The organism is Sphingobium sp. JS3065 (assembly GCF_026427355.1).
In the GTDB taxonomy this organism is placed as follows: domain Bacteria; phylum Pseudomonadota; class Alphaproteobacteria; order Sphingomonadales; family Sphingomonadaceae; genus Sphingobium.
In genome coordinates this window covers 2,163,169-2,218,506 of record NZ_CP102664.1, presented here as the reverse complement: position 1 = coordinate 2,218,506, position 55,338 = coordinate 2,163,169, and the positions used below count along the sequence as shown (strand labels likewise).

Annotated in this window: 56 protein-coding genes and 1 riboswitch (1 of these 57 only partly in view); of the genes, 43 read left to right on the top strand and 13 right to left on the bottom strand. The window is 65.2% G+C overall.

What is annotated here, in order from left to right; all coding sequences use genetic code 11:
* The 6 genes from NUH86_RS10620 to NUH86_RS10595 form a co-directional block, all read left to right on the top strand.
* Positions 1–913: the 3' portion of an aminopeptidase P family protein gene (locus NUH86_RS10620; RefSeq protein ID WP_267249470.1), read on the top strand. It extends 410 nt beyond the left edge of the window; only the last 913 of its 1,323 coding nucleotides appear in the window; the start codon falls outside the window, past its left edge; its stop codon occupies positions 911–913.
* 194 nt (positions 914–1,107) lie between these two features.
* Positions 1,108–2,448: a phosphoglucosamine mutase gene (gene glmM, locus NUH86_RS10615; protein WP_267252108.1), complete on the top strand. Its 1,341-nt coding sequence runs from the start codon at positions 1,108–1,110 to the stop codon at positions 2,446–2,448.
* On the top strand, positions 2,448–2,672 hold the full coding sequence (locus NUH86_RS10610) for a DUF1272 domain-containing protein (protein WP_267249469.1): 225 nt from the start codon (positions 2,448–2,450) through the stop codon (positions 2,670–2,672). Before glmM ends, NUH86_RS10610 begins: the two co-directional genes overlap by 1 nt.
* Complete coding sequence (gene thiD / locus NUH86_RS10605; protein ID WP_267249468.1) at positions 2,669–3,427, top strand: bifunctional hydroxymethylpyrimidine kinase/phosphomethylpyrimidine kinase; 759 nt, start codon at positions 2,669–2,671, stop codon at positions 3,425–3,427. The genes NUH86_RS10610 and thiD overlap by 4 nt, the downstream gene beginning before the upstream one ends.
* Complete coding sequence (locus NUH86_RS10600; protein WP_267249467.1) at positions 3,420–4,019, top strand: ribonuclease HII; 600 nt, start codon at positions 3,420–3,422, stop codon at positions 4,017–4,019. Before thiD ends, NUH86_RS10600 begins: the two co-directional genes overlap by 8 nt.
* Before the next feature lie 76 nt (positions 4,020–4,095).
* Positions 4,096–4,746, top strand: coding sequence for a L,D-transpeptidase family protein (locus NUH86_RS10595; protein WP_267252107.1), 651 nt, complete (start codon positions 4,096–4,098; stop codon positions 4,744–4,746).
* Between the two features lie 54 nt (positions 4,747–4,800).
* On the opposite strand, the gene ahpF is transcribed toward NUH86_RS10595, so the two are convergent.
* The 3 genes from ahpF to NUH86_RS10580 form a co-directional block, all read right to left on the bottom strand.
* Positions 4,801–6,381, bottom strand: a complete 1,581-nt coding sequence (gene ahpF, locus NUH86_RS10590; RefSeq protein ID WP_267249466.1) for an alkyl hydroperoxide reductase subunit F — start codon at positions 6,379–6,381, stop codon at positions 4,801–4,803.
* Between the two features lie 191 nt (positions 6,382–6,572).
* Positions 6,573–7,136 carry an alkyl hydroperoxide reductase subunit C gene (gene ahpC, locus NUH86_RS10585; RefSeq protein ID WP_267249465.1) on the bottom strand — a complete coding sequence of 188 codons (564 nt, stop codon included), beginning with the start codon at positions 7,134–7,136 and terminating at the stop codon, positions 6,573–6,575.
* Between the two features lie 120 nt (positions 7,137–7,256).
* Positions 7,257–7,907, bottom strand: coding sequence for a TetR family transcriptional regulator C-terminal domain-containing protein (locus tag NUH86_RS10580; RefSeq protein ID WP_267249464.1), 651 nt, complete (start codon positions 7,905–7,907; stop codon positions 7,257–7,259).
* A 129-nt stretch (positions 7,908–8,036) separates the two neighbouring features.
* Here NUH86_RS10580 and NUH86_RS10575 point away from each other — a divergent pair, with 129 nt between their 5' ends.
* Together NUH86_RS10575 and NUH86_RS10570 are read left to right on the top strand one after the other, a co-directional pair.
* Entirely contained in the window at positions 8,037–8,507 is a 471-nt protein-coding gene (locus tag NUH86_RS10575; RefSeq protein WP_267249463.1) for a hypothetical protein, read from the top strand.
* Positions 8,508–8,575: 68 nt separating this feature from the next.
* The gene (locus NUH86_RS10570; protein WP_267249462.1) at positions 8,576–8,824 is read left to right on the top strand and encodes a hypothetical protein; all 249 of its coding nucleotides are present in this window, start codon (positions 8,576–8,578) and stop codon (positions 8,822–8,824) included.
* Positions 8,825–8,938: 114 nt separating this feature from the next.
* Here NUH86_RS10570 and NUH86_RS10565 read toward each other — a convergent pair whose 3' ends face one another.
* The 4 genes from NUH86_RS10565 to NUH86_RS10550 form a co-directional block, all read right to left on the bottom strand.
* Entirely contained in the window at positions 8,939–9,466 is a 528-nt protein-coding gene (locus NUH86_RS10565; protein WP_007683582.1) for a CarD family transcriptional regulator, read from the bottom strand.
* Positions 9,467–9,743: 277 nt separating this feature from the next.
* Complete coding sequence (gene fdxA / locus NUH86_RS10560) at positions 9,744–10,082, bottom strand: ferredoxin FdxA (protein ID WP_267249461.1); 339 nt, start codon at positions 10,080–10,082, stop codon at positions 9,744–9,746.
* Between the two features lie 116 nt (positions 10,083–10,198).
* Positions 10,199–10,495: an RNA-binding S4 domain-containing protein gene (locus NUH86_RS10555; RefSeq protein WP_267249460.1), complete on the bottom strand. Its 297-nt coding sequence runs from the start codon at positions 10,493–10,495 to the stop codon at positions 10,199–10,201.
* Positions 10,488–13,118: a helicase-related protein gene (locus tag NUH86_RS10550; RefSeq protein WP_416365319.1), complete on the bottom strand. Its 2,631-nt coding sequence runs from the start codon at positions 13,116–13,118 to the stop codon at positions 10,488–10,490. The genes NUH86_RS10555 and NUH86_RS10550 overlap by 8 nt, the downstream gene beginning before the upstream one ends.
* 227 nt (positions 13,119–13,345) lie before the next feature.
* Here NUH86_RS10550 and NUH86_RS10545 point away from each other — a divergent pair, with 227 nt between their 5' ends.
* Together NUH86_RS10545 and NUH86_RS10540 are read left to right on the top strand one after the other, a co-directional pair.
* On the top strand, positions 13,346–14,899 hold the full coding sequence (locus tag NUH86_RS10545) for a M23 family metallopeptidase (protein ID WP_267252106.1): 1,554 nt from the start codon (positions 13,346–13,348) through the stop codon (positions 14,897–14,899).
* A 36-nt stretch (positions 14,900–14,935) separates the two neighbouring features.
* Positions 14,936–15,733 (top strand): nucleotidyltransferase family protein, encoded by a 798-nt coding sequence (locus tag NUH86_RS10540; protein WP_267249458.1) that lies wholly within the window; start codon positions 14,936–14,938, stop codon positions 15,731–15,733.
* Between the two features lie 41 nt (positions 15,734–15,774).
* Here NUH86_RS10540 and NUH86_RS10535 read toward each other — a convergent pair whose 3' ends face one another.
* Positions 15,775–16,116, bottom strand: a complete 342-nt coding sequence (locus NUH86_RS10535; protein ID WP_087575217.1) for an ArsR/SmtB family transcription factor — start codon at positions 16,114–16,116, stop codon at positions 15,775–15,777.
* Positions 16,117–16,404: 288 nt separating this feature from the next.
* Here NUH86_RS10535 and NUH86_RS10530 point away from each other — a divergent pair, with 288 nt between their 5' ends.
* Together NUH86_RS10530 and folP are read left to right on the top strand one after the other, a co-directional pair.
* Positions 16,405–17,529: a site-specific DNA-methyltransferase gene (locus tag NUH86_RS10530; RefSeq protein ID WP_267249457.1), complete on the top strand. Its 1,125-nt coding sequence runs from the start codon at positions 16,405–16,407 to the stop codon at positions 17,527–17,529.
* 80 nt (positions 17,530–17,609) lie between these two features.
* Positions 17,610–18,731 (top strand): dihydropteroate synthase, encoded by a 1,122-nt coding sequence (folP, locus tag NUH86_RS10525; protein ID WP_267249456.1) that lies wholly within the window; start codon positions 17,610–17,612, stop codon positions 18,729–18,731.
* A gap of 45 nt (positions 18,732–18,776) precedes the next feature.
* Here the strand turns inward: folP and rnhA are convergent, their stop codons facing one another.
* Genes rnhA through ispH form a run of 3 tightly spaced genes read right to left on the bottom strand, consistent with a single transcriptional unit; the run spans position 18,777 to position 21,164 of the window.
* Entirely contained in the window at positions 18,777–19,223 is a 447-nt protein-coding gene (gene rnhA / locus NUH86_RS10520; protein WP_267249455.1) for a ribonuclease HI, read from the bottom strand.
* Positions 19,220–20,212 carry a homoserine kinase gene (gene thrB, locus NUH86_RS10515; protein ID WP_267249454.1) on the bottom strand — a complete coding sequence of 331 codons (993 nt, stop codon included), beginning with the start codon at positions 20,210–20,212 and terminating at the stop codon, positions 19,220–19,222. Before thrB ends, rnhA begins: the two co-directional genes overlap by 4 nt.
* Positions 20,213–20,216: 4 nt before the next feature.
* Complete coding sequence (ispH, locus tag NUH86_RS10510) at positions 20,217–21,164, bottom strand: 4-hydroxy-3-methylbut-2-enyl diphosphate reductase (protein WP_267249453.1); 948 nt, start codon at positions 21,162–21,164, stop codon at positions 20,217–20,219.
* A gap of 139 nt (positions 21,165–21,303) precedes the next feature.
* Between ispH and NUH86_RS10505 the strand changes: the two genes are divergently transcribed.
* The 9 genes from NUH86_RS10505 (at position 21,304) to tatC (ending at position 28,693) form a co-directional block, all read left to right on the top strand.
* A complete protein-coding gene (locus tag NUH86_RS10505; RefSeq protein ID WP_267252105.1) occupies positions 21,304–21,912 on the top strand; it encodes a hypothetical protein in 609 nt (202 codons plus the stop codon).
* Between the two features lie 120 nt (positions 21,913–22,032).
* Positions 22,033–23,760, top strand: a complete 1,728-nt coding sequence (gene argS / locus NUH86_RS10500) for an arginine--tRNA ligase (protein ID WP_267249452.1) — start codon at positions 22,033–22,035, stop codon at positions 23,758–23,760.
* Positions 23,761–23,780: 20 nt separating this feature from the next.
* A complete protein-coding gene (locus tag NUH86_RS10495; RefSeq protein ID WP_267249451.1) occupies positions 23,781–24,497 on the top strand; it encodes an SPOR domain-containing protein in 717 nt (238 codons plus the stop codon).
* Positions 24,498–24,721: 224 nt separating this feature from the next.
* Positions 24,722–25,735, top strand: a complete 1,014-nt coding sequence (gene nagZ / locus NUH86_RS10490; protein ID WP_267249450.1) for a beta-N-acetylhexosaminidase — start codon at positions 24,722–24,724, stop codon at positions 25,733–25,735.
* Positions 25,736–25,772: 37 nt separating this feature from the next.
* Positions 25,773–26,567 (top strand): segregation and condensation protein A, encoded by a 795-nt coding sequence (locus NUH86_RS10485; RefSeq protein ID WP_267252104.1) that lies wholly within the window; start codon positions 25,773–25,775, stop codon positions 26,565–26,567.
* 11 nt (positions 26,568–26,578) lie between these two features.
* Entirely contained in the window at positions 26,579–27,172 is a 594-nt protein-coding gene (gene scpB / locus NUH86_RS10480; protein WP_267252103.1) for an SMC-Scp complex subunit ScpB, read from the top strand.
* Between the two features lie 29 nt (positions 27,173–27,201).
* Complete coding sequence (locus NUH86_RS10475) at positions 27,202–27,465, top strand: twin-arginine translocase TatA/TatE family subunit (protein ID WP_267249449.1); 264 nt, start codon at positions 27,202–27,204, stop codon at positions 27,463–27,465.
* 29 nt (positions 27,466–27,494) lie between these two features.
* Positions 27,495–27,920 (top strand): Sec-independent protein translocase protein TatB, encoded by a 426-nt coding sequence (gene tatB, locus NUH86_RS10470; protein ID WP_267249448.1) that lies wholly within the window; start codon positions 27,495–27,497, stop codon positions 27,918–27,920.
* Positions 27,917–28,693, top strand: coding sequence for a twin-arginine translocase subunit TatC (gene tatC / locus NUH86_RS10465; RefSeq protein ID WP_267249447.1), 777 nt, complete (start codon positions 27,917–27,919; stop codon positions 28,691–28,693). The genes tatB and tatC overlap by 4 nt, the downstream gene beginning before the upstream one ends.
* Positions 28,694–28,739: 46 nt before the next feature.
* Here the strand turns inward: tatC and NUH86_RS10460 are convergent, their stop codons facing one another.
* Positions 28,740–28,868, bottom strand: a complete 129-nt coding sequence (locus NUH86_RS10460; RefSeq protein WP_267252102.1) for an entericidin A/B family lipoprotein — start codon at positions 28,866–28,868, stop codon at positions 28,740–28,742.
* A gap of 387 nt (positions 28,869–29,255) precedes the next feature.
* Positions 29,256–30,182, bottom strand: a complete 927-nt coding sequence (locus NUH86_RS10455; protein WP_267252101.1) for a cell wall hydrolase — start codon at positions 30,180–30,182, stop codon at positions 29,256–29,258.
* Positions 30,183–30,397: 215 nt separating this feature from the next.
* Between NUH86_RS10455 and NUH86_RS10450 the strand changes: the two genes are divergently transcribed.
* The 22 genes from NUH86_RS10450 to NUH86_RS10345 all read left to right on the top strand — a co-directional run bounded on the left by NUH86_RS10450 (position 30,398) and on the right by NUH86_RS10345 (position 55,118).
* Complete coding sequence (locus NUH86_RS10450) at positions 30,398–31,393, top strand: cysteine synthase A (RefSeq protein ID WP_267249446.1); 996 nt, start codon at positions 30,398–30,400, stop codon at positions 31,391–31,393.
* 43 nt (positions 31,394–31,436) lie between these two features.
* Positions 31,437–31,742, top strand: coding sequence for a hypothetical protein (locus NUH86_RS10445; RefSeq protein ID WP_267249445.1), 306 nt, complete (start codon positions 31,437–31,439; stop codon positions 31,740–31,742).
* 44 nt (positions 31,743–31,786) lie between these two features.
* The gene (locus NUH86_RS10440; protein ID WP_267249444.1) at positions 31,787–32,935 is read left to right on the top strand and encodes a hypothetical protein; all 1,149 of its coding nucleotides are present in this window, start codon (positions 31,787–31,789) and stop codon (positions 32,933–32,935) included.
* Between the two features lie 236 nt (positions 32,936–33,171).
* The gene (locus NUH86_RS10435) at positions 33,172–33,669 is read left to right on the top strand and encodes a division/cell wall cluster transcriptional repressor MraZ (protein WP_267249443.1); all 498 of its coding nucleotides are present in this window, start codon (positions 33,172–33,174) and stop codon (positions 33,667–33,669) included.
* Entirely contained in the window at positions 33,666–34,628 is a 963-nt protein-coding gene (gene rsmH / locus NUH86_RS10430; RefSeq protein WP_267249442.1) for a 16S rRNA (cytosine(1402)-N(4))-methyltransferase RsmH, read from the top strand. Before NUH86_RS10435 ends, rsmH begins: the two co-directional genes overlap by 4 nt.
* Entirely contained in the window at positions 34,625–35,278 is a 654-nt protein-coding gene (locus tag NUH86_RS10425; RefSeq protein WP_267249441.1) for a colicin transporter, read from the top strand. Before rsmH ends, NUH86_RS10425 begins: the two co-directional genes overlap by 4 nt.
* Position 35,279: 1 nt before the next feature.
* Positions 35,280–36,980 carry a peptidoglycan D,D-transpeptidase FtsI family protein gene (locus NUH86_RS10420; protein WP_267249440.1) on the top strand — a complete coding sequence of 567 codons (1,701 nt, stop codon included), beginning with the start codon at positions 35,280–35,282 and terminating at the stop codon, positions 36,978–36,980.
* A gap of 1 nt (position 36,981) precedes the next feature.
* Entirely contained in the window at positions 36,982–38,436 is a 1,455-nt protein-coding gene (locus NUH86_RS10415; protein ID WP_267249439.1) for a UDP-N-acetylmuramoyl-L-alanyl-D-glutamate--2,6-diaminopimelate ligase, read from the top strand.
* Entirely contained in the window at positions 38,433–39,836 is a 1,404-nt protein-coding gene (locus tag NUH86_RS10410) for a UDP-N-acetylmuramoyl-tripeptide--D-alanyl-D-alanine ligase (RefSeq protein ID WP_267249438.1), read from the top strand. Before NUH86_RS10415 ends, NUH86_RS10410 begins: the two co-directional genes overlap by 4 nt.
* Positions 39,836–40,909, top strand: coding sequence for a phospho-N-acetylmuramoyl-pentapeptide-transferase (mraY, locus tag NUH86_RS10405; RefSeq protein WP_267249437.1), 1,074 nt, complete (start codon positions 39,836–39,838; stop codon positions 40,907–40,909). The genes NUH86_RS10410 and mraY overlap by 1 nt, the downstream gene beginning before the upstream one ends.
* Positions 40,910–40,914: 5 nt before the next feature.
* Positions 40,915–42,222, top strand: coding sequence for a UDP-N-acetylmuramoyl-L-alanine--D-glutamate ligase (gene murD, locus NUH86_RS10400; RefSeq protein WP_267252100.1), 1,308 nt, complete (start codon positions 40,915–40,917; stop codon positions 42,220–42,222).
* A 22-nt stretch (positions 42,223–42,244) separates the two neighbouring features.
* A complete protein-coding gene (locus tag NUH86_RS10395; protein ID WP_267249436.1) occupies positions 42,245–43,447 on the top strand; it encodes an FtsW/RodA/SpoVE family cell cycle protein in 1,203 nt (400 codons plus the stop codon).
* Positions 43,444–44,610 carry an undecaprenyldiphospho-muramoylpentapeptide beta-N-acetylglucosaminyltransferase gene (murG, locus tag NUH86_RS10390; protein WP_267249435.1) on the top strand — a complete coding sequence of 389 codons (1,167 nt, stop codon included), beginning with the start codon at positions 43,444–43,446 and terminating at the stop codon, positions 44,608–44,610. The genes NUH86_RS10395 and murG overlap by 4 nt, the downstream gene beginning before the upstream one ends.
* Before the next feature lie 97 nt (positions 44,611–44,707).
* The gene (gene murC / locus NUH86_RS10385; protein ID WP_267249434.1) at positions 44,708–46,129 is read left to right on the top strand and encodes a UDP-N-acetylmuramate--L-alanine ligase; all 1,422 of its coding nucleotides are present in this window, start codon (positions 44,708–44,710) and stop codon (positions 46,127–46,129) included.
* Complete coding sequence (locus NUH86_RS10380) at positions 46,129–46,326, top strand: hypothetical protein (protein WP_267249433.1); 198 nt, start codon at positions 46,129–46,131, stop codon at positions 46,324–46,326. The genes murC and NUH86_RS10380 overlap by 1 nt, the downstream gene beginning before the upstream one ends.
* Complete coding sequence (gene murB / locus NUH86_RS10375; RefSeq protein ID WP_267249432.1) at positions 46,323–47,264, top strand: UDP-N-acetylmuramate dehydrogenase; 942 nt, start codon at positions 46,323–46,325, stop codon at positions 47,262–47,264. Before NUH86_RS10380 ends, murB begins: the two co-directional genes overlap by 4 nt.
* Positions 47,261–48,214, top strand: a complete 954-nt coding sequence (locus NUH86_RS10370; RefSeq protein ID WP_267249431.1) for a D-alanine--D-alanine ligase — start codon at positions 47,261–47,263, stop codon at positions 48,212–48,214. The genes murB and NUH86_RS10370 overlap by 4 nt, the downstream gene beginning before the upstream one ends.
* Positions 48,207–49,154: a cell division protein FtsQ/DivIB gene (locus NUH86_RS10365; protein WP_267249430.1), complete on the top strand. Its 948-nt coding sequence runs from the start codon at positions 48,207–48,209 to the stop codon at positions 49,152–49,154. The genes NUH86_RS10370 and NUH86_RS10365 overlap by 8 nt, the downstream gene beginning before the upstream one ends.
* 4 nt (positions 49,155–49,158) lie before the next feature.
* Positions 49,159–50,445: a cell division protein FtsA gene (gene ftsA, locus NUH86_RS10360; protein WP_267249429.1), complete on the top strand. Its 1,287-nt coding sequence runs from the start codon at positions 49,159–49,161 to the stop codon at positions 50,443–50,445.
* Between the two features lie 110 nt (positions 50,446–50,555).
* Complete coding sequence (ftsZ, locus tag NUH86_RS10355) at positions 50,556–51,992, top strand: cell division protein FtsZ (protein WP_267249428.1); 1,437 nt, start codon at positions 50,556–50,558, stop codon at positions 51,990–51,992.
* A 123-nt stretch (positions 51,993–52,115) separates the two neighbouring features.
* A complete protein-coding gene (locus NUH86_RS10350) occupies positions 52,116–53,894 on the top strand; it encodes an SPOR domain-containing protein (protein WP_267249427.1) in 1,779 nt (592 codons plus the stop codon).
* Between the two features lie 69 nt (positions 53,895–53,963).
* Positions 53,964–55,118 carry a deoxyguanosinetriphosphate triphosphohydrolase gene (locus NUH86_RS10345; protein ID WP_267249426.1) on the top strand — a complete coding sequence of 385 codons (1,155 nt, stop codon included), beginning with the start codon at positions 53,964–53,966 and terminating at the stop codon, positions 55,116–55,118.
* A 71-nt stretch (positions 55,119–55,189) separates the two neighbouring features.
* Positions 55,190–55,289: riboswitch (glycine riboswitch) on the top strand.
* Positions 55,290–55,338: the final 49 nt, after the last annotated feature.

Here is a 55,338-nt window from a genome sequence, read left to right as displayed (position 1 = left end):
GCGCACCGGATTTGCCCGCGTGTCGCGCACGGGCAGCCTCGGCAGTCTCGTAACCAGTTTGGCCGAACGTTCCAAGACGCTGCATTTCCTTGGCCCCATCGTCGGCGCCTCCGCGCCGGTGCCCAGGGCGCTGGAGCTTTACGGCAAGGTGATGCAGCGGGTGCCGGGCGTCTCGCTCAAGGATGATAGCGGCCTGCTGCCCTCGCTCCGCATCGTCAAGGAACCCCGCGAACTCGACCTGATGCGCAGGGCGACGGCGGCGACGGCGCGCGGCCATATAGCCGCGATGAAACAGGCGCGCCCCGGCATGACCGAAAGGCAGTTGAAGGCCATATTGGAGGATGGTTTCCGCGCCGGCGGCGGGGATGGGCTGGCCTATGACAGCATCGTCGCCACCGGGCGCAACGCGGCTTCGCTGCACTATACCGGCGGCGGCGGGGTGATCGGGGCCAACGACCTGATCCTGATCGATGCGGCGGCCTCTGTCGGCGGATATGCCTGCGACGTGACGCGGACCTTCCCCGCCAGCGGGAAGTTCACCCCGGAACAGCGGGCCTCCTATGAACTGGTCCTCGCGGCGCAGGCTGCCGCCGTCGCGAAGCTCAAGGCCGGGGTCTATTATGAGGATCTGGTGGAGGCCGCCAGGGATGTGTTCCGCCAGGCTGGTCGGGTTGACGATTTCACTCATGGACTGGGCCATCTGGTCGGCCTGGACGTCCATGACGCAGGCGACATGTCGAAGCCGCTGCCGGCGGGGGCTGTCATCACCGTGGAGCCGGGTCTCTACGTCCAGTCAGCCAATTACGGCATCCGGATCGAGGATTTATATCTGATCACCCAGAACGGATCGCAGCGGATGAGCGAAGGCATCCCCCGGACCGTGGAGGAGATCGAGGCCGCGATGGCGCGTTAAATTCAACCCAGGACCATCATGCTCCTGCCTTCGGAACAGGGCCTGCTGAAACGAAAGTGCGCCAATCCTCTTCAGGCGTCGACCGCTGCATTGAATCCGTCCATTTGCAAAGGGATGGCTGCTCCTTGCTGGAAAGTCGAACAAAGATTGCTATGGGAAGGGGACAGGGTTCACCGCATCGGTGGGTGAGGATGATGAGCAGAAAATATTTCGGCACCGACGGCATTCGCGGACGGACCAATCAATGGCCGATGACCGCCGAACTGGCGATGAAGGTCGGCATGGCGGCGGGCAAGCATTTCCAGCGCGGCACGCATCGCCATCGCGTGGTGATCGGCAAGGATACGCGCCTGTCTGGCTATATGGTGGAAAATGCTCTGGTGGCGGGCTTCACCGCCGTCGGCATGGATGTGGTGCAGTTCGGGCCGATCCCGACTCCGGCGGTGGCGCTGCTCGCCCATTCGATGCGGGCCGACCTGGGCGTGATGATCTCCGCCAGCCACAATCCCTATTTCGACAATGGCATCAAGCTGTTCGGGCCGGACGGCTACAAGCTGTCGGACGAGGATGAACTGAAGATCGAGGCGATGCTGGAACAGGATATTCCGCTCGCCGCGTCGCAGGATATCGGCCGCGCCCGTCGCGTCGAGGATGCGCGGGGCCGCTATATTCATGCGGTCAAATCCAGCTTCCCCGCCGATCTGCGGCTGGATGGGCTTAAAATCGTGGTCGATTGCGCCAATGGAGCCGCCTATCAGGTCGCGCCCTCGACCTTCTGGGAATTGGGGGCGGAGGTGGTGGCGATCGGCGTCACGCCCAACGGCATCAATATCAACGACCGTTGCGGGTCGACCTCTCCGCAGCTTTTGCAGGAAAGCGTGGTGTCGGCGGGCGCTGACATCGGCATCGCGCTGGATGGTGACGCCGACCGGCTGATCGTCGTGGACGAACATGGCGCGATCGTCGACGGCGACCAGATCATGGCGCTGATCGCCGGGAATTTTGCGCGGGCGGGGACGTTGCGCGGCGGTGGGCTGGTGGCGACGGTGATGTCGAACCTGGGGCTGGAGCGTTTCCTGGCAGGGCAGGGCATGGCGCTGGAGCGCACCAGGGTCGGCGACCGCTACGTGCTGGAGCGGATGCGCGAGGGCGGCTTCAATGTCGGCGGCGAGCAGTCGGGGCATATGATCCTGTCCGACTATGCGACGACCGGCGACGGTACGGTGGCGGCGTTGCAGGTGCTGGCGGCGCTGGTGCGGTCCGGCAAGCCCGCCAGCGAAGTGCTGCACCAGTTCGATCCGGTTCCGCAACTGCTGAAGAATGTCCGCTTTTCCGGCGGCAAGCCGCTGGAACATGCGGATGTGAAGCGGGTGATCGCTCAGGCCGAGGCGGAACTGAACGGGTGCGGGCGGCTGGTGATCCGCCCTTCGGGCACGGAGCCGGTGATCCGCGTCATGGCCGAGGGGGACCGGGAGGATCAGGTCAAGGATGTGGTCGAACGCATCTGCGACGCGGTGGCGAAGGCGGCGGCCTGATGCTGGAAATGCGGCCCGATTGCGAGCGTTGCGGCGTCGACCTGCCCGCCGATGAGCCGGGGGCGTTCATCTGCTCCTTCGAGTGCAGCTTTTGCGCGCCCTGTGCGGAGGCGCTGGACGACCGTTGCCCCAATTGCGGCGGGGAATTGATGGACCGGCCGACACGGGTGGGGGATGCGTTGCAGCGCCATCCGGCTTCGACGGAGCGGCACTTCAAGGGATGACTGCCCGCATCCTCATTATCGCCGGGTCCGACAGCGGCGGCGGCGCGGGTATCCAGGCGGATATCCGGACGGTCACGCTGCTGGGCGGCCACGCGATGACCGCGATCACCGCGATCACCGCGCAGAATACGTTGGGCGTGCAGGGCGTCCATCCCGTCCCGACCGAGTTGGTGCTCCAGCAGATGGAGAGCGTCATCGGCGACATCGGCGTCGATGCGGTGAAGATCGGCATGATCGGATCGGCGGAGACGGCGGTGGCGGTGGCGGAGCGGCTGGCCTCGCTGGAGGGCGTGCCGGTCGTCTTCGACCCGGTCATGGTCGCGACCAGCGGATCGGTGCTGGCGGATGGGGCCACCATTGCAGCCTTCGAAAGGCTGATGGCGCTCTCTACGCTGGTGACGCCCAATATTCCTGAGTTGGAAGCGCTGGGCGGGGAGGAGATTGCGGCCCGCTTCGCCACCCATGTGCTGGCCAAGGGCGGCCATGGCGAAGGGCCGATGCTGACCGACCGGCTGATCGGGCCGGGGGACTTGCGCAAGGCGTGGAGCGATGCGCGGATCGACACGCCGCACACCCATGGCACCGGTTGCACCTTGGCCAGCGCGATCGCGACCGGGCTGGGGCAGGGGCTGGGCCTGGTCGACGCCATCGAACGTGGGCGCACATATGTGCGGGCGGCGCTCGCCCTCGCGCCGGGCCTGGGGCACGGGCATGGGCCGATGGGCGCGCCCTTCGGATTTCACGACCATGCCTGATTTCGCCCATGAACTGCTGCACCATCCGGGGCTGGTCGCCGGAGTGGACGAGGCGGGGCGCGGGCCGCTGGCGGGACCGGTCGTGGCGGCGGCGGTGATCTTGCGGCAGGAGGACTGCCCCGAAGGCCTTAACGACAGCAAGCAATTGAGCGCCGCCCGCCGCGCCGTGCTGGAGGGGGAGATCAAGGCGCGGGCGCTGTGTTGGGGGCTGGGCGTCGCTTCGGTCGAGGAGATTGACAGCATCAACATCCTCTGGGCGACGATGCTGGCGATGACGCGGGCGGTGGAGGCTCTGGCCCATGATTGCGCGCATGTGCTGGTGGACGGCAATCGCTGCCCGCAATGGCGCTGGGCGTCGAGCGCGATCGTCGAGGGGGACGCCAAATGTCTTTCCATCGCGGCGGCCTCCATTCTCGCCAAGGAAGCGCGGGACCGGATGATGATAGAGGCGGCGGCGGCGCACCCCCATTATGGCTGGGAAAGCAACAAGGGCTATGGCAGCGCAAAGCATCTCGCGGCGTTGAGGGAGTATGGGCCGACGCCGCTGCATCGCAGGAGCTTTGCGCCGGTCGCGCAACTGAGCCTGTTGTAGGATCGTATCGATCCGGGGGCTGGCGTTGGCGCGTCTTATGGTTAAGAAAGGGTGAATGCGCACCTTTCTGACCAGGATGCTTTTACCGCTGCTGTGCGTGATCGCCCTGCCGGCCGCGGCGCAGGAGCCGGTGGCGGCGGGCGGCTATCGCTGGCTGGAGGAAGGCCCCTTTGCCGGGCCGCTCTATCTGGTGATCAGCATCGATCGGCAGATGGCGCATGTCTATGACGGTGACCGGCTGGTGGGGATCGCTAGCGTGTCGACGGGCATGAAGGGGCATCGCACGCCGACCGGAGAGTTTCCGGTGCTTCAAAAGCGCGAATGGCATCGGTCGAACCTCTATTCCAATGCGCCCATGCCCTTCATGCAGCGGCTGACCTGGGATGGGATAGCGCTGCATGCGGGCCATAATCCGGGCTATCCGGCGAGCCACGGTTGCATTCGCCTTCCCCACGCCTTTGCGCGCAGGCTGTTCGAGATGACGCAGGTCGGGACTTTGGTCAGCGTGACGTCGGACCGATTGAGTCCGGTGCTGATGGTGGATGCGCTGGTGGTGGGCGATCCGGGCAGCGCCGTCGTCACGTTCGCGCCGCCTTCCCCTCCGCCATCCGCGCCGCCAGCCGCGCCGTCGGTCAAGCCGGTCATGTTGGCGCAGCGCGACGAGCCGCCGATGCCGATGCTGGAGGTCGATCCGGGGATTTTCCGGCTGCGGTTGATGCGGCGATAGGGCGGCGAGTTCGGTTCGAACCCGTCGCCCCAAGATACCCCGCAGCCCGGATGATCAGGCCGCTTCGGCGCTTTCCTCCGCAGCGGGCAGGCGGATGAGATAATCGAAGGCGGAGAGCGCCGCCGTCGATCCGGCGCCGCAAGCGATCACGATCTGCTTGTAGGGCACGGTGGTGCAGTCGCCTGCCGCGAAGATGCCGGGTTGGCTGGTTTCGCCGCGCGCGTCTATCTCTATCTCGCCGCGTGGGGAGAGGGCGATGCTGTCCTTCAGCCATTCGGTGTTGGGGACAAGGCCGATCTGGACGAAAATGCCCTCCAGTTCGACATCATGTTCCGTGTCGCTGCTGCGGTCCTTGTAGCTGAGGCCCGTCACCTTCTCGCCATTGCCGTCAACCCTGGTGGTGAGGGCAGAGGTGATGATCTTCACGTTCGGCAGGCTGGCGAGCTTGCGCTGCAACACGGCGTCGGCGCGGAGTTGGCTGTCGAACTCGATCAGCGTCACATGGGCGACGATGCCGGCCAGGTCGATGGCCGCCTCCACGCCGCTATTGCCGCCGCCGATCACCGCCACGCGCTTGCCCTTGAAGAGGGGGCCGTCGCAATGCGGGCAATAGGCGACCCCCTTGTTGCGATATTCCTCTTCGCCCGGCACGCCCATCTGCCGCCAGCGCGCGCCGGTGGAGAGGATGACGGTGCGGCCCTTCAGCGAAGCGCCGTTTTCCAGCACGACTTCGTGATAGCCGCCCTCGGTCCGGGCCGGGATCAGCCTGGCGGCCTTTTGCAGGTTCATGATCTCGACATCATAATCCTTCACATGCGCTTCCAGCGCGGTGGCGAATTTGGGGCCTTCGGTGCGGCTGACGGAGATGAAATTCTCGATATCCATGGTATCGAGCACCTGGCCGCCGAAGCGCTCCGCCGCGATGCCGGTGCGGATGCCCTTGCGCGCCGCATAGATGGCCGCCGCCGCGCCTGCGGGTCCGCCGCCGACGATCAGCACCTCGAACGGATCCTGGCGCTGGATTTTCTCGGCGGCGCGGGTGGCGGCGCCGCTGTCGATCCTGGCGACGATCTGTTCCAGTTCCATCCGGCCGCTGGCGAACGGCTCTCCGTTCAGGAAGACGGTGGGAACGGCCATGACCTTGCGGGCGTCGACCTCCTCCTGGAACAGCGCGCCGTCGATGGCGGTGTGGCTGATGCGCGGGTTGAGGACGGCCATCAGGTTCAGCGCCTGCACCACATCGGGGCAGTTCTGGCAGGAAAGCGAGAAATAGGTTTCGAAGGCGAAATCGCCGTCAATATCCTTGATCTGCTGAATCAGATCCTGCGCCGCCTTGGAGGGATGGCCGCCGACCTGGAGCAAAGCGAGCACCAGCGAGGTGAATTCGTGGCCCATGGGCAGGCCGGCGAAGGTGACGCCGATGTCCGTGCCGACGCGGCGGATCATGAAGCTGGGGACGCGCTTGCCGGCGCCGTTCACCACGGACACCTTGTCCGACAGTTCGGCGATCTCGTCCAGCAGGGTCTTGAGTTCCCGGCTCTTCGCGCCGTCATTCAGCGACGCGACCAGCTCGATCGGCTGGGTGATGTTCGCCATATAGGCCTTTAGCTGGCCCTTGAGATTTGCGTCCAACATATTGGTCTCCATAAGGCGCAATCGCACCGATCCAGGGCATAACGGTCCGCTGGCCGGGATGGCCCGGCATTTTGCGGAAAATTCACGGGTCGGTGTAATCTTGCTCCTGCCGTTGCGGGAGCGGCTTGCATAGTAACGGCCCCGCCGGGCCGGGGAGTAGCTCGACCCGGCCCGGCGAAGGCTAGTCTAGCTTAGATCTTGCCGACGAGGTCGAGCGACGGCGCCAGCGTGGCTTCGCCTTCTTCCCACTTGGCCGGGCAGACTTCGCCGGGATTGGCGGCGACATATTGCGCGGCCTTCACCTTGCGAAGCAGTTCGGTCGCGTTGCGGCCGACGCCTTCCGACGTGATTTCCATGAACTGGATCACGCCTTCGGGATCGACCAGGAAGGTCGCGCGGTCGGCCAGGCCGACGCCCGGGCGCATCACGTCGAAATTATTGGTGATCTGGCCCGACTGGTCGCCCAGCATGAAATAGTTGATCTTGCCGATGGCCGGCGAGGTGTCGTGCCAGGCCTTGTGGCTGAAATGGGTGTCGGTCGATACTGAATAGACTTCGACGCCCAGCTTCTGGAGCGTCGGGTAGATGTCAGCCAGATCCTCCAGCTCCGTCGGGCAAACGAAGGTGAAATCGGCGGGGTAGAAGAAGAAGACGGCCCATTTGCCCTTCACATCGGCGTCGGTGACGTCGACGAACTTGCCCTGCTTGTAGGCGGTGGCGGTGAACGGCTTGATGGTCGTGTTGATAAGAGCCATGGGCTTTCCAGTTCCTTTTCAGGGGTTTTGCTGTTGCCCGACCCATGTAGGGAATGCGCATGGGGGCGTGAAATTGGTTTTCTTGGCCAAGTTGATTGATAAAAGCGATCAGCGATCGGTTTATTGATCGATAAGGCCGCTTCTGGGCTTGTGCAGGACGTAGTTCATCCCTTCCTCGATCATGCCCAACGCTTCTTCGATGGTGAAGGTGGACGAATCGAGGCAGAGTTCCAGCCACAGGCCGTCGATCAGCGCCGTAAGGGCGATGGCCGCGACGCGCGCATCCGGGCGCGGAATCTGGGGGGCGGCTTCGCGCAGCAGCACCTCCATCCGTTCGCGCCCGCCGCCATAGGTTTCGGCATGGGTCGCTGCGATTTCCGGATTGGTCTTGTTGAGGCTCCAGAAGGAAATCCAGGTCGCGAGCAGATTGGGGTCCAGCACCGGCGGCTGGAAATTGGAGAGCAGATAGGCCCAGAGGCGGTCGCGCGGATCGGGTCCCGCCTCTGCCACGGCGCGTTCCATGGCGGCGGAGACTTTCTCCCCGACATCGCGGTAGGTGGCCAGGATCAGCGCGTCCACGCCGTCGAAATAATGGGTCAGCAAGCCCGCCGAGACGCCCGCATAGGCGCAGATTGCGCGGACGGATGTGCCTCCCACGCCCTTTTCCGCCAGGCAGCGCGCTGTCGCCTCGATCAGGGCCTGACGCCGGACATCCGCGGATTCGCGGACAAATCGCGCCCTTTCGGGGCGCCCCTCAACCTTTTGATCCATCTCTTTTTCCCCGCCCATGATCCTGCTCCCTGCCGAAACCGCTGGCAAGCGGCCCCGTCCCTTTTCAGGAAAATGGATCGAACACAGGCGTTCAGCCGTTTATGGGGCCAATTGCAAGGGTAAAGATGCATGAAATGTCCTGATCCGGGCCGCATATTCCTGCCGGTGATGCTGGCTGTCGCGCTGACGTCAGGTTGCGCGAAGGGCGTTGACCAGGGGGCGGCGGCGAACGACGCCGCGCCGGCGCCGAAGGTGGAGGCGATCGAAGAACCCGATGCGGTCGGTGCCGGAGCGGAGGAGGCGGGCGGCCTGCCTACCGATGACTGGGTGGGGCGGTGGAATGGACCGGAGGGGCTTTTCCTCGACATCCAACCCTCGCCTGGCGGCCAACGGGGCCATTATGCCATTGCGAACCGCGATAATCTCGACCGGCAGGGCGACTATGCCGGGGTGGCGGAAGGGACGGCGATTGGCTTCGTGCGCTACGGAAAGCAATTGCGGATCCGGCCGGGCAAGGGAGCGGAGACGGGCTTCAAATATCTGACGGACAGGCAGGATTGTCTGATCGTCATACCGGGACGGGAGGGCTACTGCCGGTAGCGTTCAGGAACCCCTCCGGCGGCTTGCGCATTTATGCTGTGGGTGGCGCGAAAATGAGGAGGACTCGCATGGCGGATTATCAAGAGCGCCCGACAACGACCACGGTCATCGAAAAGCGCGGTGGCGGCGGCACCATGATAGCTGTGCTGTTGCTGGTCGTGGTGGTGGCGATCGCCGCCTTCTTCCTGATCAGCAGTCAAACGCGCAAGGACAGCGCAGTGGAAGGCGCCGCGACGCAGGTCGGACAGGCCGCGAGCGATGTGGGTGAAGCGGCCAAGGATGCGGCGGGAGCCGTGAAGGAGCAGCCGGCGAATTAGGGCCGGGACGGTAGCCTGTTTCGGGCTGAATCTCAGATGCATAGCAAAAGGGCGCCCCTATCAAGGGACGCCCTTTTGCTTTGGTCTGCCGTTATCGGCTCAACCCAAAGTTCGTCAGCCTTCCACCTTCGCATGCTTGGGGGCGGCTTCGTTGAGGATGCGCAGGATTTTCTTGAGCGCGCTCGGTTCGTCCGTTTCCTCCATCGCCGCGAGTTCGCGCGCGAGGCGGCTGGACGCGGCTTCGAAGATCTGACGTTCGGAATAGCTTTGTTCCGGCTGGTCGTCGGCGCGGAACAGGTCGCGGGTCACTTCGGCGATCGACACCAGGTCGCCCGAATTGATCTTCGCTTCATATTCCTGGGCGCGGCGCGACCACATGGTGCGCTTCACCTTGGGCTTGCCCTTCAGCGTCTCGACCGCTTCCTCCAGCGTCTTGTTGGAGGACAGCTTGCGCATGCCGACGCCCTCGGCCTTGTTCGTGGGCACGCGGAGCGTCATGCGCTCCTTTTCGAAGCGGAGCACATAAAGCTCCAACTCCATGCCCGCAATCTGCTCCTTCTGAAGCTCTATGACGCGGCCAACGCCGTGCTTGGGGTAAACAACATAATCACCTACGTCAAAGGACAGCGCCTTGGCAGCCATTTGAAACCTTTCCATTATTCCGGGAGGAGCGGTGGCGTTCGCTTTGCAAGTGCGAACAGGTGCACGAGCCGAGGGGATGCGGCGCCACCATCAAGTCATCAGGCATTTGTCTCCGTAGCGGACGCGACCATGTCCACCTGTTGGCGACTATTTAGCAGATTCGTAACAAAATTGCCACCCCTGGACACAAAATCCGGGAGTGAGCCTGCAAATTAAACGCAACAGCTTGTTTGAAGCAGCGTCAGGCCGATCTCATGCGGCGCTGCGGCGCGGCAGATCAGCTGCCGGCGCCAGGCTCCGGCGAGAAGAACTGCTCCAGCTTGTTTTCGATGCCCTTCATGGCGTCGGCATCGGCGGGCGCATCGCCCTTGACGGTGATGTTCGGCCATTCGGCGGAGAATTTCGTATTGAGTTCCAGCCATTTTTCCAGGCCGTTCTCAGTATCCGGCAGGATCGCTTCGGCGGGGCATTCCGGCTCGCACACGCCGCAGTCGATGCACTCGTTCGGGTTGATGACCAACATATTCTCACCCTCGTAGAAACAGTCCACGGGGCAAACCTCGACGCAATCCATATATTTGCAGCGGATGCAGTTATCGGTCACGACGTAGGTCATGGGTCAGCACTCTTGGTATTGGGACAATCGGCGCCCTGCTATGCGCGGTCGCAGCGAAGGTCAATGAGGATATTGTTAAGTCAAGGGTAGCGGGGCTTGGCCTGGCCTTTTTTCCGTCAGGCGCCGACCGTCAGTTCCTCGTAGCAGGATTGGGCTTCGGGTGCGGGGCCTCTGCGTCCGGGCAGTTGAAGGATGCGAACGACACGGACGCCGCTGGGGTGGGGGAAGGTGATGAGATCGCCCGCCCGCACCGGGGAATGCGAGCGTTCGATGCGGCGGCCGTTGAGGCGGATATGTCCGTCCTCCGCCATTTTCTGAGCGTCCGAGCGGCTCTTCGCGAGGCGCGCGAACCAGAGGAATTTGTCGATGCGCAGGCTTGGCCCGTGGGCCGACACCATGCCCGCGTCAGCCATTGCGGCCCAGAAGTTCGGCAAGACCCGCAAAAGCATGGTTGCCGGTGGGGGCCGGGCCGGACGAGGCGGCCGGGCGGGGTGCACGGTCGCCACGTGACTTGCCCTGGGGCTTGCCTGCCGCAGCGGGGCCGCGCTTGTCGCCCCGCTGCTGCTGCTGCTGGGGAGGGCGGGGCTTCTGGCGGCCGCGGAATACCCAGTTGGGGCCGCCTTCCTCAGGCGCTTCCACAGGGCGGAAACCGGCGAGGCGCATCAGTTGCAGAAACGCTTCTTCCGACAGGCCCAGCGATACGATCTGCGGGCTTTGCGCGGTGAAGGCCTCATTCTTGGCGATGGCTTCATGGGCGGTGCGGGCCATGCGTTCGGCCATGTCGATGCGCAGCATCTGTTCGCCGAAACCACGGAAACCGGCGATGCGGGCGCCCATCTGCTCGAACTTTTCGCCCGCCGGGATCAGGGTAAGGCCGGGGCCGGGAAGCGGCAGGCAGGGCTTGGCCAGGCGGGCGGCCAGCAGGGCGGCGCGCCAGCGGGCGGAGCCGGGCTTGAGCAGGCCGGGATGGTAGATGTCGAGGACGCCGATATCGATCCCGGCGCGGCGCAGCAGGTGCCGCTGGTCCTTGTCGAGATGGCCGAGCGCCGAATCGAGATCGGTGCGCGCGATCACGCCGCCTGCATCGGCCAGTTGGGCGAAGACGGCGCGGACGACTGCCGGCACCTCGGGATCGGACGAACTGGCCGCCATCTTGGTAAGGGGCAGGAGGTGCTTTTCCTTCTGCGCGTCCATCCATGTGGTGAGGCGGGTCGCGACCTGCTTCTGCACATCCTGGCCCAGGGCAAGGAGGGCACGATCCAGGCGGATTTCGGGGGTCAGCAGCGTGGGGCCGCCATGCAGCGTGGCCACCGCCTCCCCCTTCCAGCTTATGCCGGGGGCCTGTCCTGCTTCGTCCATGAGCGCGAAATCAGCATCGGGTGCGCCCAGTAATTCTTCAGCCTTCACTCGCAATATCCTTCCAAGGCGCCGTTCAGCGGCTGCCAGCAGCATCTTCCTGTCCTGATGCCGGGTAGCGGGATCGACCGAGAAACGAAATCCGTCAAGTCGCCCGATCGTCTCGCCATCCACGCAGACTGTCCCATCCGGCTCTATTTCCACCGGCAGATTGGCCGCACTCTGGCCGATATCCCTTAGCAGAACCGTGGTGCGCCGGTCCACGAAACGCTGCGTCAGCGCGGCGTGGAGCGCGTCGGAGAGCTTTTCCTCCAGCGCGCGGGTGCGTTCGGCCATTTCCGCCGGATGCGCGAGCCAGTCGGCGCGATGGGCGATGTAGGACCATGTGCGCGCCGCGGCGATGCGGCCTGAAAGCGTGTCGATGTCGCCCTGGATAGAATCGAGTCGCGAAATCTGCTGGGCGAGCCAGTCGCGGGGAATGTGGCCGGTCCCCTCGGAAAGGAAGCGCCAGATGCGGCTGACGGTGCGGGCGTGATGTTCGGCGCCGAGCTTCTGGAAATCGGGCAAGCCGCAGGCGGCCCAGAGGCGTTCGACCTGATTCTTGCCCCTGGCGCGTTCGATGACCAGCGGGTCGTCGGACATACGTTTAAGGACGGCGAGGTCGACCGCTTCGGGGGCGGGGCGCAGTTCGGGCCGTTCGGGTTTCTGTTCCAGGTCGAAGAGGAGATGGTCCAGCCGGTCGGTGCGCGGGGTGCCGTCGCGCCAGAAAAGCTGTTCGACCGGGGGGAAGCGGTGGGCCTCTATGGCTTCGATTTCTTCGGGGGTGAAGGCGGCGTCGCCCTCTTCATGGCCCAGGCTGCCGAAGGTGCCGTCCTTGTGATGGCGGCCGGCGCGACCGGCGATCTGGGCCATTTCGCTGACGGTCAGGCGGCGGGCGCGGCGGCCATCGAACTTGCGCAGCGATGCGAAGGCGACATGGGCGACGTCCAGATTGAGGCCCATGCCGATCGCGTCGGTGGCGACCAGATAGTCGACCTCTCCGTTCAGGAACATCTGCACCTGCGCGTTGCGAGTGCGGGGGGAAAGCGCGCCCATCACCACCGCCGCGCCACCCCGGAATCGGCGGAGCATTTCGGCCACGGCATAGACCTCCTCGGCGGAGAAGGCGACGATCGCGGAGCGCTTGGGCAGGCGGGAGAGCTTTTTCGCGCCTGCATAGCTGAGGGTGGAGAAGCGCGGGCGGCCGATGATCTCCGCGTCGGGGACGATCGTCTTCACCAGGCGGCTGATGCTGGCGGAGCCGAGGATCATGGTTTCCTCACGACCCCGTGCGCGCAGCAGGCGGTCGGTGAAGATATGGCCGCGCTCAGGATCAGCGCCGAGTTGGGCTTCGTCCAGACCGACGAAAGCGTAGTCGCCATCGACCGGCATCGATTCCGCCGTGCATAGGAAATAGCGGGCGCCGGGCGGCAGGATTTTCTCTTCGCCGGTGATGAGGGCCACCTGGTTCGCGCCCTTCATGCCGACCACCCGGTCATAGACCTCCCGCGCCAGCAGGCGCAGCGGGAAGCCCATCATGCCAGAGCTATGCCCGCACATGCGTTCGACCGCGAGGTGGGTCTTGCCGGTGTTGGTGGGGCCCAGAACGGCGGTGATGGGCGAGCGGGCGAATAGGGCCATGACCCCTGTTATGTCGGGCATGGCGGGAACAAGGGCAAGGGGAAAGGCCTGGGAAATCGGCGCGATGCCCCAATTCGGGCCGCCGGTCCGCGAAGCGGCACGTGTGGCCGCAGAAAAAGGGTTAAAAAAGCCGTCTTTATTTGACTTTAACCCTATGCCTTTACAGGATCGTGGCTGAACGCGCGGCGGGGGTCGTGGCGTATATTGCCCTGGGGGCCTGTTTTACCGTGTTTCATGGCAGTCAGATCAACGCCCAGCAGGGGGGCGCCGCCGCGTCTTTGTGGCTGACTGACGCCGTTCGCGATGCGGACCGCAATGCAGGCGCTCCCGATGACTGGCGCGGCTGGCGCGAGAAGCTGCGCGACTGGGCCGAGGATGTGGAACTGGTTCCCGACCTGGGCCAGCGGGTGGGCAGTTTCACCTGGTTCCGGGGCCTGGCGACCTGTTTCGGGCTGTGCGCGGCGGCGCTGTATCTGTCGCCGGGTTTCCAAGCTCTGCCGGGCGAACCGCAGCCTTTGATGGCATCCAGACAGTTTGACGAAGTGCGCAGCCAGATGATCACGCCGCTCGCCATGGGGGCGGACAGCGGGCGGCGCATGGGGCCGACGGATGCGGTGCAACCGCTGCGCGAGACGCCGGAGCGGCCGCAGATCGAGTTGCGCGCGCAAATTGGGGGCAGCGATTCTCTGGGCCGGGCGCTGGCGCGGGCCGGGGTGAGCAGCGGCGATGTGGCGACGGTGATGAGCCTTGTGGCGGGAGATGTCCGTGCGGGCATGAAGCCGGGGACGCCGCTGGACATCATGCTGGGCCGCCGGGCGAGTCGGGATATGCCGCGTCCGCTGGACAAGCTGGCGTTCCGGGCGCGGCTGGACCTGGGGATAGAGGTTTCGCGGGCCGATGGAGTGTTGCAGGTGCAGCGGACCGCCATCCATGTCGACAACACGCCGCTCCGCATCCAGGGCGTGGTGGGCGAGAGCCTGTATCATTCGGCGCGGGCCGCGGGGGCGCCGCCCAAGGCGATCCAGAGCTTCCTGCGCGTGGTGGCGCGGCAGATCGATCTGGGATCGATCTCGGCGGGCGATCGCTATGACATGGTGACCGAATATCATCGCGCCGACACGGGCGATGTCGAGGTGGGCGACCTGTTGTTCGCCGGGCTGCACCGGGCCAGCGGGCGCGGCATCGACATGCTGAAATGGAACAGCGACGGGCGGACCCAATGGTTCGAGGCGTCGGGCGTGGGCCAGCGGCGGGGCGTGCTGTCCGCGCCGGTCGCAGGGCGGATGTCGTCCAGCTTCGGCATGCGACGGCACCCGATATTGGGCTACAGCCGGATGCATGCGGGGATCGACTTTGCTGCCCACTATGGATCGCCCATCTATGCGGCGACCGACGGCGTGGTGTCCTATGCCGGGCGGCATGGCGGGCATGGCAATTATGTGCGGCTGGAGCATGGCAACGGCCTTTCCACCGGCTATGCGCATATGAGCCGGATCGCGGCGGGGCCGGGCCAGCGCGTGCGGCAGGGGCAGGTGATCGGCTATGTCGGATCGACGGGGCTGTCGACCGGACCGCATCTGCATTATGAACTGTATCGCAATGGGCGGACAATCAATCCGCTGTCGGTTCGCTTCACGACCACGGCGCAACTGGCCGGGCGGGAACTGGCGGCTTTCCGGGCGCGGCTGGTGCAGTTGAAGAGCCTGCGGGTGGGCTTGCCCGTGCAGGTGGCGCAAAGGCAGCAGGCGGGCAGCGTGGGACCGGCGGCTTCCGGGAAATAGCTTTTCGTGGGTGGAAGGCTCGGCTAACGGGCGGACATGACCGTAGCCGCTTCCGATATCACCGCAATTTTGCTGGCCGGGTCGCGGCCCATCCCTGATCCGCTGGCCGTGGCGGCGGGCGTGGCCGCAAAGCCGCTCGTGCCGGTGGCGGGCGAGCCGATGATCAATTATCCGGCGCGGGCCTTGCTGGCGCATCCGGCGATCGGGCGGGTGATCGTGCTGACGCAGGCGCCGGAACTGTTCGCCGCCGATCCGGCTACCGCCTGGCTGGCCGATCATCCCAAGGTGCGATTCGAAACAAGCGGGGGCGGAATCGCATCCTCGCTGATGGCGCTGCTGGACCGGGCGGAATTTCCCTTTCCGCTGCTGATGACCACGGCGGACCATGTGCTGCTGGATGGGGCGATGCTCGACCAGATGGTGCGGGAGGCTGGCGGCGCAGACATTGCCGTGGCGATGGTGGAGCGGGCGACGTTGCTGGCGCGCTATCCGGGGTCGCGGCGGACCTGGCTGAAGTTTCGCGACGGCTGGTGGTCGGGGGCGAATATCTTCTGGTTCGGGAGCGGCAAGGCGCGGCCCGTCATCGCGCTCTGGCAGGAGGTCGAGCAGGACCGAAAGAAGGGGTGGAAGATATTGTCCGCCTTCGGGCCGTTGGTTCTGCTGGGGGCGATGCTGCGGATTTCGACCTTGCGGGGCGGGATTGCGCGGGTTGGGCGGCGGTTCGGGCTGGCTGCGCGGCTGGTGGGGATGGAGCAGGCGGAGGCCTGTATCGATGCGGACAAGCCCGACGATGTGGTGCTGATCGAGGCGATTTTGGCGGGCGCAGCCGAATAGAGTTTGCGTGTTCCTGGGGAGGCAGGAGCGGGCACTCTTCCTTAATAGCCGTCCAGATCTTCCAGCGCCGTGAAGCGCTGCGACCACAGCGCGCCGTACACCGCCATCCATTGCACCACCGGGGCGAGGCCCTTGGCGCGGGCGGTGTAGTAGGTTTCGCGGCCTGCACGGCGGGCCGTCACGAGGCTGGCGCGTTTCAGCTTGCCGAGGTGGCGGGACACCATGGGTTGCGATACGCCGGAAATGGCGGTCAGCGCGTGGACGCTCTGTTCGCCTTCGCGTACCAGATATTCGAGCAGCGCCCGCCGGGTGCCATCGGACAGGGCCTTGAAAAGTTCGTCGCAGGAGGCCGAACGATCCCCCCTCAAAATATGTTCTGTCATCACCTTTTCATAATCAAATGGTTATGAAAAGGTCAAGCGGAAGCCCGATTTTGCCGTTCCGAGCGGCGTTAACCAAAAAAACTTTTTGGCCCTTTCCCGCTGAGTCTTTTGCGTCACACTAGCCGATCTTGAGTCTTTCGAGTCGCGTTCGACTCAATATCTAGTGGCTACCCGGTTCGTTCTCCGCAATGTTAACCATTATGTGAGGCCCCAACCCTAAGTCGCTGATCTTGACGGCTGACTCCCGAGGACTCATCGCTGGACCTCAGAAGGAAACGGGGGTCACTAATGGGTGTCATGGAACGCGTCGCGCCGCGGCGGAAAAAGGCGGTTGCGTCAGTCGAGATCGAGGCCGATCGCCTGCTGCGCGGCGACTGCATCGAAGAGATGGCGAAGCTGCCCGACGCCTGCATCGACATGATCTTTGCCGATCCGCCCTACAATCTCCAGCTTGGCGGCGACCTGTTCCGGCCCGAAGGTGGCCGGGTGGACGCGGTCGACAACGACTGGGACAAGTTCGATACGCTGGGCAGCTATGACCGCTTCACCAAGGCCTGGCTGCGCGAGGCGCGCCGCATCTTGAAGCCCAACGGCTCGATCTGGGTGATCGGCAGCTATCACAATATCTTCCGCGTCGGCACGGCGTTGCAGGACGAGGGCTTCTGGATTCTGAACGACATCGTCTGGCGCAAGTCCAACCCCATGCCCAATTTCAAGGGCACGCGCTTCACCAATGCGCATGAGACGCTGATCTGGGCGAGCCAGGGCGAGGACGCGAAATATACGTTCAACTACAAGGCGATGAAGACGCTCAACGACGAGTTGCAGATGCGTTCCGACTGGGTGCTGCCGATCTGTGGCGGGCAGGAGCGGTTGAAGCGCAACGGCACCAAGGCGCACCCGACGCAAAAGCCCGAGGCGTTGCTTTATCGCGTGCTGCTGGCCTGCACCAAGCCGGGCGACGTGGTGCTCGATCCCTTCTTCGGCACTGGCACCACGGGCGCGGTGGCGAAGCGCCTGGGGCGCAAGTGGATCGGCATCGAGCGCGAGGACGATTATATCGAGGTGGCGCTGGAGCGGATCGAGGCGGCCCTGCCGCTGGACGAAAGCGCGCTCACCATCATGCAGACGGCGCGGCAGCAGCCCAAGGTCGCTTTCGGCACGCTGGTCGAGACGGGCTATTTGCAGCCGGGGGCGGTGCTGACGGACAGCAAGCGGCGCTGGCAGGCGGTGGTGCGGGCGGACGGATCGCTCAGCGTCGGGGCGGATACGGGGTCCATCCACAAGATGGGGGCCACGCTCCAGGGCGCGCCGAGCTGCAATGGATGGACCTTCTGGCATTGCGAGATCGATGGGGCGCTGAAGCCGATCGACGCTCTGCGGCAGACATATCTGCTGGCGAACGAGCCGTAAACGGCGCGGTGTTCCTGCCTTTCGCAGGAGCATGCCATCGCGCTAAGGGAAGCCTCCCGATCCGATCGAAGGACATGGCAATGCTTTCCCAGATCCCCGCCGACGCCCGGCTTTACCTGCGCCCCACATGGTTCGTGCCTTCGCCCATCGGCCTGCCGGAGGGGTCGGCGGCGCGGATGGGCAACGGGTTGATCTGGTTTCAGGGCTATGAACTGACTGCGCGGAAGGGCGGGCAGCGGGTGGCGCGGGTGACGGTGCCGGTTGGTGAGTTCGCCGATGCGGTGGCGCGCTTGCCCGATCCCCTGGCGGAGCGGGCGCAGCGCCTTGCCGCCAATATCTCGGCGCAGCGTCCGCCTTTGGTGCTGGATGGGCGGACGATCCGCTTCGACGCGCCGCAGGTGATGGCGATCCTGAACATCACGCCCGACAGCTTTTCCGACGGCGGCAAGCATATGGACGATCCCCAGGCGGCGGTGGATGCGGGCTTCGCCATGGCGGCGGCGGGGGCGGCCTTGATCGATGTGGGCGGCGAATCGACCCGGCCCAAGGCGCCGAAGCTGTGGGAGGGGGATGAGATCGCCCGCGTCGTCCCGGTGATCGAGAAGCTGGCGACTGCGGGAATTCCCATATCCATCGACACGCGCAAGGCGGCGGTGATGGAGGCGGCGCTAGCGGCCGGCGCGGCTGTCGTCAACGATGTGAGCGCGCTGTTGCACGATCCACGGGCGATGGAGGTGGTGGTCGGGGCAGGATGCCCGGTGATCCTGATGCATGCGCCCTCGGCGGGGGACGATCCGCACGCAAATTCGGGCGGCTATGGCGATGTCGTGGCCGATGTCTTCGATATGCTGGAGGCGCGGGTCGAGGCTTGCCTGGCGGCGGGCGTGGCGCGGGAGAAGATCATGGTCGATCCGGGATTGGGCTTCGGCAAGTCGCTTGGCGACAATCTGGCGCTGGTGAATGGGTTGGCGGTGTTCCAGGGGCTGGGCGTGCCGCTGCTGTTCGCCGGGAGCCGGAAGCGGTTGATCGGGGCTTTGTCCAATGAGGCGCCCGCGGCGGAAAGGCTGGGCGGGTCGGTCGGCCTGGCCTTCCGCGCAGTGGAACTGGGCGCGCAGATGGTGCGGGTGCATGACGTCAAGGAAAGCGTGCAGGCGCTGCATCTGTGGCGCGGGCTGGCGGACGCGGGGTTGAGCGCGGTTTGAAGGCTTGCGGCGGAGGGAATGACGGAAATCCACTCCAAACGGGCGCTATTTCCGGAAACTCTCCGCTGCGGCGCAGGCTAACTGATCGGCGCGCTCATTCTCCGGATGGCCGGCGTGGCCCTTGACCCATTGCCATGTCACCTGGTGGCGAGCGGCGGCCTTCACCAACAGTTGCCAGAGTTCGGCATTCTTCACCGGCTTCCTGTCCGCCGTCTTCCAGCCGTTCTTCTGCCAGCCGAAGACCCATTTGGTGATGCCGTCCATCACATATTTGCTGTCGGTGTAGAGCGTCACCCGGCACGGCCGCTTGAGCGTCTCCAGCGCCTGCACCGCCGCCATCATTTCCATGCGGTTGTTGGTGGTCTGCGCCTCTCCGCCGGAGATGTCCTTTTCCTGGCTCCCGAAACGCAGCACTGCGCCCCAGCCGCCGGGGCCGGGATTGCCCTTGCACGCGCCGTCGGTGAATATCTCGACCTCCGGAAGTTCGCTCATGCGCCGAGCAGCACCGCGGGGTCGGCGCTGGTGTAGAAATCGAGGCGGCGCAGATAGGCGAGCGGATCCTTGCGCGTCACCAGCGCATCGGCGGGGGTATTGATCCAGTCATAGGCCCGCGTCAGCAGGAAGCGCACCGCCGCGCCCCGGCAAAGGATCGGGAATGCGGCGCTTTCGGATTCGGTCAAGCCGTGGGTCGCGGCATAGCCTGCGCCAAGGGCTGCGGCCCGTTCCGCGAACCAGGTCGCGCCGTCGCTGCTGAAGCACCAGGCGCTGTGGGTGACGGCCAGGTCATAGGCGCGGATGTCGGTGCAACTGAAATAGAAGTCGATCAGGCCCGTCACCTCATCGCCCAGCATTAGCACATTGTCGGGGAAGAGGTCGGCATGGATCACCGACCGGGGCAGGTCGGCGGGCCAGTGGGCATCGAGGAAGGCCAGTTCCTGCGCCACGCGCGCGCCCAGGCCGGGGGCGATCCGGTCGAAATCCGCGCCGCATCTGGCAGCCAGTTCATGCCAGCCGGGCAGATCGAGGGCATTGCGCCGGGTGCCGGTGAAGCCCTCGGCCGCGCGGTGCATCTCGCCCAACGCCGCGCCCGCTGCTTGGGTCTGGGCGACGGTCGGTTCGGTGACGGAAATGCCGGTCAGGAATTCGATCAGGCAGGCCGGGCGACCGGCTAGCTGCTGGAGTCGCCTACCCTCCCGATCCGCGATGAAGCGGGGGACGCGGCAGCCGCGCGCGCCCAGATGGTCGAGCAGATCCATGAAGAAGGGCAGGTCCGCCTCATTCACCCGCTTTTCGTAGAGGGTGAGGATATAGCGGTGGCCCCCGCCGGAGGCCGAGGCGCCGTCAGGACCGGTGGTTTCCAGCAGGTAGTTGCTGTTTTCCACACCCTCCGCAATGCCCTTGGCGGATACGAGGCGGCCGGCATCGTAGCGGGTGAGGAAGGCGTCGATTTCCTCCGCGGGAACCTGGGTATAGACGGCCATGGAATTACGCGGCCTCCAGACCGCGAGGGAGCTTGAAGGAGATGTTTTCGCGGGCGGTTTCCACCTGCTCTTCCGTCACGTCGAAGCGTTCGCCGATCCGGTCCACGACCTCGCGCACCAAAATTTCGGGCGCGGAGGCGCCTGCGGTGAGGCCAAGGGTGCCCACGCCCTCCAGCCATGCGAAATCGATATCGTCGGCGCGCTGGATCAGGCGGGCAGGGGTGCCTTCGCGCTCCGCCACTTCGACCAGCCGAAGGGAATTGGAACTGTTGGGCGCGCCGATCACATAAACGGCGTCGCATTGCCCGGCGATGGCCTTGACCGCCGCCTGCCGGTTGGAGGTGGCGTAGCAGATATCCTCGCCCAAGGGGGCGTGGATGGTCGGAAAGCGGCGCTGGAGCGTCGCGACGATGGCGGCGGTGTCGTCGACCGAGAGCGTCGTTTGGGTCAGGAAAGCGAGATTGTCGGGGTCTGCAGGCGTGAAGCTTTCGGCATCCTCCACAGTCTCTATCAGGGTCATGTGACCCTGATCGACCTGGCCGAAGGTGCCGATCACTTCCGGATGGCCCTTATGACCGATGAAGAGGATGTGGCGGCCCGCCTCCACCTGCCGTTCGGCCTGGCGGTGGACCTTGCTGACGAGCGGGCAGGTGGCGTCCAGATAGTCCAGGCCGCGTTCCTCCGCCTTGGCGGGCACCGCCTTGGGCACGCCATGGGCGGAAAACACCACCGGCACGCCGTCGGGAACCTGGTCCAGTTCCTCCACGAAGATCGCGCCCTTCGCTTTCAGGCTGTCGACCACGAACTTGTTGTGGACGATTTCATGGCGGACATAGACCGGCGCGCCATATTTCTGGATCGCCCGTTCGACGATGACGATGGCGCGGTCGACACCGGCGCAAAAGCCGCGCGGGGCGGCGATCAACAGCTTCATGGGCGGGTGAGAGGTCATGGTTTGCCGCTTAGGCGAATGTGACGGAGGATGAAAGCCGCTTCCTTTATGTTGCGCGTCCCGCAGGCTATGGATAAGAAGCCCAACGCCTGTTCCCAAGGGATTGCCTGTGACCTTTTCTCGAATTGCGCTGACCGGAATGATCGCCATGGCCCTGGCGGGCTGCTCCCAGAGGGGGGAAATCGATCCCACCGGCGGTATCGTGGCCGTCCGTTCGGCCTGCCCGGCGGCGGCGGTCCCGGCGCAGACCGGCGACATCACCCTGTTCGATCCGGCGGGCAGCACCGACGCCCGCGCTATCGACGTGGTGGCGAACATCACCAATTTGCGGTCGACCTGCGCCGACGGGGAGCAGCTTTATACCGAGGCGACCTTCACCGTGAACGCCCGCCGCAGCGATGCGAGCGCGGCGCGCCAGGTGACGCTGCCTTATTATTCCGCGGTGGTGCGCGGCGGCAATGCCGTGGTCGCCAAGCGCGTGGGGCAGGTGGTGCTGGACTTCCCGGCCGGGCAATATCGCGCCAGCGCGAACGCCAGGGCCGGTTCCTACGTCAACAAGGCCGCCGCCACGCTGCCCGGACCGATCCAGGCGATGATCACGCAGAAGCGCAAGGCAGGCGACGCCGACGCCGCGATCGATCCCTTCGCGCAGCCGGACGTCAAGGCGGCCTTGCAGCGAACCAGCTTCGAGTTGCTCGTGGGGTTCAACCTGACCCAGGATCAGCTCAGATATAACGCGACACGCTAAGCTAAGCTCAGTTCATTTCCCCGTTCGGGCTGAGCTTGTCGAAGCCCCGTACTTCTTGGAAGAAAGGGCGACCCTTCGACAGGTTCAGGGCGAACGGCGCCTGTTGGAAAGTTGATCCCCTTGTCCCTTTATAACCGTTTCACCGCCCATCTCGACGCCGTGCTCGACGCGCTGGAGGCCGACGGCACGCTGCCCGCGGGTCTCAACCGCAAGCCGGTGACGGTCGAGCCGCCGCGCGACGCCAGCCATGGCGACCTTGCCACCAACGCCGCGATGGTGCTGGCCAAGCCAGCCGGCACCAATCCGCGCTTGCTTGCGGAGAAGATCGTCGCGGGCCTGGAAAGGCTGGACGAGGTGGAGGGTGCGTCCATCGCTGGACCCGGCTTCATCAACCTCAGGCTGACCGACGCCACATGGCGCGCCGAACTGGCCGCGATCCATGCGGAGGCGGAGGATTACGGCCGCTCCTCGACGGGGGAGGGCGTGACGGTGAACGTCGAATATGTTTCCGCCAACCCGACCGGCCCCATGCATATGGGCCATTGCCGGGGCGCGGTGGTGGGCGATGCGCTGGCGACCCTGCTGGAGCATATCGGGTATAAGGTCATCCGCGAATATTATATCAATGACGCTGGCGGGCAGGTGGATGTGCTCGCCCGGTCGGCGCATGTGCGTTATCGCGAAGCCCTGGGCGAGGCCGTTGGTGAGATTCCCGAAGGCCTCTATCCGGGCGATTATCTGGTGCCGGTGGGACAGGCGCTGGCGGCCGAATATGGCGACAAATATGTCGGCGCGCCGGAGAGCGAATGGCTGGCATCGTTCCGCACCAAAGCGGTCGCTGCGATGATGGACATGATCCGCAGCGATCTGGCGCTGTTGGGCATCCATCATGACATCTTCTCCTCCGAGGCTGAATTGCAGGCGGCGGGTAAGCCCGAAGCCGCTGAAAAGTGGCTGCGCGACCATGACCTCGTCTATGACGGCGTGCTGGAAGCGCCCAAGGGCGAGACGCCGGAAGATTGGGAACCGGTCGAGCTGCCGCTGTTCCGCTCGACCAAATTCGGGGACGATCAGGACCGGCCGATCCGGAAATCCAACGGAAGCTGGACCTATTTCGGCGCCGACATGGCCTATCACTATCAGAAGGCGCAGACCGCCGACCAGTTGATCGACATTTGGGGCGCCGACCATGGCGGCACGGTGAAGCGCATCCAGGCCGCCGTCGCCGCGCTGACGGAAGGGCGGGCGCGTTTCGACGTCAAGCTGATCCAGATGGTCCGCCTGCTGCGCGACGGCGAGCCGGTGAAGATGTCCAAGCGCGCCGGCAATTTCGTGACCCTGGCCGATGTGGTCAAGGAAGTGGGCAAGGATGTGGTCCGCTTCACCATGCTGACGCGCAAGGCCGACGCCCAGATGGACTTCGACTTTGCCAAGGTGGTGGAGGCGTCGAAGGACAATCCGGTCTTCTATGTGCAATATGCCCATGCGCGGATTTCCTCGCTCGGACGGCGGGCGGAGGAGGCGGGGATGGCGTTGCCCGCGCCCGACATGTCCCGCCTTGGGACGGAGGAATTAGGGTTGGTGAAGCTCGCCGCGCAGTTCCCCCGCGTGGTGGAGGGGGCGGCTTCGGCCCGCGAACCGCATCGTATCGCCTTCTATCTCAATGACTTGGCTTCGGCCTTCCATAGCTGGTGGAATATGGGCAACGACAATCCGCAGGCGCGGGTCATACTGACGGACGATCCGGCCACCACCTCTGCGCGGCTTTTCTTGAGCCGGGGAATCGGGCAAATCATCCGTAACGGGCTGGCGCTGATGGGCGTCGCGGCCCTGACCGAGATGCAGTAACCGGCGGAGGCACGGACGAGATGGGCGATTATGCGCGGGGCAGGCTGGATCTGGACGACGAGGATCGTCTGCCCTGGCTGGAACCCGCCATCGAGGATGAGGAGGAACAGGGGCTGTCGCCGCTGCGGTTGCTGGGTTTCATTCTCTTCGGGCTGGTGCTGATCGGCCTGGTCGTCGCGGGCGTATGGCTGATCCAGAACCGTTCGGGCGGGGTTGGCGGAGAGGGCAAGCTGATCGCGGCCCCGGCCGGGGATTACAAGATTCCCGCCAAGGAAGCCGACGCCAAGAAGTTCGATGGCGAGGGCGACGCCAGCTATGCCGCGAGCGAAGGCGTGGCGCGGGATGGGCGGATCGACCCGACTCGGGTGCCGGAAGCGCCGATCACGCCGACCGGCGGCAGCGGGACGGCGAAGCCTGTCGTGCAGGGCAAGCCTTCGCAGAGCGTCACGGCCCGCGTGACCGATGAAACCAATGCCAAGCCGGCAGCAGCGGTGGCGCGTTCTGCCGGGGGCGGCATGATCCAGCTTGGCGCCTATGGCAACCAGGCCTTTGCCAGGGATGCGTGGAAGCGGCTGTCCCAGCGCTTCACCTATTTGGAGCCGCTGCCTATGACGATCGAACAGGCTGAGGTCGGTGGCAGCACCGTTTATCGCCTGCGCGCGGCGGCGGGCGGGCAGGCCAGCACGCTCTGCGGCAAGCTGAAGGTGGCGGGCGAGAGCTGCATGGTGGTGAATTAGGGCTGAGTGGGCTCCGGCCTGAATGGGCCATTTGCAGACGTTGAAAATATCGTTATCCCAGCGAAAGCTGGGATCTCAGGCGATAGCGCACAGCCTAGCCTCGCGAGATCCCAGCTTTCGCTGAGATGACGGAAATGATGTCCGCTCTCCACCCATCTGCGTCCCCGGCAAGGCCGGAATAACCCCTTCGACAGAGCCTCTTTCAGCCGCTACCATCGCTTCGCATGAAACCCGTTATCTTCGGCCTTTCCGGCGAGACATTGACCGCCGATGAGCGCGCCTTCTTCGCGGAGGCCCAGCCTGCGGGCTATATCCTGTTCCGGCGCAATATCGTGGACAGGGCGCAACTTCGCGCGCTGACCGACGATTTGCGGGCGCTGCATGGGCGGGACGAGCTGCTGATCATGATCGATCAGGAAGGCGGTCGTGTGGCGCGGATGCAGGCGCCGGTCTGGCCCAGCTTTCCGCCCGGCGCGGTGTTCGACCGGCTCTATGAGGTCGCGCCCTCCAGCGCCATCGCCGCCGCCCGCGCCAATGCGCGGGCGATCGCGACCACCTTGGCGGAGGTGGGGATCAGCGTCGACGCCTTGCCCTTGCTCGATGTACGGCAGGAAGGGGCGAGCGACATCATGGGCGACCGGACGCTGGGCGCCGAGCCGATGCGGGTCGCGGCGCTGGGCCGGGCGGTGATCGAGGGGCTGGCCGATGGCGGCGTGGTCGGCATCGTCAAGCATATGCCGGGCCATGGCAGGGCGCTGGTCGACAGCCATCATGAATTGCCCATCGTCACCGCCGACGAGGATGCGCTGGCGGTCGATCTGGCGCCGTTCCAGGCGCTGAAGGACGCGCCCATGGGGATGACGGCGCATGTCGTCTACACCGCCTGGGATCCCGATTTGCCCGCGAGCCTGTCTCCTTCCGTCATCCAGACGATCATTCGCGGGCGTATCGGCTTCGACGGGCTGCTGATGTCCGACGATCTGGATATGAAGGCGTTGAAGGGCAGCATCCCCGAACTGGCGGCGGCCACGGTCGCGGCAGGGTGCGATCTGGCGCTCAACTGCTGGGGGCGGATGGACGATATGGTGGGGATTGCGGACCTGCTGCCGGATATCGCGCCGGTGGCCAAAGCGCGCCTCGATCGGGCGATGGGCCACCCGCGCGGATTGGCGGATGGCCCGCCGCTGCAGGAATTGCTGGCCACCCGCGACGCGCTGCTGGCGCTGGTTGCGGCGTGAAGAGGGGGTGGCGAAATTTGAGAGCGTTCGTGTAGCGATGGACGATCTCTTCATCCCTTCCGCCATTCCCCGGCCCGAAACGCTGCCGGAAACCCTTATGCTCAGCTTCGAAAGCTGGGAAGGGCCGCTCGACCTGCTGCTGGCGCTGGCGCGGACGCAGAAGGTCGATCTGCGCGAAATCTCCATCCTCGCGCTGGTCCAACAATATCTCGCCTATATCGAGGGTGCGCGGAAGCTGAAGCTGGAGCTGGCGGCCGATTATCTGGTGATGGCGGCGTGGCTGGCCTATCTCAAATCGGCCTTGCTGCTGCCCAGGGAGGCGCAGCCCGAGCCCAGTCCGGAGGAACTGGCGCTGCGCCTGCAATTGCGGCTCCAGCGCCTGCACGCGATGCGGGAGGCAGGCGCGCGGCTGATGGCGCGGGACCGTGTCGGCCGCGACGTGTTCGTGCGCGAAAAGCCCGAAGGCCTGCGCCTCGTCCGCCGGGCGAAATGGGCGGCGAGCCTGTTCGACCTGATCCAGTCCTACGGCCAGATTCGCGCCCGGACCCAGCCGGTCGTCCATATGGTCGCGGTGCGGCCGGTGATGACGCTGGACGAAGCGATCCAGCGGGTCGGCACGCTGGTCGGCGCGGCGATCGACTGGACCGCGCTTGAAGCCTTCCTGCCGACCGGGCAGGATGGACCGATGGCACGATCGGCGCTCGCCAGCAGTTTCGTCGCCGCGCTGGAACTGGCGCGGCAGGGGCGGCTGGAAATCCAGCAGGAGGGGATTTTCGAACCCATCTTCCTGCGCGCCGCCCTGCCGGAACCGACTGCGGGGCGCCTGTTGTGAACCAGGATATTGTGATCGAAGAACCCGATGATTTCCTGCGCGCCGTGGAGGCTGTGCTGTTCGTGTCGGAGCAGCCCCTGACGCTGGCGGAATTGAAGCTGCACGTGGGGGAGGCGGGCGATCTGCCCGCCGCGCTCGCGACCCTGAGCGATCATTATGCCGGGCGCGGCATCAATCTGGTCGAACGCGGAGGACGCTGGCATTTCCAGACCGCCGCCGATCTGGCCCATATCCTGCGGCGGGAGAAGGACGAGACGCGCAAGCTGTCCCGCGCCGCGATGGAAACGCTGGCGATCATCGCCTATCATGAACCGGTGAGCCGCGCCGAGATCGAGGCCATTCGCGGCGTCCAGGTGGCGAAGGGCACGCTGGACGTGTTGATGGAGGCGGGATGGGTGCGGCCCGCGGGGCGGCGGGAAGTGCCGGGGCGGCCGTTGATCTATGCGACGTCGGGTGAGTTTCTTTCGCATTTCGGCCTTGGCAGCCGCCGCGACCTGCCGGGGATCGACGATCTTCGTGCCGCGGGTCTGCTCGATCCGGTGGATTTGGCGCTTGAGGGTCTGGGCGCCCAATCCGTTGTGGAAAATGACGAGGAAGACGCCTAGATAGGCGGGAGTTTCAGGAGAAAGTTAAAATGGGTTCCTTTTCGCTGATGCACTGGGTCATCGTTCTCCTGGTGGTCATGCTGCTGTTCGGCGGCGGCCGGATCTCCGGGCTGATGGGTGACGTCGCCAAGGGCATCAAGAGCTTCAAGAAGGGCATGGCGGAGGATGACGATGATGTCGTCCCGACCAAGCCCGCCACGCGCATCGAGGGTCATCGCGTTCCGGAACAGGACGCGCCCGCCGCCGCGCCCACTGCCGCGCCAAGTGCGACAGACGAAAAGACCAAGGCCTGATTTTCCTCCGGCCGGGGCGGTAGGCACGCATGTTTGGCATCGATTCGTCTGAACTTCTGGTGATCATCATCATCGCGGTGATCGTCATCGGCCCGAAAGACCTGCCGCGCGCGCTCTACAAGGTGGGGCAGATCGTCGGGAAGGCGCAGGGCATGGCGCGCCATTTCCGCACCGGCATCGACGCGATGGTGCGTGAGGTCGAGCTGGAGGAACTGGAAAAGAAATGGGCTGCGCAGAACAAGCGGATCATGGAAGAACATCCGCCGGAAACGACTGGAGAACTGGAAGCGCTGCCCGCGCCCGGCGCTGAAACGGCGGTGGCTGACGCGCCGACCTTCGTCGCGGAAGCCGCGCATTTGGCTCCGGAAGCTCCGTCCGCCGCGATTCAGGCGGCGACCGATGGTCCGCCCTATGTCGCGCAGGAACCGGTGCGGAAGGGTGACGCGGCGGTATGAAGGATCTTGACGACAGCAAGGCGCCCCTGCTCGACCATCTGATCGAACTGCGCGGTCGGCTGCTCAAATGCGTCTATGCGCTGTTCATCACGGGCGCGGTCTGCTTCTATTTTTCGGAGCAGTTGTTCGCCATATTGGTCTATCCGCTCAAGGAAGCTTTTGGCGACGGCGGCGGGCGGTTGGTCTACACCAAGCTTTACGAAGCCTTTTTCGTGCAGGTGAAGATCGCGGTTTTCGGCGCTTTCTGCCTATCCTTTCCGATCATTGCCAACCAGCTATGGGCTTTCGTCGCGCCGGGGCTGTACGCGAAGGAGAAGAAGGCGTTGTTGCCCTTCATCCTCGCCACGCCCTTTCTCTTCGCCATGGGCGCGAGCCTCGCTTATTTCGTGGTGATGCCGACCGCCTTCCACTTCTTCCTGGAATTTCAGGGGAACAGCAGCGGATTGCAGGTCGAGGCGTTGCCCAGCGCGGACGCTTATCTGGGGCTGGTGATGCAGTTCATACTGGCCTTCGGCATCAGCTTCCTGATGCCGGTGCTGCTGATGCTGCTCAATCGCGCCGGATTCGTCAGCCGGGCGCAATTGATCGCCCTGCGCCGCTATATGATCGTCGCGGCATTCATCCTGGCGGCGGTGCTGACGCCGCCGGACGTGGTTTCGCAACTGATGCTCGCCATCCCTCTGCTGGCGCTTTACGAGGTCACGATCATCGCGATCTGGTTCACCGACCGGAAGCAAGCCAGGCAATTGGGGGCTTCCGAAGCGGCAGGCTGACATGAAAAGGCTCGCCGTGAAGGGCGAGCCTTTTCATTCGAATGGATCAGTTGGCGGCGTTCTCCACCGCTTCCCCGGCACTCTGCACATCCTTGCCTGCGCCCTCGACCGTATTGCAAGCGGCCACCATCAGCGAACCTGTCAGCAAGAGGGCTGCTAGAATCTTCCTGGTCATCATCGTCTCCTTTTCAGAGTCTTTCGCGCATGCCCGAGGCTGGGGATGCCTCAACCGGACGTCTGCCGGTGACCAAGGAACAACCCATCGACCGGAAAAGCGTTCCGAACACAGCAATAGTCGTCATTTCCGTGGGATAGGCCCGAAAAATTCTGAGCCCGGAACGCGTCGGGGGGGGGAGATGCGTTCCGGGCTCATGTTTTTTTGGATAGCAAGAGCGGGGGGCAAAAGATTTGCTATCCGAACAACAAAACTACCGGATGGAGCATAGGTTCCACCGCTTGGGAAAAACGCGCATTTTTTATTTCGTTGTTTTTCAACGAGTTGAATGGTTCACAATGCGCTAATTATAAAAAATCCCGGCCTCCGCCGAAAATTGGGAACCTGTCAGATCAATGGGCGGCCGCTGTTGCGATATTCGGGTCTGATGGCCGACTGGGGGAGGCCCGGCTCGGCATCGGGCAAGGGCGTTGCTGCCGCAGGGACGGTCGGGGTGGAAAAGGGAGCCAGGGGAAGGGGCAATCCCTGGGCCGGGCCGAGTGCGGGCCTGGCCGGGCGAGCCGGCCCGGACTGCGTTTCCCGCCCCATATAGGCGGCGCGGAAGGCGGCGGGGGCGCCATCGACGCCGGGCGGACGGTAGAAGATATGCGCGCCGATCACGGCGACCGGCCGCATCGCCGCGGCCCAATCGGGGCGGACCGCCAGCGTGTGATAATAGGTGGCGAGGCCGACGGGCCTGTAGACGATACCGGACAGCGCCTGGGCAGCGATGCGGCGCGCCCGCGTCCATCCTGCGGCGCTGGCCATGCGCGCCATGGAGCCGTCACAACTGAAGGTGAACTGGCAGCGATAATCGGTGCGTTCAGACCCCTGATAGACGACGCCGCACACGCTTTTGGGCCAGAGCGGGTTGCGCACCCGATTCAGCACCACCTGCGCCACGGCGCGCTGGCCATCCTCCGGCTCGCTTCCGGCTTCATAATAAATGGCGGAGGTCAGGCAATTGAGCGCCCGATAGCCGTCGAGCGCGGTCAAGCCGCGAAACGCCATGGCGGGGGCCGCCTGTACCGCGTCGAGGGCCATGACATGCCGGCTGTGCAGCCTGGTCGTGCCGGGTACGGGGTCGAAAGCGCCCTGCGCGAAGAAAAAGGCCGATCCGGGGAAATTCTCCCCCGGCTTTTCCGCCGGGTCGTCCGCGGTTCCGGATATGGCCAGCAGGTCGAGCGGCGCTGCGGTGATCAGGCGCGGCGCGGCGAGCGCGACCAGGGCCAGCATGGCGATCACGCCCTGCCTTGCTCCCTTCGCCCTGATCATGCCGCCGCCCGCCAAGAAGATGTTTCCCCGAAAAATCCGTGTCTTGGCGCCTTCATAGAGGAAAAATATCGCCACTTCCCCTACGGATTTCGGCCTGTCCCGGTCTGGGACGAAGGGCGTTGGAAAGGTTAAGGGCGGGGAGGACAATCCGGACTTTTATCCCGTCATCAATCCCTTGCTTGGCAAGCGCGTGTCAGGTCCGCTATGCGATGGCCATGCTGGTTCAGAAAGATAGCCTCGCCCTGATTGGCAACACGCCGTTGGTGCGTCTTGCCGGTCCGTCCGAAGAGACGGGCTGCGATATTTACGCCAAGTGCGAATTCACCAATCCCGGCGCTTCGGTGAAGGATCGCGCTGCGCTGTTCATCGTCAACGATGCCGAGGAAAAGGGGCTGTTGAAGCCCGGCGGCACCATTGTCGAGGGCACGGCGGGCAATACCGGCATCGGCCTGGCGCTGGTGGCCAATGCCAAGGGGTACAGGACGATCATCGTCATGCCCGAAACGCAGAGCCGGGAGAAGATGGACACGTTGCGCGCCTTGGGTGCGGAACTGGTGACGGTGCCGGCGGCGCCCTATTCGAATCCCGGCCATTTCGTGCACACCTCGCGCCGTCTGGCGGAGGAGACGGAAGGCGCGATCTGGGCCAACCAGTTCGACAATATCGCCAACCGCAAGGCGCATATCATCGGCACCGCGGAAGAGATCTGGACCCAGATGGACGGGCGGATCGACGGCTTCACCTGCGCGGCGGGGACTGGCGGGACGATTGCCGGTGTCGGTCTGGGGCTGAAGGCGCATGACGAGAATATCACCATCGCGCTCAGCGATCCGCATGGCGCGGCGCTGTACAATTATTATGCCCATGGCGAGTTGAAGGCGGAAGGGTCTTCGGTGGCCGAGGGTATCGGGCAGGGGCGCGTCACCGCCAATCTGGAAGGCGCGCCGATCGATACCCAGTTCCGCATTTCCGATGAGGAGGGGCTGCTCTGGGTGCGCCGTCTGCTGGCCGAAGAAGGGCTGTGCCTGGGCCTGTCTTCGGGCATCAATGTCGCGGGCGCGGTGGCGCTGGCAAAGCAGCTTGGGCCGGGCAAGCGCATCGCCACGATTTTGTGCGATACCGGATTCCGTTATCTTTCAACGCTTTATAATCGCGAGTGGCTGGAATCCAAGGGGTTGACTGTCTTCCCCTGGCTCGCGCACACTCGTTGAACGCCGACAAGGGTCGCGGCGGCGAAGAAAAGAGCACGCTATCATGGCTGAAACACCCCGCCAACAGGAAGGGTTGCAGCGTGTCCAGATCGGCCTCACGGGGCTGGCGGGCGTGGTGTTGCTCGTGGGTCTGGCGAATATCGTGATCGACAAGGCGCGGATCGACGATCCATCGGTGCCGCCGCCGACCGTGCCGACGCTGGACGTCAATGCCGTGGCGCCCAAGGAGCCGCTGGCGGAACTGGGCGTGCAGCCCGCGCCGGAACAGGCGCCGATCGTGCCGGATTTGCAGCCCGATCCCAATTTGAAGAAACCCATGGATCGCGAGATTCCGCCGGCTTCGCGCTGATTGGCGGCGGGTCGGGCTTGAAGGTAGCGCTTCGGACATTTCTGATGCTGGCTCTGCCGGGGGTGGCGGTGCTGCTCGGCGGCCTGCCAGCGCTGTTGCGGACGGGGCAGGTCGACCCGCGCGGGTGGATGGTTCCCACATTGTTGCTGGTCCCGGCGGCGGCGTTTCTCAAGGCTCGACGGGGCGAGGGTGCGGCCTGGTGGGCAGGGTTGGGAACGGTTGGGACGGTGTTGTCCTGCGCGTTTCTGGCGGCCTGGTGGATTCCGGCCTTCGGATCGGTGCTGTGGTTTTTGTCTTTGGCGGCGCTGGCTACGATTGCCGGGCTGACGTTCACAAAAACAGGTTGGATGGGGTGGCTGGGGTGCGGTCTCCTGGCTTTGATGGTCTGCTGGCTTGCGGGGCAGCCTCGCATTCAACCCTCGCCGGGGAAGCAGGCCGAACTGGCGGTCATCACCGGCCTGCCGCTATTCTGGCGTGAGGATGGCGATAAGGCGGACGCCCCTATCATTGCGGTCCTGCGCCAACGTTTCGGCGTACAAGCCGTCGACAGTCCCATGGCTCTGGAGAAAGGCCGGGCCAAGGCGTTGCTGCTCGCCCAGCCGCGCGCCTTTTCCATGGATGAACTGGTCGCGCTGAATGCGTGGATCGACAGGGGCGGCAAAGCGCTGATCCTGGCAGATCCGGAATTGCGCTGGCCGATGGACTTGCCGCTGGGGGATCGGCGCCGGCCGCCGGCCGTAACCTTGTTGGCCGCCATGATCGAATATTGGGGCGTGAGGCTGATGCCCCCTTCCCCTGGCGAAAAGCGCCATTTTCTGGGCGATGGGCGGGTGCTGACCCTCTACGCCGCCTCCGGTTTCCAGAATGCCGGGCCGAATTGCCGGATCGCCGGGCGCGGCCTGGTGGCGCGCTGCACCGTGGGGAAGGGCGTCGCGACCATCGTGGCCGATGCGGATTTGGTCGACGACCGGCTCTGGCTGGCCGATCCGGCTGCGCCGCTGGAGCCGGATCAATGGATCGCGGACACGCCGCAATTCGTCGCCGGGGCTTTGGGCGGAGAACTTCCCGCCCGGCGGCGTTGGGTCCGTTCGGGCGATGCGCTGGTCAATGCCGTTCGCTGGGCGATTTTGGCCGGGATTTTCTGGGCGGGTTTGGGAACGGCGCTGTTCTGGCGGAGGAGGCCCGCTCCTTAGGCCTTCATTCACCTTCACCTCGCTCTTATGAAACCGGCAAAAGGCGATTAAATACCAGAACAAAACAGGATTTCCCGGCTTTTCCCAAAATATCCCTTTTCTTGAACCCCATGGCTTGGTATTTAAAGGCCATAGGGGTTTGTCAGGCTTTGCTAGTCCTGTGAGCCGGTTCGTCGTTGTGTCGATCCGGCCGGCGACGGCCTGCGCCCTGGGAACAGAGGGGCAGCGGTCCAAAAGTGTCGGAAGTCATTCTCTTTACGGGCAACGCATTCAGCGTCGCGGACGGCAAAGGCCGTTTCGTGCTGCCCCTGGAGATGCGTCGGCAGGTCAAGCTCTCCAGCGGCAATGAAACGCGGCTTTTCCTTTCGGTCCATGGCGGCAACCCCTGCGCCACGGCCTTTGGCGAGTCGCACCGCCGCCATCTGTTCACCGAGGTCGAGGAACTGGCTCGCGAAGCGCGCGCCCAGGGCCGCGACTATGATGCCGATCTGGAAATGGAACGACGGCTCGGAACCATCGAAGAGGTGAATTTCGACGAAGGTGGCCGCTTCGCCATGCATCCCGATATCAAGGAGGAATATGGTATCACCGACGCCGTGTTCTTCTATGGCGTGGGCCGTTATATCCAGATCTGGAAGCCCGAAACGTTGGTCGATAGCAAGGACCGGCCCGAACTGATCCGCAACAAGGTGCGGCGCTGGCTCGACCAGCGGGCGGCGGGAGGCGGCAAGTGAGTGCTTCCGTCGATCAAGCCAAAGACCCTGATCGCCACATTCCGGTGCTCATCGATGAAGTGCTCGACGCCCTCGCCATCAACCCCGGCGAGGCGCATGTCGACGGCACGTTCGGCGCGGGCGGCTATGCCAGCGCGATGGCGGCGAAGGGGGCGAAGGTGTTCGCCTTCGACCGCGATCCCGATGCGATCCGCGAAGGGCAGGCGTTGGCGGATGAAAAGGGCATCACCCTGATCGCGGGCGAATTTTCGCGGATGGAGGAATATCTAGCGGAGCGCGGCGTGACGTCGGTTTCGGGCGTGACGTTGGATATCGGCGTGTCCTCTATGCAGTTGGACCGGCCGGAGCGGGGCTTTTCCTTTCAGGGCGACGGGCCGCTCGACATGACGATGAGCCGGAGCGGGATGAACGCCGCCGATTTCCTGAACAATGCCCCTGAGCAGGAAATTGCCGATGTGCTGTACCGCTATGGCGAGGAGCCGCGTTCGCGCCGGGTGGCGAAGGCGATTGTCGAGGCGCGCCCGCTGGAGCGCACCGGGCAGTTGGCGAGCGTCGTGCGCCGCGCCCTGGGCTACAAGCCGCATGACAAGAAAGACCCGGCGACCCGGACCTTCCAGGCGATCCGCATCCATGTGAACCGCGAACTGGAGGAACTGGAGCGCGGGCTGGAGGCGGCCGAGGCCATATTGGAGGAAGGCGGCCGGTTGGCGATCGTAACCTTCCACAGTCTGGAGGACCGCATCGTCAAGCAGTTCCTGCGCAACCGCAGCGGCGGGGATGCGGGCGGTTCGCGCCATATGCCGCAAAAGCAGTCCGGACCCGCGCCGACCTTCGCCAAGCCCGCCAAGGCGGTGCGGCCCGGCATGGTGGAACTGGCGCGCAACCCCCGCGCCCGATCCGCCACGCTGCGCAGCGCCATTCGTACTTCCGCGCCTGTTTCCAGGAGTTCCCGCTCATGATCGCGGTCAAGAGATTGCAGGGTCTGATCTGGATTCTCCTTGTCGCTCTGGGGGCGCTGGGGGCCTATATGGTGTCGCTGAAGGTCGCGACCGAGCGCAACGAACTAATGAAGGTGCGGGTGCAGATCGCGCGGGCGAAGGCCGATATCCGCTATCTGGAGACGGAATTCAGCGCGCGGGCGAATATGCGCCAGTTGGAGCGCTGGAATCAGGATGATTTCATGTATGCGACGCCGACCGCCCAGCAATATCTGGCGGGCGAGCGCGCTTTGGCGCATCTGGACGGCGTGCAGCCCAACGGGCCGGATTATGTCGCGCCGCCAGTGATGGTGGCCATGGTGCAGACGTCCGCCGACCTGCCCTCAGCGCCGCAGGCCGCCCCGGCCAGCCCCGCCGCGACGCAGATTCGCAGCGACATCGCCGTGATCCGCGAAGCCCATGCCGCCGACAATGTCGACAAGCTGGCCAAGGCCGCGCCGGTCAAGACGGCGAAGGAAAAGGCGAAGGACGACGCCGACATGTCGAAGCCCAATCCGGTCGTGCGCCGCGTCGAGCGGATGGCGATGCTGGACGCGAAGCTGCTGGACGACAGCACTCTGGGCGATCTGACGGCGCAGGCGAAGCGTGAGCGGCGCAAGGGGGATCGCTGACATGGCGACGATCATCGTCCAACCGGGGGGAGCGAGGGCGGGCAGGCAGCGCGTCGACCTGACGGCGATCGCGCATAACCGGCTGATGCTGCTGCTGATCCTGTTCCTGGCTGTTACGGGCGTGTTGATCCTGCGGCTGGCCTGGGTCGGGATTTTTTCGGGGAGCGGGCGCGGGGGCGATGTCGCGGCGGGCCTGCCTGCCCGCGCCGATATCGTGGATCGCAACGGCGTGCCGCTGGCGCGGACGATGGACGCCTATTCCATCGCGGCGCGGCCGTCCAGGCTGATCAGCGATCCGGCCGACCTTGCCCGCAAGCTGCACGAAATCTTCCCCGATGAACCGGAGGCAGCCTTCTACAAGAAGCTGACCGGCAAGGGCTGGGCCTATCTGCGCCGTCGCGCGCTGCCGGAGGAAGTGGCGGCGGTGAATGCGCTGGGCGAGATCGGCATCGAATTTCCCCGCGAGAAGGAGCGGCTCTATCCGCAGCGCACCCTGGCGGCGCATGTGCTGGGCTTCGCGCCTGACGCGGACGGCAAGGGCGGCATGGGCGTCGAGGCGGCGTTCAACGACCGGCTGACCGATGCGGCGTTGCGCGGGCAGCCCTTCGCCATGTCCATCGACAGCCGGGTACAGGGCGCGCTGGAGAGCGAGCTTTACGCGCAATTGGTGCAGACCCGCGCCAAGGGCGCGAGTGGCGTGATCCTGGACGCGAATAGCGGCGAGGTGATCGCCATGGCGTCGATCCCCGTCTTCGATCCCAACAAGCTGCAAAATTATGCGGGAAAGAACTGCAGCGAATCGCCGCTCTGCAACCATATGGTGCAGGCGCGCTATGAACTGGGTTCGGCGTTCAAGCCGCTGTCGATTGCTGCGGCGATGGACCGGGGGGTCGTCACCTCCATGTCCAAGACCTATGACGCGACGGCGCCGCTGGGCATTGCAGGCTTCCGCATCAAGGACGACCATCCGCTCGGTCGCTGGATCAACGTGCCGGAGATATTGGTGCACAGCTCCAACATCGGCACGGCGCGGATCGCGGACCAGATGGGTGCGGAGCCTTTGCAGCATCTTTTCCGGGAGTTGCATTTCGACCAGCGCGCCCCGATCGAACTCAACGAGCGCGCCGGGACCCTGTGGCCCGCCAATTGGGGGCGCATCACGACGCTCACCGTTTCCTATGGCCATGGCATCGCCGTGACGCCTTTGCATCTCGCTTCGGCTTATGCGGCGCTGGTCAATGGCGGGCTGTGGCGGCCCGCTACGCTGCGCAAATTGAAGGTGGATGAAGTGCCGGAGGGGCGGCGCGTCTTTTCCGCAGCCACCAGCGCGCGGATGCGGCAACTGTTGCGCATGATCGTCGCGGCGGGTACAGGTCGCAGCGCCGACGCCAAGGGTTACCGGGTGGGCGGCAAGACGGGTTCCGCAGAAAAGCCCCAAGAGGGCCGGTACAACAAGACTTCGCTGGTGACGACTTTCGCTTCTGCCTTCCCGATGGACAATCCGCGCTACGTGGTCCTCGTCACCATGGACGAGGCAACGGGCCAATATGGCCTGCGCACGGCGGCCTGGACGGCGGCTCCGGTGGTGAAGCGGGTGGTTGAGCGCACCGGGCCGATGCTGGGCGTGCTGCCCGACGAGCGGCGCGACGTCGATATTTCCGACCTCATGCCGTTGCTGCACGGCGACAAGGAGAAAGAATGAGATGCGCCTCGGGTCGCTGATCGAGGGGCTGGATGTGAAGCTCGACACCGGTGCGTTTCCGGATGCTCTGGTGTCGGGCTTCGCGATCGATAACCGGAAGGTCGCGCCGGGCACGGTGTTCGGCGGCTTCCTGGGCGCGCGGGTGAATGGCGAGGATTATATTCCCGCTGCCGTGCAGGCCGGCGCCGTGGCGGTCGTCGCCCGGCCCGAGGCGAAGGTCGATGGCGCGATCCATATCGCCCACGACAATCCGCGCCGTTTGTTCGCGCAGTTGGCGGCGCGCTATTTCGCGCCTTTTCCGGATATAACCGTGGCCGTCACCGGAACCAACGGCAAGACCTCCACGGTGGAACTGGCGCGGCAATTGTGGCGGATGCTGGGGCATCATTCGGCCTCCATCGGAACGTTGGGCGTCACCACCTCGGTCGATCAGGTCTCCACGGGGCTGACCACGCCGGACATCGTGACCTTCCTGTCCAACATGTCGGGTCTGAAGCGCGAGGGCATCACCCACGCCGCGTTCGAGGCGTCGAGCCATGGGCTGGCGCAATATCGGACGGAGGGGCTGCCGGTATCGGCGGCGGCCTTCACCAACCTGTCGCGTGATCATCTCGATTATCATGGCGACATGGACAGCTATTTCGAGGCCAAGATGCGGCTGTTCGACGAGGTTGTCGCTCCGCAAGGCGCGGCGGTCGTCTGGGCCGACGATGCATGGTCGGACAAGGTCATCCAGCGGGCTACGAAGCGGGGGCTTCGTGTGCTGAGCGTCGGGGTGCAGGGGCAGGCTTTGCGCCTTGCCAACCGCACCCCGACCCAGTTGGGCCAGACACTGGAAGTCGAGGCAGCAGAGGAGTTTGGGGGCAAATCCTATAAGGTCAATCTGCCGCTGATCGGCGCCTATCAGGCGGCCAACGCGCTGACCGCCGCTGGCCTGGTGATCGCGGGCGGCGAGGATGTGGGCAAGGTGCTGGAACTGCTGGGCCGGGTACAGCCGGTGCGCGGGCGGCTGGAGCGAGCCGTCATCACGCGGGCGGGCGCGCCGGTCTATGTCGACTATGCGCACACGCCCGATGGCCTGCGCGCCGCCATAGAGGCGCTGCGTCCGCATACGAAGGGCAGGCTGATCGCGCTGTTCGGCGCGGGCGGGGATCGCGATGCGGGCAAGCGTCCGCAAATGGGCAAGGTCGCCGCTGACCTCGCCGATCATGTGATCGTGACCGACGACAATCCGCGTTCGGAGGAGCCGTCCTCGATCCGCGCCGCCGTGATGGCGGGCGCGCCGGGGGCGGAGGAGATTGGCGGACGCCGCGCAGCCATCGCCGCCGCCATTGCGCGGGCCGGGGCGGATGATATCGTGCTGCTCGCGGGCAAGGGGCATGAGCAGGGGCAGATTATCGGGGACCGGGTATTGCCCTTCGACGACGTGACCGTGGCGCGGGAATGCGCCGGATGAGCGCGCTCTGGACCTCCGAAGAGATTGCGCAGGCAACAGGGGGCGTCGCTTCGGCGCCCTTCGCCGTTTCTGGCGTGGCGTTCGACAGCCGCGAAGTGACCGGTGGAGACCTGTTCGTCGCGATGAAGGGCGAGGCGACGGACGGTCATTGCTTCGTCGACAAGGCGTTCGGGCAGGGCGCGGCGGGGGCTATCGTCAGCGAAGCCATCGCCCATCCGCATGTGCTGGTGCCGGACAGCGCGGCGGCGCTGGAGGCGCTGGGCCGGGCCTCGCGGGGACGGATGCAGGGCAAGGTGGTGGGCGTCACCGGATCGGTCGGCAAGACCGGGACCAAGGAAGCCTTGTTCCATGCGCTGGATCGCATTGCGCCGGGCGAGGTGCATCGCTCGGTCAAGAGCTACAACAACCATGTCGGCGTGCCTTTGAGCCTGTCGCGGATGCCGCGGGAATCGGCGTTCGGCGTGTTTGAAATGGGCATGAACCATGCGGGCGAGCTGGCCGCGCTGACCCGGCAGGTGCGGCCGCATGTCGCCATCGTCACCGCCATCGCGCCTGCCCATATCGAATTTTTCGGCACCGAAGAGAAGATCGCGGAGGCCAAGGCGGAGATTTTCGAGGGGCTGGAACCCGGCGGCACGGCGGTCATCCCTTATGACAGCCCCCATGTCGCTGCCCTTTACGCGAAGGCTGAGAAGCACGCGGCGCGCATCCTGACCTTCGGTTTCGATAGCGGGGCCGATGTCCACGCCCGCGAGATGGTTCCGGCGGCGGGCGGTGGTACGCTGGTTACGGCGGCGCTGCCGGGCGTCGAACTGTGCTTTACCGTGGGCGCGCCGGGCGACCATTGGGTGTCCAATGCGCTGGCGGTGCTGGCGGCGGTCGAGGCCCTGGGTGGCGATCTGGCGGCGGCGGGGCTGGCGCTGGCGGAGATGCCGGGGCTTCCGGGGCGCGGCGAGCGGCGGATCGTGCAGGTCGCGGGCGGAGAGGCGTTGCTGATCGATGAAAGCTACAATGCCAATCCGCTCAGCATGGCGGCGACGCTCAAGCAATTGGGGCGGGAGCAGGCCGACCGGCGCATCGCCGTGCTGGGCGGGATGCGCGAACTGGGTGACCGCAGCCGGGAACTTCATGCCGGGCTGGTCGAGCCGTTGAAGGCGAGCCATGTGGATTATGCCATCCTCGTCGGGGACGAAATGCAACCGCTGGCCGAGGCGTTGGCCGAAGAGCCGGGTGGGGTGATCGCCTTCGATCATGTGCCGGACACGGCGAAGGCGACCGACCTGCTTCAAAGTGAAATGCGCGCAGGCGACGCGATATTGGTGAAAGGCTCGAACGGCATCGGCCTGTCGCGCATCGTCGCCGCGCTACAGCCGAAAGAACCTAAAGAAGTGGCGAACTGATGCTCTACTGGCTAGCCCAGACCATGGATTTCGCGGGTGTGTTCAACCTTATCCGCTATTTGAGCTTCCGCGCCGGCGCCGCGATCGCGACCGCGCTGATCATCGGCCTTGTCATCGGGCCACGCTTCATCGGCTGGTTGCGGGTGCGGCAGGGCAAGGGCCAGCCAATCCGCGACGACGGCCCGCAGACGCACCTCGCCAAGCGGGGCACGCCGACCATGGGCGGCCTGATGATCCTGACATCCATGGTGTCGTCGGTGCTGCTGTGGATGGACCTGTCGTCCATCTATGTCTGGGCATGCCTGTTCGTGACCCTGGGCTTTGGCGCCATCGGCTTCATGGATGACTATGACAAGGTGACGAAGGCCAGCCACAAGGGGCTTTCCGGCAAGATGCGCCTTGCCTTCGAATTTCTGATCGCGGGCTTTGCGGCGTGGCTGATTGTCAGCCAGCATGGCAATACCGCGCTCTATGTGCCCTTCTACAATGGTCCGGCGATCGAGTTGGGGCCGTTCTATTTCCTTTTCGCGGCCTTTGTGATCGTGGCGTTCGGCAATGCGGTGAACCTGACCGATGGCCTCGACGGGCTTGCCACCATGCCGGTCATCATCGCCTGCCTTGCCTTCACGGCGATCGTCTATCTGGTCGGGCGCGCCGATTTCGCCAATTATCTGGGCATCCCGCATGTGCCGGGGGCGGGCAACCTCACGATCCTGTGCGGCGCGATCATCGGGGCGGGCCTGGCCTTCCTCTGGTTCAACGCGCCGCCCGCCGCCGTGTTCATGGGCGATACGGGCAGTCTGGCGCTGGGCGGCACCATCGGCGTGATCGCCGTCACCGCGCATCATGAAATCGTGCTGGGCGTGATCGGCGGGCTGTTCGTGGTGGAGGCCATGTCGGTCATCATCCAGGTCTTCTTCTACAAGCGGACCGGCAAGCGCGTGTTCAAGATGGCGCCGATCCACCATCATTTCGAGCAACTGGGCTGGGCCGAGCCGACCGTCGTGATCCGGTTCTGGATCATTTCCTTCGTGCTGGCGCTGGCCGGTCTCGCCACGCTGAAGTTGCGGTGAGCGCGATGGGGATCGTATCCGACATCTTTGCGGGCAAGCGCTACGCAGTGTTGGGGCTGGCGCGATCCGGCCTCGCCACAGTCGAATGCCTGGCGGCGAGCGGGGCGCAGGTCGTCGCCTGGGACAGCCGGGAAGAAGCCCGCGCCGCCGTCGCGGCCAAGGCGGAACTGGCCGATCCGGCGGAGATCGACCTCAAGGGCTTTGACGGCGTGGTCGTGTCGCCCGGCGTGCCGCTCAACAAACATCCCATCGCCATGCATGCCAAGCTGGCCGGGGTGCCAATCATAGGCGACATAGAATTGTTCGCGCTGGCCCGCCCGGCATTGCCCCGTCATCGCGTGGTCGGCATCACCGGCACCAACGGCAAATCCACGACCACCGCGCTGGTCCATCATATCATCGAGACGGCGGGCATCCCGACCCGCATGGGCGGCAATATCGGCCTGCCCATCCTTGGCCAGAATCCGCTGCCGGACGGCGGCGTCTATGTGCTGGAACTGTCGAGCTATCAGATCGACCTGACGCAAAGCCTGGATTGCGATGTGGCGGTGCTGCTCAACATCACGCCGGATCATCTGGATCGCTATAATGGCTTTGAAGGCTATGTGGCGTCGAAGGCGCGGTTGTTCGGTATGCAGTCGGCGGGGCATGTCGCCGTCATTGCCGCCGAAGATGAGCCTAGCCGCAAAATTGCGGATGATTTGAAGGGGCGCGCTGTGGTTGAGGTGCGATCCGGCGACATCGATCCCGCAGCGCAAGCCGGCTGGCCGTCTCTCCAGGGGCCGCACAACGCCCAGAACGCCGCCGTCGCGATTGCCGTCGCCCGCGCGCTCGGCATCGATGAGGCGACCATCGAACAGGGCCTGCAAAGCTATGCCAGCCTGCCGCACCGGATGCAGCGGGTTCGGGAGTTGAACGGCGTCCTCTACGTCAACGACAGCAAGGCGACCAACGCCGCCTCGACCGCGCCGGCGCTGGCCGCCTACCCGCCGGTCGATGGGCGCAAGCGGCTGCACTGGATCGTCGGCGGCCTCGCCAAGACCGACAATCTGGATGAATGCGCGCCCTATTTCGGCAATGTCGCCCATGCCTATACCATCGGTGAAGCGGGGCCTATGTTCGCTGAACTGTTGCGTGCCTCTATGGCGGTGGATGACAGCGAGATGCTATCCGCCGCCGTTCGCCGCGCGGCGCGGGTGGCGCAGCCGGGGGATGTGGTGCTGCTGTCGCCCGCCTGCGCGAGTTTCGACCAGTTCCGCGATTTCGAGGCGAGGGGTGATGCCTTCGCCGCCGCCGTCGCGGCGTTGGAATAGGTTGCATTGGAGGGGCCGGGGCATGTTCAGGGCAGGCGAGCTTGTCAAAGAGTTCAGGAACCGCACCGTCCCGCGTGAGCGCACGGCGCTGGCCATCTGGTTCTGGGAAATCGACCGCTTGCTGTTGTCGCTGATCGTCGCGTTGATGGCGATCGGACTGGTGGCGGTGGCCGCCGCTTCGCCCGTCGCGGCGATCGACCGGTCGACCAGCACGGTTTCGGTGACTCCGCTCATTTATTTCTATCGCCAGTTGATGTGGGTGTTCATAGGCCTGCCGGTCATGCTGGTGATTTCCATGCTCCCCCGAACGCAGGCGCGCAGGCTGGCCTTCATCCTGTGCATCGTCTTCGCGGTGGCGCTGCTGCTGGTGCCGGTGCTCGGCTCCGTGGTGAACGGGGCGAAGCGCTGGATCGACCTGCCGGGTTTCCGTTTTCAGCCATCGGAGTTCCTGAAGCCCGCCTACGTCGTCACCATGGCCTGGCTGCTCTCCTTGCGCGGCAAGGATATGACGCTGCCCGTGATCCCGCTGACGGGCGTGCTGACGCTGCTGATCGCGGCGATCCTGATGAAGCAGCCGGACTTCGGCCAGACGGTGATCTTCCTCGCCTGTTGGGGTGGTTTGCTGCTGCTGTCGGGCGTGTCGATGCGCTTCATCGGGGCCATGACCGGGCTGGGCCTGGGCGGGCTGGTCATGATGTATATGTTCTATGAAAATGGCCGCCAGCGCATCAACGACTTCCTGGGCATCGGCGTGGCGCAGGATGTCGGGCCGGACCAGACCGAACTCGCCTTCCGCACCATCACCCATGGCGGTTTCCTGGGCGTCGGACCCGGTGGCGGGCAGAATAAATTCCGCCTGCCAGAGGCGCATACCGACTATATCTTCTCCGTCATCGGGGAGGAATTCGGCCTGCTCGCCTGCATCGGCATCGCCTGCGTCTATCTGGCCATCGTCGTGCGCGTGTTCCTGCGCATGCTGGACGAGGACGATAATTTCACCATCCTCGCCGCGGCGGGCCTGACCACGCAATTCGGATTGCAGGCGATCATCAACATGGGCGTGAACGCGCAGATATTTCCTTCCAAAGGCATGACGCTGCCCTTTATCAGCTATGGCGGCTCCTCTATGCTGGCGCTTTGTATCGGCGTCGGCCTGCTGCTCGCGTTCACGCGGCGCAATCCCTTCATGGGTCGGCACACGGTCGTCAAATGGAGTGGTCGATGAGCATTTCCCGACACTTCGTCCTCGCCGCGGGCGGGACGGGTGGTCATATGATTCCGGCGCATGCCGTTGCGGAAGAGCTGATGCTGCGCGGCCATCATGTCGCGCTGGTGACGGATGAGCGCGGCGCGAAGATTCCCGGCATCTTCGACAAGGCACAGGTCCATGTCATGCCCGCCGGGCGTATGACCAGGAATCCGAAAAGCTGGGCAGGGGCGTTGAAGGCGATCCTGGCGGGTCGCGCCATGTCCCGGCGCCTGAACGAGACGTTCCGCCCGACCGCGGTGGTCGGCTTCGGCGGCTATCCGGCGATGCCTGCCCTGCTGGGCGCGCTGGCCGATGGCATCCCGACCGCAATCCATGAGCAGAATGCCGTGCTGGGCCGGGTGAACCGCTATCTGGCGAGCCGGGTCGATGCGATCGTGACGGCCTATCCGGATGTTCAGCGGCTCAAGGGCAAATATGCCGACAAGGTCCATCTGATCGGCAATCCCGTGCGCGATGAAGTGAAGCAGCTTCGCGAGGAGGAGTTTCCGGCGCTCACCGACGAGAGCGTCTTCCGCGTGCTGGTGATCGGCGGCAGTCAGGGGGCGACGATCCTGTCGAGCGTGGTGCCCGATGGCCTGGGCATGTTGCCGCTCAGCCTGCGCCGCCGCCTGCAAGTGACCCAGCAATGCCGCGCCGAGGACATTGAGCGCGTGCGCAAACTCTATGCCGATCTGGAAATCCCGGCGGACCTTGCGACCTATTTCAACGATGTGCCGGAAAAACTGGGCTGGTCGCATCTGGTGATTGCGCGGGCGGGGGCTTCGACGCTGGCGGAGCTGACCTGCGCGGGCCGTCCGGCGATATTGATCCCGCTGCCCAGCGCGATGGACGACCACCAGACCGCCAATGCCCGCGAAATGACAGAGGCGGGCGGCGCGCGCACCATCCCGCAGGCGCGCTTCACGGCGGTCGAACTGGCCAAGCAGATGCAGAAGATGGCGCTGGAACCCGGCGCCCTCCAGAACGCCGCCAGACGCGCCCGCGCCTGCGGCCGCCCCAATGCCGCGCGCGACATGGCCGACCTGCTGGAAAGCATCGGTCCCGCGCCCATCGTCAATGACCCGCTGCGCGTCGGCCCGACGCCGACCAGCCTCAATTTGCAGGGCGTTCCTGCATGACTTTCAAACAACCTCCGCTTCACTACGTTCAGCGGGCGGCTTCGACTTCGCTCAGCCCGAACGGCCCTCTTTATTTTGCACATAAGGAATCCCGCGCATGAAGGGTGTCGGCACCGACATCGGCACGATCCATTTCATCGGCATTGGCGGCATCGGCATGTCCGGCATCGCCGAAGTGATGCATAATCTGGGTTACAAGGTTCAGGGGTCCGACGTGGCGGAAGGCTATGTCGTGGAAGGGCTGCGCAAGAAGGGCATCGACGTGATGATCGGCCACAAGGCCGAAAATCTGGGTGACGCCGCCGTGGTCGTGACCTCCACCGCGATCAAGAAGGGCAATCCGGAAGTCGATCTGGCGCTGGAACGCCGCGTGCCGGTGATCCGCCGTGCCGAGATGCTGGCCGAACTGATGCGGTTGAAGTCGACCGTCGCCATCGCGGGCACCCATGGCAAGACCACGACCACTTCCATGGTCGCGGCGCTGCTGGACGCGGGCGGGGTGGACCCGACCGTCATCAATGGCGGCATCATCAACAGCTACGGTTCCAACGCCCGCCTCGGCAACAGCGAGTGGATGGTGGTGGAGGCCGATGAGAGCGACGGCAGCTTCCTGCGCCTGGACGGCACGCTGGCGGTCGTGACCAATATCGATCCCGAGCATCTCGACCATTATGGCAGCTTCGACAAGGTGAAGGACGCCTTTGTCGAATTCGTCGAGAACGTGCCTTTCTACGGCGCGGCGATGCTGTGCCTCGATCATCCGGAGGTGCAGGCTATCCTGCCCCGCGTGCAGGACCGGCGCATCGTCACCTATGGTTTCTCGGCCCAGGCGGATATTCGCGGCGAGAATGTGCAGCCGATCCCCGGCGGCAACCGTTTCGACGTGCAGATCCGCGAGCGTGACGGGTCGCTCCGCCGGATCGAGGGCATCGAAATGCCGATGCCGGGCCGCCACAATGTGCTGAACGCCATGGCGGCGATCGGCGTGGCGCTGCAAATGGGCATCGAGGACGCGACGATCCAGACCGGTTTCGCCAAGTTCGGGGGCGTGAAGCGCCGCTTCACCAAGGTCGGGGAAATCGCCGTGAGTGGCGGGGCCGCGACCGTGATCGACGATTACGGCCACCATCCGGTCGAGATCAAGGCGGTGCTCGCCGCCGCCCGCGAAGGCGCGAAAGGCCGCGTCATCGCCGTGGTCCAGCCGCACCGTTTCACTCGTCTGCGCGACCTGATGGACGAATTTCAGCAGGCCTTCAACGACGCCGACATTGTCTATGCCGCCCCGGTCTATCCGGCGGGCGAGCAGCCCATAGAGGGCGTGGACAGCACCGAACTGGTCGCCGGGCTGAAGCGCCGGGGGCATCGCCATGCGACGACGGTGGAGGGCGCCGACGACCTGGCCCGCGTGATCGCGGCGGATGTCCAGGCGGATGACATGATCATCTGCCTCGGCGCGGGCGACATCACGAAATGGGCGGCCGGGCTGGCGTCGGCCGTGGCGGCGAAAGAGGCGGCCTGATGTTCGAACTGCTCAATGTCGGCCTCGAAATGCAGAAGCGGATGATCGACATCCAGATGCAGGGCATAGAGGTCGCTCAGGACATGGTCGACGCCGCCCAGCGCAATGTGGAAGCGGGACTTGCCGCCAACAAGGCGGGCGACGCGGGCATGAAGGCGTTGAAGGGCTGGATGCGGCTCTGGGGGATGCGCGATTGACGCTGGCGGCCTTGACCCTTCCTTCGGTTCGCGGCTCGCTCAAGGCTGATGCGCCGCTTGGTCCCCTCGTCTGGTTCAAGGCGGGGGGCCATGCACAATGGCTGTTCGAGCCGAAGGATGGGGAGGATTTGTCCGATTTCCTGCGTGATCTGGACCCGGCGGTTCCGGTGATGGCGCTGGGGCTGGGGTCCAACCTGATCGTCCGCGACGGCGGCGTTCCGGGCGTGGTCGTGCGCCTCGGCAAGCCCTTCGCCAGGGTGGAGCAGGTCGATGCGACCACCCTGCGCTGTGAGGGAGGGGCTTCGGGCATTCTCGTCTCCTCGACCGCGCGCGATGCGGGGATAGCGGGGCTGGAGTTTCTGCGTTCGATCCCCGGCACGGTCGGCGGTTTCGTGCGAATGAACGGCGGCGCTTATGGCCGTGAGACCCGCGATATTCTTGTCGAGTGCGAGGTGGTGCTGCGGTCGGGCGAACGGGTGACGATGCCGCTCGATGCGCTGGGCTATAGCTATCGCCACAGCATGTTGCCGGAAGGCGCGGTGGTGGTGAGCGCGGTCTTCCGGGGCGTTCCGGGCGAACCTGCCGCGATTCAGGCGGAAATGGACCGCATCGCCGCCGCTCGCGAGGAAAGCCAGCCACTCCGCAGCAAGACCGGCGGGTCGACCTTCAAGAACCCGGAAGGGCACAAGGCCTGGCAGCTTGTGGATGAGGCGGGCTGCCGCGGCCTGCAATGGGGCGGCGCGCAGGTTTCGGAGAAGCATACCAATTTCCTCCTCAACCTCCGTGATGCGACCAGCGCGGATATCGAGGGCCTGGGCGAGGAAGTCCGCCGCCGTGTGAAGGCAAGGAGCGGCGTCGAACTGGAATGGGAAATACAGCGTGTGGGCAAATTCGCCGACAATGCTGAACAGCAAAATTCTGTGGGAGTGAAGAAGTGAGCCGTGGCCCCTGGCATGTTGCCGTCCTGATGGGCGGCTGGTCCGCCGAGCGGCCGGTTTCGCTCTCGTCGGGCGAGGGCGTCGCCAAGGCGCTGGAATCGCGCGGTCATAAGGTCACGCGCATCGACATGGATCGCGACGTCGCCCTGCGCCTTTCCGAGGCCAAGCCCGATGTCGTGTTCAACGCCCTCCACGGCGTCCCCGGCGAGGATGGCACGGTGCAGGGCATGATGGACCTGATGGGCCTGACCTACACCCATTCGGGCCTTGCCACTTCGGTCATCGCCATCGACAAGCAGCTTACCAAGCAGGCGCTGGTGCCCCACGGCATCCCCATGCCCGGCGGCCATATCGTCAAAAGCGCCAGCCTGTTCGAAGCCGATCCCCTGCCGCGCCCCTATGTGGTGAAGCCGGTCAATGAAGGCAGTTCGGTCGGCGTCGCCATCGTGACGGAAGGGGGCAATTACGGCTCCCCTATCGGCCGCGATGTCGAGGGGCCGTGGCTGCATTTCGATGAACTTCTGGCCGAACCCTATATTCGCGGGCGGGAACTGACGACCGCCGTGCTGGGCGACGAAGCGCTGCTGGTGACGGAATTGCGCCCGAAGAGCGGCTTCTACGATTTCGACGCCAAATATACCGACGGCATGACCGAACATGTCTGCCCGGCGGAAATCCCCAATGATATTGCGGAGGCCTGCAAGGCGATAGCTCTGCGCGCCCATCAATTGCTGGGCTGCAAGGGCGCCTCGCGCTCCGATTTCCGCTGGGACGACAATCAGGGGATAGAGGGGCTGTTCCTGCTGGAGGTCAACACCCAGCCGGGCATGACGCCGCTCAGCCTTGTGCCCGAACAGGCGGCGAAGCTGGGCATTGACTATGCCGAGTTGGTGGAGCGTATTGTCGAGGACGCTCTCAAGCAGGGCGTAAAGGGGGCAAAGCATGGCTGAAGCACGCATCCGGCGTGGCGGAACCGCGCGGCTGACGGGCGCGACCGGCGCGCGCGGCCGCAGCGCAGGGCGGGGCCGTCAGGCCAAGCGCCGCAGTTGGGTGGACGATCTGCTCGACCTGCTGCCCTTCAGCGAGGAGACGCTTCAGCGCATGGCAAGCTGGGCCATTGTCGGCATCGTGCTGGCGGGCGTGGCCGGCATCGCCATGCTGATGGGCCTGCCCGCCATGGCCGGTCAGAAGGCCTCCGAATTGGCCGCCAATGCCGGTTTCGAGGTGGAGAAAGTCGAGGTGCGCGGCGTCGAGCGGATGGACGAACTGCCCATCTACAATATCGCCCTGGGGCAGGTGAACCGCTCCATGCTGGCGCTCGACCTGCCGAAGGTGCGCGACGACATGCTGAAACTCGGCTGGGTGAAGGATGCGCGCATTTCCCGTCGCCTGCCCGACACGCTGGTCGTCGACATCGTCGAGCGCGATCCGGTGGCGGTGTGGCAGCATGACGGACGGCTTCACCTGATCGACGTGCAGGGCGTGGTGTTGCAGTCCGTGTCGGCGGGCGCGATGCCAGACCTGCCGCTGGTGGTGGGGCCGAACGCCAATCTTCAGACCGCCGACCTTAACAAGCTGATGGAAAATGCGCCTGCGTTGAAGCCGATGCTGGCGGGCGCGACCTGGGTTGGAAACCGGCGCTGGGATCTGCGCTTCCAGTCCGGGGAGACGCTCTCCCTGCCTGAAGGGGAGAAGCCATCGGCCACGGCGCTGGTCAACTTCGCGCGCATGGACGGGGTGAACCGCCTGCTGGGCCGGGGCATCGTGAAGTTCGACATGCGCGACCCCGATCGGTTCGTGTTGCGCCTGCCGCAGGGACAGGCGAATGACAGCGACGCCGCAAAGCCCGCTGCGAGCGCCGACACGCCCGCGAAGGGCGAGGAAGGCTAAGGCCATGGCCCAACCCAAGGTCGAGAAGTTCGTCACTGCGATCGATATCGGATCGTGGAAGGTGTCCGCGTTGATCGCGGGGCGCACCGAAAACGGCGAACTGGCGATCCTGGGCACCGGCCAGCGGGAGAGCCGGGGCGTGCGGCGCGGCTTCATCGCGGACATGGAGCGCACCGAACTCGCCGTGCGCGAGACGGTCGAGCAGGCGGAGCGGGTCGCGGGCACCAATATCGAGGATGTCTGGGTCAGCTTTTCCGGCGGCAGCCTGGTCAGCGACGTCGTTACGGTAGAGCGCGACATGGGCGGCTATCGGGTCGAACAGGCGGATATCGACGACCTGCTCTCCACCGGGCAGCAGGGGATCGACCCCGAAGGGCGCGTGGTGCTGCATGCGCAGCCGACCTGCTTCACCATCAATGGCCGGGTGCCGGTGAAAAAGCCGCTGGGGATGCACGCCGACCTGTTGGGCGTCGATATCCATGTGGTGCTGGCCGACGGCGCGCCGCTCGCCAATCTCGACCTGTGCGTGCGTGGCGCCTATCTGAACGTCAACTCCATCGTCGCATCGCCCATCGCGACCGGCCTTGCCTGCCTGTCCGAAGAGGAGAGGGATCTGGGCGTCGCGCTGGTCGAACTGGGCGCGGGCGTCACCAATGTCTCGCTCTATGCGGGCGGGATGCTGGTGGGCCTGCACAGCATTCCCATCGGGGCGTCGGACATTACCGACGATATCGCCTCCGCCTTCGGCATTCGCCGCAGCCAGGCGGAGCGGATCAAATGCTTCTACGGTTCGGCGATGCAGAACCGCCGCGATTTCCGCGACATGATAGAGATCGCCACGCCCCATGGCGACGTAGCCATTCCAGGGCAGAGCGCCGGTCCCAACGCGGACGGCGGCAAGATCACCCGCGCCGCCCTGGTGGCGGTGATTTGCGAGCGGCTGAACCAGATCATGGTGGAGGTTAACGCCGCGCTCGCCGGCATGGGCTTCAACACGCCGACCGGGCGGCAGGTGGTGCTGACCGGCGGCGGCGCGGAAATGAAGGGCATTGCCGATTATGCCCAGGGTGCTTTGGGGCGCGCCGTGCGGATCGGGCGGCCCCGCGGATTGGCCGCACTGCCGGAGGCGCATAGCGGCCCGGCCTTCGCGACGCTGGCGGGTCTTGCGCTTTACGGCGCTTCGAACCCGGTTGATCTTAGAACGATAGCGCCTGCTCCGCAGACGGTTCACCGTATAGGAGCGCCTGCATGGTGGCAGAGAATGGTGAAGGCGATGAAGACGAACTACTGAAATAAAGTGAAGTCGAACGAAATTACATGGTGAAATACGCCATTATCTGTTGCATTAACCTTCGATGACAGTTTCGCTCACGACATCGAAGCTGGAGGGAGCTAAAGTTTATGAGCATTGAAATCAGCCCACCGCATGTGGACGAGTTGAAGCCACGCATCGCGGTGATCGGCGTCGGCGGCGCGGGCGGCAACGCCATCGCGAACATGATCGCCGCCTCGGTCGAGGGCGTGGATTTCATCGTCGCCAACACCGACGCGCAGGCGCTGAACGCTTCCCCGGCGGAGCGCCGCATCCAGCTTGGCCCCCAGATCACGGAAGGGCTTGGCGCCGGTTCGCGACCCGAAATCGGCAAGGCGGCGGCTGAGGAAACCATCACTTCGGTCGAAGATGCCCTCAACGGCGCGCATATGTGCTTCATTGCCGCAGGCATGGGCGGCGGCACCGGCACTGGCGCTGCTCCCGTCATTGCCAAGGCGGCGCGCGATCGCGGCATCCTGACCGTCGGTGTCGTGACCAAGCCCTTCACCTTCGAGGGCAATCGCCGCATGAAGTCGGCGGAGGCGGGCATTGAGGAACTGCAGAAGCATGTCGATACCCTCATCGTCATTCCTAACCAGAATCTGTTCCTGATCGCCAATCCCAACACCACCTTCAAGGAAGCCTTCCAGATGGCGGACGAGGTGTTGCAGCAGGGCGTCCGCGGCATCACCGACCTGATGGTCATGCCGGGCCTCATCAACCTCGACTTCGCGGACGTCCGTTCGGTGATGGGCGAAATGGGCAAGGCCATGATGGGCACCGGCGAAGCGGAGGGAGACGGCCGCGCATTGCAGGCTGCCGAAAAGGCAATCGCCAACCCGCTGCTCGACGGCGTGTCGATGCGCGGCGCGAAGGGCGTGATCGTCTCCATCGTCGGCGGTGAAGACATGCGCCTGATGGAAGTGGACGAGGCCGCCAACCATATCCGCGAACTGGTCGATCCGGACGCGAATATCATCTGGGGTTCGGCCTTCAATGACAATCTGAACGGCAAGATCCGCGTGTCGGTGGTCGCCACCGGCATCGACAGCGATGCGTCAAGCGCAGCCGCGCCGCTGACCCAGCCGTTCAGCTTCGCCAGCCGCCCGGCCGTCGCCGTGCCCACGGCGGCCGCGCCCAAGTCTGCGCCTGCCGCCGCTCCGGTCACCACGCCGGAACCGGAACCCGAAACGCTGGAACTGGACGTGCCTGCCGCGCCCGCGCCCGCGCCCTTGACTCCGCCGGTCGCGGAACAGCCCGCGCCCTTCGCACCGTCGCGTCCCGCCGCCATCTTCTCGGATGAAGATCCGTCGCAGGACGAACTGCTGCTGGGTGCGGAGGAAGCCGAGGCCAAGCCTGCTCCGGCCCCCGTGCCCCAGCCTGCCGCCCGCGTCGCCACCGGCGGTACGCTGTTCGAGCGTATGGCGGGCCTTACCCGCGGTGGGGAAAAGGGGGCGGCCGCCAGCGACGATGGCGCGCCGACTCCGGACATTCCGCGCTTCCTCAACCGCCAGAGCAACCAGTAGTCGGACGCGGGCCTGGTCCCGCCCCGGCAAGGACAGGCGCGCCATCGGTTGTCATGGGCAACCGGGCGCGCTTTTTCTTTCGGCATATTCCTTGCCCCGCTTCCTTCCGCTAAAGGGCTCCTTGTGAGACGTTACGATATATGGATTTTCGGCGGGCTGCTTCTGGCGGGCGCGGCGCCAGTACAACCAATATTGGCGCAACCCGCGCAGGTGCAGGCGATCCGCCCCTCCAGTGGTGAAAATCTCAACAATAATCTGGCCCGGCTGGCGTCCAATCCGCGAGACGTGACGGCGCTGATCGGGGCGGGCGAGGCGGCGCTCGACATGGACGATGCGCGCGCCGCGGCGGGTTTCTTCGCCCGTGCCGACACGCTTCAGCCCAATAATGGAAAGGTGAAGGCAGGCCTTGGCCGGGTCATGCTGAAGAACCAGAATCCGGCCGAAGCGCTGCGCCTGTTCGATCAGGCGGTGCGGCTGGGCTATCCCGAAGCGACGTTGCTGGCCGACCGTGGCCTTGCCAGGGACATGACCGGCGATCAGGCCGGGGCGCAGCGCGATTATCAGGCAGCGCTCCAGCGAACGCCTGATGATGTGGAACTGACGCATCGCTATGCGGCGTCGCTGGGCATATCGGGTCAGGTGGACGCGGCGGAACGGGTGCTGAAACCGTTGCTCTACAAGAGCGACCGGGCAGCCTGGCGTTACCGCGCCTTCATCCTGGCGATGAACAACCGCCAGGCCGACGCGAAGAAGATCGCGGAACAGACCATGCCGTCGCAACTCGCCACGGCGATCCTGCCCTATATGCAGAAAATGCCCTATCTGACCGCCGCCCAGAAGGCGGCAGCGGTGCATTTCGGGCATTTCCCGGCTAATGTCGGCTCCACCATCGCCGCCATCACGCCGACGCCGCCTGCCTTCGCGTCGGCGGCGCCGGTGGTCAGGCAGCCGGTTGCCGAGGCGCCTCAGCCTGCCAGGCCGGCGCGGCAGGACCGCCGTTCGCGCAGCGGCGGGACGGGTAGCGCCACACTGGCCCAGGCGGAAGCGCCGCCTCGCGCCCTGCCGGCTCCCGCGCCCGCCCGTGAAGCGCCCGCTCAACCGGCGCAACCGCGTGCAGCCGCGCCGCAAGCCGCGCTTGCTCCGAATGTGCAGGGGCCTCCCGCGCCCGGTTTCGAGTCCGTCCCGAACCCGCCTCCCGCGCCCGCCACCCCTCCCGCGAGTCAGCTTAACGCGATCACGCTGGCGCAGGCGTCCGCGCCGCCGCCGCAAAGCGCGCCCGCCGCCCCACCGCCCGCCGCAACGCCCGCCACAGCGCCTGAAACCGCGCCTCCCGCCGCCGCGCCCCGGCCCCAGATCGACCCCGCTGTGACCCGGTCGCTAGCCGACATCATCCGCGCCATCGACGTGCCCGAATCCGAACGCCAGCCGAGCGTTGCCGCCGTGGACCTGGCGGAAATCGCGCAGATGCAGGCCGCCCGCCGCGCCGAGCGGGAGGCCGCCGCAGCCGCCGCCGCGGACAAGGCGAAAAAGGCCGCCGCCGCCAAGGCAAAGGCCGAAGCCGACGCCAAGGCGAAGCAACTGGCCGAGGAAAAGAAGAAGGCCGCCGAGGAAAAGGCGCGCCTTGCCGCCAATCCCTCGCGCAATTGGCTTCAGGTGGGTACGGGCGCGAACAAGGGCGCGCTGGCCTTCACCATGAAGGGGCTGCGCAAGAAATATGACTCACTGGAACCGCAGGATGCCTGGATCGCGGGCTGGGGCCGCACCAATCGCCTGCTGGTCGGGCCGTTCAGCAGCTTCGCCCGCGCCAGGACGTTGGAGGACAAGCTGAAATCGGCAGGCGCGGACGTGTTCGCCTGGAAAAGCGATGCCGGGGAAGTGGTCGAACGGCTGCCAGCCAAATAGGGCGATTTCCGGTCGGATGGCGCATCTGACGACTCGGAAAAGGCGGAAAAGGATATTAAAGGGCGCGGCATGACGCTTGCTTCCTATGCTTCCCACCCCGGCAAGAGCCGGGGCCGCCTTCACGCCGAACCGGGCGGCGAGGTGCGCGGCCCCCGCGACATGTTCCAGCGCGACCGGGATCGCATCATCCACAGCATCGCTTTCCGACGCCTGCGCCATAAGACGCAGGTGTTCGTCTCCCCCGACGGCGATCATTTCCGCGTCCGCCTGACCCACAGTCTGGAGGTGGCGCAGATCGGCCGCACCACGGCGCGGACGCTCGGCCTGAACGAAGATCTGACCGAAGCGCTCTGCCTTGCCCATGATATCGGCCATCCCCCCTTCGGCCATGCGGGTGAGGATGCGCTGGAGGCGGCGATGGAGGACCATGGCGGCTTCGATCACAATGCGCATACGCTGCGCACGCTGATGATGCTGGAAAGCCCCTATCCGCTATTCCGGGGGCTGAACCTCAGTTGGGAAATGCTGGAGGGGCTGGCCAAGCATAATGGCCCGATCTCGCATCCCGGCTGGGCGATGCGGGAGGTGGACGCGCAGTTCCCGCTCGACCTGCCGAGCCATGCCTCGCTGGAGGCGCAACTGGCCGCGATCGCGGACGATATCGCCTATGACAATCACGACATTGACGACGGTCTGCGCGCCGGATTGCTGAGCCTGGATCAATTGTTGACCGTGCCGCTGGTCAAGAGCTGCTGGGACCGGGTACGCGCCCGCTATCCCGACATAGCCGAAGACCGGCTGCTGCGCGAACTGGTGCGGGAACAGATCGGCGTCATGGCGAACGACCTGATCGCCGCCACCCGCGCCAACATAGCGGCATCGGGCGTCGAAACGGTGGAGGATGTCCGCCGGGCCGGGCGCGCCCTGGTCGCCTTCTCGCCCGAACTGGCGGCGCAGGAACGGGAATTGAAGCGCTTCATGTACGCGGCGCTCTATCATCATCCCTCGCAACTCGCCGCGGCGGACCGGGCGCGGGTGATCGTCACCGACCTGTTCCGCGCCTATCAAGACGACCCGAAGCTGATGCCCGCCGAATGGCGCGATGATTGCGTGTCGTCCGAACCGCAGCGCAGCCGCCATATCGCGGACTTCATCGCGGGCATGACAGACCGCTATGCGGAAAAGCGCCATGCCGAAATATTCGGCAGTCTTGAAATTGCCTGAGATTGCCGGATTGACGCCGGGGTGCGTTTGACGCAATGCGAAAGGGTCGCCGGCGTCGAGGATTCGACTCCGGACTTGATGCGGGAGAGCATGGGAAGCCTTTCAGGCCGCCCCGTCGCCGAAGGAGCAACCGCCCCGGAATCTCTCAGGCCAAAGGACCGCATCATGGGCAGGCACTCTGGAAAGCGGACGGTCTGACGCCGTCCCACCGAAGGGGTAA

What these genes read in the sequence shown, in the direction of transcription:
- glmM (WP_267252108.1), top strand. Translation starts at nt 1,108, where the DNA reads ATGAGCAGAAAATATTTCGGCACCGACGGCATTCGCGGACGGACCAAT.
- NUH86_RS10610 (WP_267249469.1), top strand. Translation starts at nt 2,448, where the DNA reads ATGCTGGAAATGCGGCCCGATTGCGAGCGTTGCGGCGTCGACCTGCCC.
- thiD (WP_267249468.1), top strand. Translation starts at nt 2,669, where the DNA reads ATGACTGCCCGCATCCTCATTATCGCCGGGTCCGACAGCGGCGGCGGC.
- NUH86_RS10600 (WP_267249467.1), top strand. Translation starts at nt 3,420, where the DNA reads ATGCCTGATTTCGCCCATGAACTGCTGCACCATCCGGGGCTGGTCGCC.
- NUH86_RS10595 (WP_267252107.1), top strand. Translation starts at nt 4,096, where the DNA reads ATGCTTTTACCGCTGCTGTGCGTGATCGCCCTGCCGGCCGCGGCGCAG.
- ahpF (WP_267249466.1), bottom strand. Translation starts at nt 6,381, where the DNA reads ATGTTGGACGCAAATCTCAAGGGCCAGCTAAAGGCCTATATGGCGAAC.
- ahpC (WP_267249465.1), bottom strand. Translation starts at nt 7,136, where the DNA reads ATGGCTCTTATCAACACGACCATCAAGCCGTTCACCGCCACCGCCTAC.
- NUH86_RS10580 (WP_267249464.1), bottom strand. Translation starts at nt 7,907, where the DNA reads ATGGATCAAAAGGTTGAGGGGCGCCCCGAAAGGGCGCGATTTGTCCGC.
- NUH86_RS10575 (WP_267249463.1), top strand. Translation starts at nt 8,037, where the DNA reads ATGAAATGTCCTGATCCGGGCCGCATATTCCTGCCGGTGATGCTGGCT.
- NUH86_RS10570 (WP_267249462.1), top strand. Translation starts at nt 8,576, where the DNA reads ATGGCGGATTATCAAGAGCGCCCGACAACGACCACGGTCATCGAAAAG.
- NUH86_RS10565 (WP_007683582.1), bottom strand. Translation starts at nt 9,466, where the DNA reads ATGGCTGCCAAGGCGCTGTCCTTTGACGTAGGTGATTATGTTGTTTAC.
- fdxA (WP_267249461.1), bottom strand. Translation starts at nt 10,082, where the DNA reads ATGACCTACGTCGTGACCGATAACTGCATCCGCTGCAAATATATGGAT.
- NUH86_RS10555 (WP_267249460.1), bottom strand. Translation starts at nt 10,495, where the DNA reads ATGGCTGACGCGGGCATGGTGTCGGCCCACGGGCCAAGCCTGCGCATC.
- NUH86_RS10550 (WP_416365319.1), bottom strand. Translation starts at nt 13,118, where the DNA reads ATGGCCCTATTCGCCCGCTCGCCCATCACCGCCGTTCTGGGCCCCACC.
- NUH86_RS10540 (WP_267249458.1), top strand. Translation starts at nt 14,936, where the DNA reads ATGACCGTAGCCGCTTCCGATATCACCGCAATTTTGCTGGCCGGGTCG.
- NUH86_RS10535 (WP_087575217.1), bottom strand. Translation starts at nt 16,116, where the DNA reads ATGACAGAACATATTTTGAGGGGGGATCGTTCGGCCTCCTGCGACGAA.
- NUH86_RS10530 (WP_267249457.1), top strand. Translation starts at nt 16,405, where the DNA reads ATGGGTGTCATGGAACGCGTCGCGCCGCGGCGGAAAAAGGCGGTTGCG.
- folP (WP_267249456.1), top strand. Translation starts at nt 17,610, where the DNA reads ATGCTTTCCCAGATCCCCGCCGACGCCCGGCTTTACCTGCGCCCCACA.
- rnhA (WP_267249455.1), bottom strand. Translation starts at nt 19,223, where the DNA reads ATGAGCGAACTTCCGGAGGTCGAGATATTCACCGACGGCGCGTGCAAG.
- thrB (WP_267249454.1), bottom strand. Translation starts at nt 20,212, where the DNA reads ATGGCCGTCTATACCCAGGTTCCCGCGGAGGAAATCGACGCCTTCCTC.
- ispH (WP_267249453.1), bottom strand. Translation starts at nt 21,164, where the DNA reads ATGACCTCTCACCCGCCCATGAAGCTGTTGATCGCCGCCCCGCGCGGC.
- NUH86_RS10505 (WP_267252105.1), top strand. Translation starts at nt 21,304, where the DNA reads ATGATCGCCATGGCCCTGGCGGGCTGCTCCCAGAGGGGGGAAATCGAT.
- NUH86_RS10495 (WP_267249451.1), top strand. Translation starts at nt 23,781, where the DNA reads ATGGGCGATTATGCGCGGGGCAGGCTGGATCTGGACGACGAGGATCGT.
- nagZ (WP_267249450.1), top strand. Translation starts at nt 24,722, where the DNA reads ATGAAACCCGTTATCTTCGGCCTTTCCGGCGAGACATTGACCGCCGAT.
- NUH86_RS10485 (WP_267252104.1), top strand. Translation starts at nt 25,773, where the DNA reads ATGGACGATCTCTTCATCCCTTCCGCCATTCCCCGGCCCGAAACGCTG.
- NUH86_RS10475 (WP_267249449.1), top strand. Translation starts at nt 27,202, where the DNA reads ATGGGTTCCTTTTCGCTGATGCACTGGGTCATCGTTCTCCTGGTGGTC.
- tatB (WP_267249448.1), top strand. Translation starts at nt 27,495, where the DNA reads ATGTTTGGCATCGATTCGTCTGAACTTCTGGTGATCATCATCATCGCG.
- tatC (WP_267249447.1), top strand. Translation starts at nt 27,917, where the DNA reads ATGAAGGATCTTGACGACAGCAAGGCGCCCCTGCTCGACCATCTGATC.
- NUH86_RS10460 (WP_267252102.1), bottom strand. Translation starts at nt 28,868, where the DNA reads ATGACCAGGAAGATTCTAGCAGCCCTCTTGCTGACAGGTTCGCTGATG.
- NUH86_RS10455 (WP_267252101.1), bottom strand. Translation starts at nt 30,182, where the DNA reads ATGATCAGGGCGAAGGGAGCAAGGCAGGGCGTGATCGCCATGCTGGCC.
- NUH86_RS10450 (WP_267249446.1), top strand. Translation starts at nt 30,398, where the DNA reads ATGCTGGTTCAGAAAGATAGCCTCGCCCTGATTGGCAACACGCCGTTG.
- NUH86_RS10445 (WP_267249445.1), top strand. Translation starts at nt 31,437, where the DNA reads ATGGCTGAAACACCCCGCCAACAGGAAGGGTTGCAGCGTGTCCAGATC.
- NUH86_RS10440 (WP_267249444.1), top strand. Translation starts at nt 31,787, where the DNA reads ATGCTGGCTCTGCCGGGGGTGGCGGTGCTGCTCGGCGGCCTGCCAGCG.
- NUH86_RS10425 (WP_267249441.1), top strand. Translation starts at nt 34,625, where the DNA reads ATGATCGCGGTCAAGAGATTGCAGGGTCTGATCTGGATTCTCCTTGTC.
- NUH86_RS10420 (WP_267249440.1), top strand. Translation starts at nt 35,280, where the DNA reads ATGGCGACGATCATCGTCCAACCGGGGGGAGCGAGGGCGGGCAGGCAG.
- NUH86_RS10415 (WP_267249439.1), top strand. Translation starts at nt 36,982, where the DNA reads ATGCGCCTCGGGTCGCTGATCGAGGGGCTGGATGTGAAGCTCGACACC.
- NUH86_RS10410 (WP_267249438.1), top strand. Translation starts at nt 38,433, where the DNA reads ATGAGCGCGCTCTGGACCTCCGAAGAGATTGCGCAGGCAACAGGGGGC.
- mraY (WP_267249437.1), top strand. Translation starts at nt 39,836, where the DNA reads ATGCTCTACTGGCTAGCCCAGACCATGGATTTCGCGGGTGTGTTCAAC.
- murD (WP_267252100.1), top strand. Translation starts at nt 40,915, where the DNA reads ATGGGGATCGTATCCGACATCTTTGCGGGCAAGCGCTACGCAGTGTTG.
- NUH86_RS10395 (WP_267249436.1), top strand. Translation starts at nt 42,245, where the DNA reads ATGTTCAGGGCAGGCGAGCTTGTCAAAGAGTTCAGGAACCGCACCGTC.
- murG (WP_267249435.1), top strand. Translation starts at nt 43,444, where the DNA reads ATGAGCATTTCCCGACACTTCGTCCTCGCCGCGGGCGGGACGGGTGGT.
- murC (WP_267249434.1), top strand. Translation starts at nt 44,708, where the DNA reads ATGAAGGGTGTCGGCACCGACATCGGCACGATCCATTTCATCGGCATT.
- NUH86_RS10380 (WP_267249433.1), top strand. Translation starts at nt 46,129, where the DNA reads ATGTTCGAACTGCTCAATGTCGGCCTCGAAATGCAGAAGCGGATGATC.
- NUH86_RS10365 (WP_267249430.1), top strand. Translation starts at nt 48,207, where the DNA reads ATGGCTGAAGCACGCATCCGGCGTGGCGGAACCGCGCGGCTGACGGGC.
- ftsA (WP_267249429.1), top strand. Translation starts at nt 49,159, where the DNA reads ATGGCCCAACCCAAGGTCGAGAAGTTCGTCACTGCGATCGATATCGGA.
- ftsZ (WP_267249428.1), top strand. Translation starts at nt 50,556, where the DNA reads ATGAGCATTGAAATCAGCCCACCGCATGTGGACGAGTTGAAGCCACGC.
- NUH86_RS10345 (WP_267249426.1), top strand. Translation starts at nt 53,964, where the DNA reads ATGACGCTTGCTTCCTATGCTTCCCACCCCGGCAAGAGCCGGGGCCGC.